The organism is Novosphingobium fuchskuhlense, from assembly GCF_001519075.1.
Classification (GTDB): Bacteria; Pseudomonadota; Alphaproteobacteria; order Sphingomonadales; family Sphingomonadaceae; genus Novosphingobium; species Novosphingobium fuchskuhlense.
In genome coordinates this window covers 1-57,671 of sequence record NZ_KQ954245.1, presented here as the reverse complement: position 1 = coordinate 57,671, position 57,671 = coordinate 1, and the positions used below count along the sequence as shown (strand labels likewise).

Genomic DNA, 57,671 nt, shown 5'->3' with positions numbered 1-57,671 from the left:
CAGGCCTGCATCACCTCGATCCTGTCGCATGGCGCGGCGAACAGGTGGACGAGGCCCTTGAGCGGCGCCGCCATCTGGATCAGCACGGCATCAGGTTTGGCCAAAACGGGGATGCCGTCCATCACGGCCCGGAGCCGGGCATCGCCAGTAATCGCCCGCGCCCCCTTGACCTTGCCGCCCGGGGATACCATCGCGCCGGTCAGGATATCGGATAAGGTCGTTTGCGTCCGATCCGTGATAAAAGGATTGTACCATGGGTTTTCGCTGCGGGATTGTCGGGCTGCCGAACGTGGGCAAGTCGACGCTGTTCAACGCGCTGACCGAGACGCAGGCCGCGCAGGCGGCGAACTATCCGTTCTGCACGATCGAGCCGAATATCGGCAACGTCGGCGTGCCCGATCCGCGGCTCGACGAGCTGGCGCGGATCGCGGGCAGCCAGAAGATCATCCCGACGCAGCTGGGCTTTGTCGATATCGCGGGCCTCGTGCGCGGCGCATCCAAGGGCGAAGGCCTCGGCAACCAGTTTCTCGGCAACATCCGCGAGGTGGACGCCATTGTCCACGTGCTGCGCTGCTTCGAGAACGCCGACATCCAGCATGTCGACAACAAGGTCGATCCGATTTCGGACGCCGAGACGGTCGAGACCGAGCTGATGCTCTCGGACCTCGAAAGCCTCGAAAAGCGGGTGCCCGCGGCGCAGAAGAAGGCGGCACAGGGCGACAAGGAAGCGAAGATCACCGCGTCGGTGCTCGGCCAGGCGCTGGAACTGCTGCGCGAGGGCAAGCCGGCACGGCTGACGGTGCCCAGGGATGACGAGGAGGCGCGCGTTTTTGCGCAAGCGCAGCTGATCACCGCCAAGCCCGTCCTGTATGTCTGCAACGTCGAGGAGGAAGCCGCGGCGAGCGGCAACGATTTTTCCGCGCGCGTATTCGAGAAGGCCAAGGCCGAGGGCGCCAATGCGGTGATCGTCTCCGCCGCGATCGAGGCCGATATCGTGACGATGCCGATGGAGGACCGGCCAGAGTTCCTCAGCGCGCTGGGGCTGGAAGAAGCCGGTCTCGCGAAAATCATCCGCGCCGGGTACGATCTTCTGCACCTGCTCACCTTCTTCACCGTCGGCCCCAAGGAAGCGCGCGCGTGGACCGTCCACGCCGGCGCCAAGGCACCCGAGGCGGCGGGCGAGATCCATTCTGACATGCAGCGCGGCTTCATTCGGGCCGAAACCATCGCCTACGAGGACTTCGTCACGCTGGGCGGCGAAGCGGCGGCGCGCGATGCCGGCAAGCTGCGGCAGGAAGGCAAGGAATACGTGGTGCGCGACGGCGATGTCATGCACTTCAAGTTCAACGTGTAAGGTACTGAATATATGCAGTATTACGAGGACTTGGTCGTCGGCGCCGTGAGCAGGTACGGCCGCTACGAGGTGACCCGCGAGGAAGTGATCGCGTTCGCCAGCAAATACGATCCGCAGGCCTTCCATCTCGACGACGATGCCGCCGCCGCCACGCATTTCGGCCGTCTTTCCGCCAGCGGCTGGCACACCGCCTCGATGACGATGGCAATGACCGTGGCCAACATGGCGAACAACAAGCAGGCCGGCCTCGGCTCTCCCGGCATCGACGAACTGCGCTGGGTGAAGCCGGTCTATCCGGGGGACACCTTGCGCTGCGAGAACACCCTGCTGGAAAAGCGCCGCAGCAAGTCGCGGCCGGAAATGGGCATCATCAAGGGCGAGACCCGCGTCTACAACCAGCACGACGAGCTGGTGATGAGCTTCAGGGCGCTTGGCATGATCGCCACGCGCGATCCGGCGGGGACGGACTGAGGGCGCACGTGGAGATCCGGCCCTACATGGCGGCTGATTTCGACGGGCTCGATGCGCTCTGGCGCGAGGCCTTCCCGAAGGATCCGCCGCGCAACCGGGCCGATGTCTCGGTCCCGGCCAAGCTCGCCATGCAGGACGACCTGCTGTTCGTCGCCATCGAACAGGGCCGCGTCATCGGCTCGATCATGGCGGGCTATGATGGCCACCGCGGCTGGCTCTATTCGGTCGCCGTGCGGCAGGACGCGAGGCGGCTCGGGGTGGGCAAGGCGCTGGTGCAGACCGCTGAAGCAGCCCTGCGCGCGCGGGGCTGCTGCAAGATCAACCTGCAGGTGCGCAGCTCCAACGCGGCGGTGATCGCGTTCTACAAGGGCCTGGGCTTCAGCGTGGAAGACCACATCAGCATGGGCCGCCTGCTCTAGACATCACATCGGTTTGCACTGGACCACGCCCTTGGCGAAGAACTGGATGCGGCCTTGCGGGTCCATGATCGTGAGGCTGGTGGCGAGGGTCTTGACCACGCCGTTTTCAAGTGGCTTGGCATCGGGCAGCGGCGCGAGCAGCAGGATGCGGTTCGGCCCGACGTAGTGGGTGCGTGCGGTTTCGGGGAGGATCTGGCTCTTCTTGTCGGCGGGGATGCGCTCGATCTTGCCCTTCACCTTGATGATCGCCTCCCCTTCCTGCGCCAGCACCAGCGCGGACATGCCGCCGCCTTCGGGCGTGAAATTGCAGCCGGCGCCGTAGAGCGCGTTGTCCTTGATATCGGGATAGGTGATCGGTTCGGGCTGGACCGTGCTGGCAGGCGGCGGCGGCGGCGGGGCGGGCGCGCCGCAGGCAGCGAGCAGAAGCACCGAGGCCAGAGCAAGACGCCGCATCATTTCCTCCCGAACAGCTTCTCGATATCACCGTGGGCCAGCTTGATCCACGTCGGACGGCCGTGGTTGCACTGTCCCGAGCGCGGCGTCACTTCCATTTCGCGCAGGAGCGCGTTCATTTCCGCAACGCTGAGTACGCGCCCGGCCCTTACCGAACCATGGCAGGCCATGGTTGCCAAAACGAGATCACGCTTCTCGCCCAGCAGAAGCGCCGCGCCGTTCTTCGCCAGATCGTCCGCCACATCGCGCACCAGCGCCTGCACATCGCCGCCCTTGAGCACCGCCGGCACGCTGCGGACAAGCATAGCCGCCGGCCCGAACCGTTCGAGCGAAAGGCCATAGGCGGCAAGCTCGGCGGCGGCTTCCTCGAGCCGGTCGCAGGAGGGCTCGTCGAGCTCGACCACTTCGGGGAGCAGCAGCGCCTGCGCCGGAGCGGTGCCCTCCCCGGCCCCGGCCGCGCGCAATCTCTCGAGCACCAGCCGCTCGTGCGCCGCATGTTGATCGACAAGGACGAGGCCGTCCTGCGCTTCCGCCACGATATAGGTCGCCGCGATCTGGCCGCGGGCGACGCCGAGCGGGTGGTCCGGACCGATACTGCCGACTGCTTCCATCGCAGGCTCCGCCCGGGCAGCCGGCGGCGCCATCACGGCCGCTTCATACCCGCGCCAGGCCTGCCCGGCTTCGGAGACGCGCGCCGGCTCGCGCGATTGCCAGAACAGGTTCGATTGCGGTGCCGGTCCGGGCGGCGGCAGCGGCGCAATCGGTTCGGCCTGCCAGGCCTGCATGGCCGCTGCATCGGGCGCCTGCGCCGAGCGGCGGTCGCCCGTCATCAGCGCCTGCCGCAGGCCCGAGACGATCATCCCGCGCACCAGCGCCGGATCGCGAAAGCGGACTTCGGTCTTGGCGGGGTGGACGTTGACGTCGACTTCCTCGGGCGGGACCTCGAGGAACAGCGCGAGCACCGCATGTCGGTCCCGCGCCAGCATGTCCGCATAGGCGCCGCGCACCGCGCCGATCAGCAGCTTGTCCTTCACCGGCCGGCCATTGACGAAGAGGTACTGGTGGTCCGCCACGCCGCGGTTGTAAGTCGGCAGGCCGGCGACCCCCATGAGGTGGAAGGGTCCGCGCACCAGATCGACCGCGACGGCATTGTCATGGAGTTCGCGCGCGACAAGCTGCGCCGTGCGGGCTGCGAGCGTATCGCCCGGCTGGACCTGCAGGGCCCGGCGGCCATCATGCTCCAGCGCAAAGCCGATATCCGGCCGCGCCAGCGCAAGGCGGCGCACCACATCGAGGCTTGCGGCCCATTCCGCACGCGCACTGCGCAGGAACTTGCGGCGGGCGGGCACTTTGCCGAAGAGGTCCTCCACCCGCACCCGCGTGCCCGGCGGCAGGGCGGCGGGACCATCGGAAACGACAATGCCGTGATCGACCACCCGCGCCCAGGCTTCGCCCTGTGCGCCAGCGCGGCTTTCAATCGTGACGCGCGCGACCGAGGCGATCGAGGGCAGCGCCTCGCCCCGGAAGCCGAGGGTCGCGACCATCTCGATCGCCCCATCTTGTCCGACAAGACTCTCCGGCAGCTTGGACGTGGCGTGCCGCTCCAGCGCCAGCGCGATCTCGTCCGCGCGCATGCCGCAGCCATCGTCCGTCACTTCGATCAGCCCCAGACCGCCCTCGGCGAGGCGCACCGCAATCTGGCTCGCGCCCGCATCGATGGCGTTTTCGATCAGCTCCTTCAGCGCGCTCGCCGGACGCTCGACGACCTCGCCCGCCGCGATGCGGTTGACAAGGTTTTCGGGCAAACGCCGGATGGTGCGCAGGGGCTGAAGCATGGATTGGCCGAGACTAGCGATGAAGCCACGTTTTTTCGAGGCCAGCGCCCGTACTTATCCCGCGTTCCACCTCACAAAATATTGGGTTTTGCTTTGGCGTCCTGCTAATGCGCCCTCTTCACCAGACCCGCACGATCCGCTCTCGCATTCCGCGCGGGCGGGCCCAACCGCAGTTTTACACGGATTTCCTGATGGCCTCGATGCTTTCCCGATTCTTCAAGTTCGGTTCCCAGAACATCGCAATCGATCTCGGCACCGCCAACACGCTGGTCTATGTTCAGGACCGCGGCATCGTGCTCAACGAACCTTCGGTTGTGGCGATCGAGACGATCAACGGCATCAAGCGGGTCAAGGCCGTGGGCGACGATGCCAAGATGATGATGGGCAAGACGCCGGACAACATCGAAGCCATCCGCCCGCTGCGTGACGGCGTGATCGCCGACATCGAAGTGGCGGAAGAAATGATCAAGCATTTCATCCGCAAGGTGAACGGCTCGAAGAGCCTGCTGCGCTATCCCGAAATCGTGATCTGCGTCCCCTCGGGCTCCACCTCGGTCGAACGCCGCGCGATCCGCGATGCCGCCAGCAATGCGGGTGCAAGCCAGGTGTTCCTGATCCTCGAGCCGATGGCTGCCGCGATCGGCGCCGACATGCCGGTCACCGAACCGGTCGGCTCGATGGTCGTCGATATCGGCGGCGGCACCACCGAAGTTGCAGTGCTCAGCTTGCGCGGTCTTGCCTATACCACCTCGGTGCGCGTGGGCGGCGACAAGATGGACGAGGCCATCGTCTCGTACGTACGCCGCCACCACAACCTGCTGATCGGCGAATCGACCGCCGAGCGGATCAAGAAGGACTTCGGCATCGCCATCGTGCCGGCTGACGGCGTGGGCGAGACGATCCACATCAAGGGCCGCGACCTTGTGAACGGCGTGCCCAAGGAAATCACAATCACGCAGGCCAATGTAGCCGAGGCCCTCTCCGAACCGATCGGCGCGATCGTGGAAGGTGTGCGCATCGCGCTGGAAAACACCGCGCCTGAACTCGCGGCCGATATTGTCGATCAGGGCATCGTGCTTACCGGCGGCGGCGCGCTGATCCGCGGGCTCGACGAGCACCTGCGCGACGAGACGGGCCTGCCCGTCAGCGTTGCCGAGGATCCGCTCTCGTGCGTGGGGCTCGGGACCGGCCGCGCCATGGAAGATCCGATCTACCGCGGCGTGCTGATGACGGCGTGATGCCGCCGAAGCACATGCGGCGGATCACATAAGGAAGGGTAGCATGGCGCGGCCTGCGGACCGGCGCCCGGGCTTTTCGCGCAGGGCGCAATACGGGATCTTCACCGGCTACGTGATCGCCGTGGCCGGGTTCCTTGCGGGCGCGGGGCTGCTGGTCGTGAGCATCGTCAACCCGCAGGCCTTCTCCTCGGTGCGCGGCGCGGCCAGCGAATTGGCGCGGCCTGCAGGCGAAGCGGGCGCGGAAACCCGCGCCGCAGGCCAGGGTGTGATTGCGGCCATCGGCGCCTATTTCCAGGCCGGGCGCCAGAACGCCGCGCTCACCCGCGAAGTTGCCGCCGCGCGGGCCAACGCACTCACCATGCAGGCGCTGGAAGGCGAGAACCGGCGGCTGAAGGCGTTGCTCGGCATCGTCGATCCCGCCGTCAAACCCGTCACCGCCGCGCGCCTGATCGGTTCCACCTCGGCAAGCACCCGGCGCTTTGCCGTGCTTTCGGCCGGCACCCTGCAAGGCGTGCGCGCGGGACAGCCGGTTCGCTCGGCCGCCGGCCTGATCGGCCGGGTGATCGAGACCGCGCCCGGCACCGCGCGCGTGCTGCTCGTCACCGATCCTGAAAATGTCGTGCCCGTGCGCCGGGTCCGCGATGGCCTGCCAGCCTTCGTCGAGGGCAAATCCGATGGGCGCATCGCGATCCGCCTGCTCAACATGGGCGTCAATCCGCTCAAGATGGGCGATGTCTTCGTCACCTCCGGTTCGGGCGGGCTCTATCCGCCGGGCATCCCGGTCGCGGTGGTGACCCAGGTGCTGCACGATGGCGGCACGGGCCACCTCGCCAGCGACCCCGCGGAGGTCGATTTCGTGCTCGTCCTGCCGGTGTTCCAGCCCGCTGCGGTCGCCGCGCTCGGGGCCAGCCAGCAGGCCGCCGGACCCGCACCTGAACCGAGCGAGGCGGGGGGCAGCAACTGATGCCCTTCCCGCGCCTGGCCGATCTGCAGAGCCTTCCGATCCGGCCGGAAGACATTGTTCCCCAGCGGATCAATCGCGCCCCGTCACCGCTGCTGGCGTCGGGCCTGCCGTGGCTTTCGGTGATGGTTACATCGCTGGCGGCGTTTTCGCCGGTAATCGCCTCGGCCCCGGTGGTGCCACCGCTGGCGTTCATGGTGTTCCTCTCGTGGCGCATGTTGCGCCCCAGCCTGCTGCCGCTCTGGGCCGGCCTGCCCCTGGGCGCCTTCGATGATCTCTACAGCGGCCAGCCGTTTGGCTCGGGCGTGGTGCTGTGGTCGGCGGCGATGCTGGCGATGGACGCGATCGACAACCGCATACTCTGGCGTAGTTTCGAGCAGGACTGGGCCGTCGCCAGCCTGCTGATGACGCTATACCTCGTGCTGGCGGCCGCCATCGCCGGGCTGGCCGCGGGCTATCCGCTGCCGCTGGTGATCGGCCCGCAGCTTCTGGTCACGCTGGCACTCTATCCGCTGGTCACGCGCGCCATCGCGCTGCTCGATCGCATTCGCCTCCTGCCGCTGCGCTCGGTCTGACGCCGATGAAGATGCCCTGGTCCAAGCCGGTCAGGCCGCTTCCGGTCACAGGCGCACAGCTGACCCATTCGTTCGAGCGGCGCACCGTTGTGCTCGGCCTCGCGCAGGCCGGTGTCGGCGTGCTGCTGGCCGGGCGGCTGACGTGGCTCGCCGTTGCCGAAAACGCGAAGTACCGCGCCGCCTCGGAAAGCAACCGCGTCAACCTCACCCTGATCCCGCCCCGGCGCGGCTGGGTGATCGACCGCACCGGTGCCTCGCTGGCCGCAAACCGCGCAGATTTCCGCGTCGATATCGTGCCCGACCGGCTGGTCGATGCCGATGCGACACTGTCCACGCTTGCGCAGCTCCTCGACCTCACCGCCGACCGCGTCAGCGATATCAAGGACAAGCTGACGAAAGCGCGCGGGTTCCAGCCGGTCGAAGTCGCCTCCAGCCTCGATTGGGAGAAGTTCGCCGCCGTCAGCGTGCGTTTGCCCGAATTGCCCGGCGTCATCCCCCAGCGCGGCTTCTCGCGCTATTACCCGGCAGGGCCCGCCGTTGGCCACCTCGTCGGATATGTCGGCCCTGCCTCGGCCGAGGACTACGAGAAGGAGCACAATCCGCTCCTCATCACCCCCGGCTTCAAGATCGGCAAGGATGGCCTCGAAAAGCACTTCGAGGAACGCCTGCGCGGTGAGCCTGGCGCGCGGCGGGTGGAGGCAACGGCAAGCGGGCGGGTGGTGCGCGATCTCGGCACGCGCGAGGATGTGCCGGGCAAGCCCATCCAGCTGACCATCGATGCCGCCCTGCAGGACTATGCCGCGCGCCGCATCGGGCTGGAATCGGGTTCGGTCGTGGTGATGGACTGCGCGACCGGTGATCTCCTCGCGATGGTCTCGATGCCCAGCTTCGATCCCAACAGCTTTGCCGACGGAATCGGCCGCATCGAATGGAAGATGCTGGCGGAAGACGACCACGTGCCCTTGCGCAACAAGGTGCTTCGCGGGCTCTATCCGCCAGGCTCGACGGTGAAGCCGATGGTCGCGCTTTCGTTCCTCGAAGCCGGGCTCGATCCGGAGGCCAGCGTGGGCTGCGCCGGGGGGCTGCGCGTCGGCAACCGCGTGTTCCACTGCTGGAACCACCGCGGCCACGGCACGACCAACATGATGAAGGGCATCTACCAGTCGTGTGACGTCTACTTCTACCACTTTGCGCAGGCGATCGGGATGGACAAGATCGCCGCCATGGCCCGGCGACTGGGGCTCGGGCAGGAGTTTCCGATGCCCTATCCCGGCCAGTCCTATGGCACCGTGCCCGATCCCGCGTGGAAGCAGCGCAAATACGGCAAGGAATGGGCGATCTACGATACGGTGAACGCCACCATCGGTCAGGGCTACATGCTGGTCAATCCGCTGCAGCAGGCGGTCATGGCCTCGCGCCTTGCGTCAGGCCTGCAGCTGACGCCGCGCCTTCTGATGGACCGCCACGCGCCGCGCGCCCCTTCGCTCGGCATCCGGCAGGATCACCTCGATCTGATCCATGCGGCGATGAACGAAGTGGTCAACGGCCGCGGCACGGCAGGCAAGGCGCGCCTGCCCGTCCCCGGCGTGCAGATGGCGGGCAAGACCGGCACCGCGCAGGTCGTCGGCCTCAACATCGGCAACGGCAAGGGTGGCCTATGGAAGCACCGTGACCACGGCCACTTCATCTGCTTCGCGCCTTTCGACAAGCCGCGCTATGCCTGTGCCGTCGCCATTGAGCACGGCGGCGGGTCGGGCGCGGCCTACCCCATCGCGCGCGATGTGATGACCTTCCTGTTCGACCGCGCCAAGGCGGTGGAAGTGCTCGAAGGCTACGAGAAGCAATGGGGCGGCAATGTGCAGCAGCGCATGGCCGCCAAGTACAACGCCTATGCGGCCAAGTTCGGGGCCAGTGCGCCGGAGGCCCCCGACGACACCCAGGCGGCCGAAGCGGTCGAAGCGGACAACGCCCCCGTGCCCGAACCCGCCGCCGCGCAGACCGACGCTGCGCCGCCCGCGCCCGAGCCGGAAGCATCACCCGCTGCGCCCGAGACCCCTGCTGCTCCTGCCGCCCCCGCCGCACCGGCGCCTGCCCCCACCGCCGCGGCTGCCGTGCCGGCTCCGGGGCGCTGAGGATGCAGCGCGCCTATATCCCCCGCTTCATCGCCCGCCAGCCCTGGGGCGTTATCCTGCCGCTCAGCGCGCTGGTCATCTTCGGCGGCGCCGTGCTCTATTCGGCGGCAGGCGGGCACCTGATGCCGTGGGCGCTGCTCCATGTCCTGCGCTTCGTGGTCTTCCTGGCCATGGCCATGGCGGTCTCGCGCATTCCGCCGACGTGGTACAAGAGCGCCGCGCTGCCATCCTATGCCCTGCTGTGCGTGCTGCTGGTGCTGGTCGAACTGCTCGGGCGGGTCAGTGGCGGCAGCCAGCGCTGGCTCAATCTCGGCTTCATGCAATTGCAGCCCTCCGAACTGATGAAGCCGGGCATCGTGCTGGTGCTGGCGTGGTTCTACAGCGTGTTGCCGCCGTCCGAGATCAAGACCTGGCGGGCGATCGCGCCGGCAGTGGTCCTCCTGGGCATTCCGGCGGGGCTCGTCATGCTCCAGCCCGATCTCGGCACCGGCCTGGCGATCAGCTTCGGCGCGATTGTGATCATGTTTCTTGCCGGCCTGCCGCTGTGGCTGTTCCTCGGCGGGGGGGCGGCTGTAGCCATCGCCGCACCGCTGGCGTTCTTCACTGTGCTGCACGATTACCAGCGCAAGCGCGTGCTGGTGTTCCTCGATCCCGAAAGCGATCCGCTAGGGTCTGGCTACCACATCACCCAGTCCAAGATCGCCATCGGTTCGGGCGGCCTGTTCGGCAAGGGCTTCGGGCAGGGATCGCAGAGCCACCTCGATTATCTGCCCGAGGCGCATACCGATTTCGTGTTCGCGACAATGGCCGAGGAATGGGGCATGCTCGGCGGCATCTTCGTGCTGTTCGTCTTCGCACTGGTTCTGCGCTGGGGCCTCAAGGTCGCCCTCGGCGCGCCGGACCGCTTCTCGCGTCTTCTGGCTGCGGGGATGGTCACGACAATCTTCTTCTATGTCTGCATCAACCTGATGATGGTCATGGGCCTTGCGCCGGTGGTGGGTATCCCCCTTCCCTTCGTGAGCCACGGCGGTTCATCGATGATGACCAACATGCTGTGCATCGGCACCCTGATGGCCGTAGACCGCTGGTCGCGCGCGCCGGGGGGCAGCCTTCGCTAGTTTTTCAAAATTGGGGCTTGGCAGCCTCTCAAAAATCGCTAAGGGAGCCACTCCCGGTTGCCGGACACGGTACGGTGTGGACGCATAGCTCAGTTGGTAGAGCAGCTGACTCTTAATCAGCGGGTCCTTGGTTCGAGCCCAAGTGCGTCCACCATTTTCAATCTATAAATCAATGACTTATACCTAGTCGGACAATATGTCGTCGGCCACCTGTTTCGTCTAGGTAGCTTTCTAGGTAGCTCGCGAAGTTGCTCAGAAGAAGGTGCGATTGCGAACATCGGATGGAAACTGCGCGAAGCCGATCGGTTGATGTTGGCTTTACGCCCGAGTCAGGCCGATTAGCCTCTGATCCGAAGAGCGACCATTTGTTCATGGTTTCCAACGGACCGCAGTGAATGACCGGGTCTGGGACAAAACGGCCGTCACCAAATGATCCGCCAAACGGCGAGGTTTGCCCAAAGCAGACGTGAGTTCGTTAGGCTCTAAATGGCCAGGATTGTGAAGGGTTTCGGGCGCTTGCGTACGAAAGCCTCCAGTGCAGGAACCCGCGGGCCCCACGCGCTGGTCTATGGGTGAATAGGCTTTGGGATGGTTCTGGCGGGTAAACTTTGCCGCGCCCGAAGTGCGACGAGCGGTCGGATCAGCGTGATTTTGTGCGGCGTCAGGCCTCGAGCAGTGGTGGTTTTGCGGATCAGTGTGCCCTGCGCCCGCTTTAATTCCAGGATGGGCATGCGCCGGGTCGTCAGCCAGGACGCCATGAGCGTGACCGTCATGCAGGATGGGCTATGCCGGATCATAGCGTGTTCTCCCGGATGGACGCTGCTGACTGCGGCGGCGCGCGGGGCTGGCACCAGCGGGCGAAGGCCTCGATGATGGTCATGTGCCCGCCGCAACATGGGCATGGCGGGCGATGATCGGGCGGCTCGTCGGGTTCAGGCTCAACGGTCGGCGCGGCGGCGCCCAGCAGCCTGCGGGCGAGCGCCATGGCCTCCTTGTGCGCCGAACTGGCGAGCAGACCGTAATGCCGGATGCGGTGGAAGCCGCGCGGCAGGACGTGGATCAGGAAGCGGCGAATGAACTCGTCGGTCGCCAGCGTCATGACCTGCTGGCGTTCAGCGCCATCGCGGCGATAGTCCTTGTAGCGGAAGGTGACGCCGGTCTCGTCGAAGGTGATGAGCCGCCGGTTCGAGATGGCGACGCGGTGGGTGTAACGCGAGAGGTAGGCCAGCACCGCCTGCGGCCCTGCAAAGGGTGGCTTGGCATAGACTACCCAGCGCTTCTTCCGGATCGGCGACAGATGCCGCAGGAAGGCCTTACGTGTCGCGAGGCCCGCCAAGGTGCCGAAGAAGGCCAGCTTGCCGGCATCGAACAATGCCAGCAGGCGCGTGAGGAACAGCCGGCGGAACAACGCACCCAGCACGCGCACCGGTAGCAGGAAGGCGGGGCGCGAGGAGATCCACCGCGAGCCGTCCGGCGCGATGCCGCCACCGGGCACGATCATGTGCACGTGCGGGTGGTGGGTCAGTGCCGATCCCCAGGTGTGCAGCACGGCGGTGATGCCGATCCGGGCGCCGAGGTGCTTGGGATCGGCAGCGATCGTCAGCATCGTGTCCGCGGCTGCGCGAAACAGCAGGTCATAGACCACCGCCTTGTTCTGGAAGGCGATGTCGGCAACCTCTGCCGGTAGGGTGAACACGACGTGGAAGTAGCCGACCGGCAACAGATCGGCCTCGCGCGCGGCCAGCCAGGTGCGCGCAGCGGCGCCCTGGCACTTCGGACAGTGCCGGTTGCGACATGTAATGTGGAACGCCCATTACATGTCTTATGGGCGGATTCAGTAATGGGGAGCTGACGACTGCGGCGCCAGTATTTTCCGGTGAATCATCGATTTTTCACTCTTCATAAAATGGCGCCGGTGGTGCCCCGTCTGCTCGGCCACTGATGGCCGATTACGAGCGGGGACAAACATGTTGGAGATCTACTTTTCTGCGTCGAAGACGCTGGAGCATCTGCGCAGCGGACCGTGCGGACCATTTCTAGATGGCTTTGCCGGAGCGCTCGAACGGCAGGGCTATGTAGCCGATACGGCGGTGCGCTATCTGCGGGCGGCAGCTCACGTCGGCCACGTCATGGCAGAGCGCGATGCCAGCGTGAGCGACATCGATTTAGCAGCGTTCGAACAGCATTTGAGGGCGTGCCGATGCCCTCGTGCCAAGGGAGGGCGCCGCAATCATCACACCATTTACGGTGCGAGGCTCTTTCGCCGGTACCTCGAGAAAATAGGCGTGTGCAAGCCCGCAGTCGCGGCGATGCGTCCTGCTGAACCCCAGTTGGTCGCGGGCTTTAAGACATGGCTCAACAAGCATCGCGGGGCATCTGATGCGACCATTGGGCTTTACGCACGCGATGCGATCAGTATTTTGGTAGCACTTGGAGCGGAGCCGACACATTGGTGTCCCGCCGATATCCGCTGCTATTTCATGACGCGTGCGAACACATGCGGGCGCGGCACCATCGAGAAGATGACTACGAGCCTGCGGGCATTCTTGCGCTACCTCTCCATGCAGGGGCACTGCCGGACCGGCCTCGACAATGCCGTTCCGGCCTACGCCCATTGGCAGCTTGCCGAGATGCCGCGATATCTATCGGGCGAACAGGTTAGCCGCTTGATTGCCGCCTGCGATGGAGACGCCGACGCGCGCAGACGGGATCGCGCCATTTTACTGCTGTTGGCTCGCCTCGGATTGCGGGCCGGCGACGTGGCACAGCTCCGCCTCATCGATATCGAGTGGCAGGCGGGTTCACTGCGGGTTACGGGCAAGTCGCGCCATGAAGTTCGCTTGCCGCTGCCCCAGGACGTCGGGGATGCGGTCGCGGCCTACCTCGAATGCCGACCGCCCTTCTGCCGAAGTGATCGCGTGTTCCTGAGCACGATCGCGCCTAGTCGCCCGTTCCTGAACGGTGACGCCGTCTCTTCGGTGGTCAGGCGCATCATGAAGCGGGCTGGCCTCGTGACACCGTTCAAGGGTGCGCACGTCCTGCGGCACACCGCGGCGACCGAGATGCTGCGCCACGGGGTGCCGCTCGACAAAATCGGTCTGGTCCTCCGGCATAGTAGCATCGACACGACGGCCCACTACGCCAAAGCCGATGTCACTCTTCTGAGGCAGGTGGCGCAGCCATGGCCGGAGGCGCTCTGATGTTGAAAACCATCGAGACCTATCTCGCACTGCGCCGTGCCACGGGCTTTGCGATGTCGAATGCCGAGTATTTACTCAAAAGCTTCGCCGGCTTCGCGGCTGAGCGCGGACAGGCGTATGTTCAAACGCAAACAGCCATCGATTGGGCCGCACTGGGACCGTCAATTGCGCAACGCGACGCTCGACTGAAAGCTATCTGCCGCTTCGCACGCCATATCCGCGTCGAAGACGTGCGGCACGAGTTGCCCCCGGGCAATCACTTCGGCGCCCGCAAAAGACGCAGGCCGCCGTACATTTACTCGGGCACAGAGATCACTCGCCTGATCGAAGCCGCAGGCCGACTTCGACCGCAAGGATGGCTGCGCCCGCTGACTTATGCGACCTTGATAGCCCTACTCGCGGCCACGGGACTGCGCATCTCCGAAGCCCTCAAGCTCACGTTCGCCGACATATCGAGCGACGGTTTGCTGATCCGCGAGACCAAGTTCCGGAAGACCCGTCTTGTGCCCCTGCACGATACGGCGGCGGCAGGCTTGCAACGCTACCTGCAGCGCCGCGGACCCGGCTCGGACGATGATCCTGTGTTCGCCGATGCACATGGTCAGCCATTGCGCTACATCACAGTCAAAGGGACCTTTGACAGGCTGGTGGGCAAAGCTGGCACCCGGCCATCGTCGGCGCGCCGCCCGCGGCTGCATGATTTGCGGCACACATTCGCGGTGCGGGCACTACAAGACAGTCCGACGGGCCGAGATCGGTGCGGTGCGCATATGGTCGCGCTCGCGACGTACATGGGGCACGCCAACATTTACGCCACCTACTGGTATCTGGAGGCAACTGCCGACCTCGTGCGGGACATCGCCATGGCCGGCGATGCGTTCATGTCAGAGGGGAAACGAGCATGACACCCATCGCTCCCCTGATCGAAGCGTTCCTGCGCGAAACACTCGTCCATCAACGTGGCGCCAGCCAACACACCTGCGATTCTTATGCTCAGAGTTTCCAGCTCTTGTTCGAGTTCGCCGCTGCAAGGCTCAAGAGTAGACCATCCAGGTTGATGCTGGAGCAGATCGACGCCGGCTTGGTCAGCGCCTTCCTCGAGCATCTCGAAGATCTGCGCAAAAACGCTGCCGTGACGCGAAACGTGCGCTTGGCTGCCATCAAGTCGTTCTTCCGCTTCCTCGAATACCGGCAGCCGGCGGCGCTCGATCAGGTCCGTCGCGTGCTTGCGATTCCGTTCAAGAAAACGGACACGCGTCTGGTCCCCTATCTACTGCGGGAGGAGCTGCAAGCTCTGCTCGACGCCCCGAACCCTGCAACGCGCGACGGAATCCGCGACCGAGCGATGTTGCATGTAGCTGTGTGTGCAGGATTGCGCGTCTCAGAACTGACGGGGCTGACGATCAACGATATCGACATGCCGTCGATGAGCATACGCGTTGTCGGCAAGGGACGGCGGGAACGAGCCCTGCCGCTGTGGAAACCAGCAGCCACGGCACTGAGCGCATGGCTAGCCATACGCGGAAAGGTTGCGACACCCGAAGTGTTCGTCAGTGCGCGTGGTGAAGCTTTGAGCCGATGGGGCTTCGCCTATCTACTCAAGCAGCACGCCGCGGCCGCTGCCCGTCAACAGCCTGGGCTCGCGAAGAAGCGCGTCTCTCCTCACGTGCTCAGGCACACCTGCGCGATGATCATTCTGCAGGCGACCCAAGACATCCGGAAAGTATCGCTGTGGCTGGGCCATGCTACGATGACGACCACCGAAGTCTATACGCGCGGCGACCCAACCGAAAAACTCGACGCCATGGAAGCGATCGTACCGCCACATCTGCGTCGAGGGACATTCCAACCGACCGACAAGCTGATGGCGCTGCTAAAGAGCACCACGTAATGGTGAGCGGGGTTGGCAGCGAAATGAGCGAAGGAGCCACCAAGTCGCTGCCAGCTCCCCATTACTGAATCCGCCCATAAGGCACGAGTTGTAGGCGATCCGCCAATGCCCGCAGTCGTCGCAGGCCTCGACGTGACCACCCAGCGTGGCGGTGCGGCAGTTCTCGATGGCCGTCATGACCTTGAGCTGGCCGAGGCTCAGGTGCCCGGCATGGGCCGCCCGGTAGGCCGGCCCGGCGCTGCGGAAGATGTCGGCGACCTCGAGTGAGGCGCGCACCGGTTCAACCGGGAGGTGCCCTGCCTTCCATCACGGCCACAATCTTGTCGAGCGGGCTGGCCACCGCTCGCATGGTCTTGCTCGAGACCTGAGTATAGATGCCGGTCGTGTTGATGTTCACGTGTCCCAGCAGCACCTGGATGACGCGGATATCGACGCCCTGCTCGAGCAGGTGAGTGGCAAACGAGTGGCGCAATGTGTGCGGGCTTACCCGCTTGTGGATCTCGGCGCGCTCGGCCGCTTCCTGAACGACGCGATGCAACTGGCGAGCAGAAACCGGATCCGTGCCGCTGCGGCCGGGGAACAGCCAGCCATGGGGTAGCATCACCCCGCGCCGCTTGCCTTCGCGCCACCATTGACGAAGCAAATCCAGCAGGTGCGGTGAGAGCATGGCGTTGCGGTCTTTGCGCCCCTTGCCCTGCTCGACGCGGATCATCATCCGGGTGCTGTCGATGTCATCGACCTTGAGGTGGGCAACCTCCGAGACACGCAGGCCCGCGCCATAGGCCACGCTGAGGGCCGCCTTGTACTTGATGCCTGGCGCAGCCTCGAGCAGCCGCGCTGTCTCCTCGACGCTCAAGACCACACGCAGCTTGGGCATGCAGCGAACAACGACGAGCCCCAGCGCCATCTCCGGGCGCTTGAGGGTTATCCCGAAGAGGAACCGCAGCGCCGATACCGCCCCATTGATCGTGGCTGGGCCCACGGCGCGCTCGTGCTGGTCGACCTGATAACGCCGCAGGTCTTCCATGGTGGCCGTGTCCGGGGGGCGACCGAGAAACGCGGTGAAGTTCCGGACATGCCGGATATAGTCCTTCTGCGTGTGCGCCCCGAAGCCACGCATCGTCATGTCCTGCAACATCCGCTCACGCAGCGAATGGGTCGGGGCAGCGGTCGTGATAGAATCCATGGCAAGTTCCTCTCCGTTGAAGGAACTCCACCGTCGCAGGGCAACGACGCCCCGCTAAAGCCTCACCAATACTACGCTATGTCACCCCAAGCGACTCTCCCGCGAAGCGGGTTCGTGCTCTGGTCGGCACAAGCCTCGCAGCATTTCCTCGCTGGGCCGGCAGACGTTCTTCAGATGGCCAATTATGGCCATTGGAAAATGAACCTGGAAACGCCTGATACCAAAATCACATCCCCCAAGCGTCAGGTCTGGAACGCTGGGCGCACTGTCGGCGCAAAGCGAGCACTGAAACCCAAACAAATTTGGGAGATCCGCTACTACCTCAATCAACGCCGCCGCTTGCGAGATCGGGCGCTGTTCGACCTCGCGATCGACATTAAGCTGCGCGGCTGCGACCTCGGCAGATAAAAATCGGCGACATCGTTAGCGGCGGGCAGATTCGAACACGCGCAATCGTGATGCAGCAGAAGACAGGTCGCCCCGTGCAATTCGAACTACTCCCCGATGCCCCGGCCAGTCTGCTGGCTTGGCTCAAGAGGCGTGGCAACACCGTGGACGACAATGTCTTTCCAAGCCGGGTTGATCACAATGGTCATCTCAGCACCCGGGTGTATGCCCGGCTTGTCGATGAATGGATGGCGGGGGTTGGCATGAAGCGAAGTGAATATGGCACGCAATCACTTCGCCGAACGAAAGCGTCGATTATCTACAGGGCGACTGGCAACCTGCGCGTCGTTCAGATCCTCCTCGGCCATAGCAAGTTCGAGCATACGGTCCGCCATCTCGGGATCGACGTGAAAGACGCGCTTGCCCTTTCCGAGAACACCGAAATGTAAACCGTTGGCTCCCCGCTTCTAGCGGGGGGCCATCCTTGACGCGCCAGCGACATTGCCGCCGTTCTCGCTGAACGTGTACACCGGAAGGTCTTTTGGGAGTATCCCATACTCAACGTTAGCTGGACACGCCTTGCACACGTCGTGCTCGCTCCTACCGGAACTCCAACTCGGGGAAGCCGGCTGCCGCCGACTGATCCATCGCGTCGTAGTAGAAGTTCGCGCCGCCGAAATAGATCAGCACGCGCGCGCCCTTGTCCGCGCGGTTGGCGCCCATCATCCACGAATTGACCTTGTCGCCCTGCGCCATCAGAGTCTGCGCGTGGATGTCGGCGGTCTGCTTGGTCCAGGCTTCTTCCGCCTCGGCCCTGGGCCAGAACGTCGCGTAGCCCTCGTGCTCCATCTTGCGGATGCAGGCGCTGATCCAGATCGCGTTCTGCTGGATCGAGGTCGGCAGGTTGGCAAACGGTGCCTGCGGGCCAGTGACCATGAACATGTTGGGGAAATCCGCGACGCAGACCCCCATGATGCTGCCCGAAACCGTGCCCCACTTCTCATTCAGCGTCTGGCCGCTCGCCCCGATGATCGGGAAAGCTTCCAGTGCGCCGGTATAGGCCTTGAAGCCGGTGGCGAGCACGATGATGTCGAATTCGTAGTCGTTCTGCGTCGTGCGCACCCCGGTCTCGGTCACTTCAACCAGCGGCTCGCGCTTCTTGATGTCGACCAGATGCACATTGTCGCGGTTGAACGCTTCCATGTAGCCATGATCGAGCGGTGGCCGCTTGGCGAAGAGCGGGTAGTCGTCATAAGTCGGGCAGAGCAGTTCGGCGAGCTCGGGATCATTGACCCGCGCCTTCATCTTGCTCGTGATGAAATCGCCGGCGAGCTTGTTGGCCTCGGAGCTGGCGAGCAGATCGTCGAAGGTCTCGAACACCCAGCGGAAACTGCCGTTCCAGTTCTCCTCGAAGATGCGCTGGCGCTCCTCGGGCGAGGCATCGAGCACATTGCGGCCCACCGGGCTGTCAAACGCCATGCCGAAGACGTGGTTGCGGCACTTGGCCACGATCGCGTCGTAGTTGTCCTTGATTTCCTTGTCCCACTCCGGCGTCATCGGGCGCTGCATCGCGGGGAGGATGTAGTTCGGCGTGCGCTGGAACACGATGACATCGGCCGCCGTCTTGGCCAGTTCGGGCACCATCTGCACCGAGGTCGCCCCCGCGCCGATCACGCCGACGCGCTTGCCGGCATAATCGAGCCCTTCCGGCCAGCGCGAGGAGTGGAAGATCGGACCCTTGAAGCTGTCGAGCCCCTTGAGCGCGGGGATCTCGGGCTGCGAGATCATCCCCATGCCGCTGATGAAGTACTTGCAGGTGAAGCTCTCGCCCGTACCGGTCGTGACCTGCCACCAGCCCTTGTCGGCCAGATAGCGCGCTTCGGTGATCTCGGTATTGAGCTGGATGTGCGGCATCATGTCGCACTTGTCGACAACGTAGCGCATGTAGGCCTGCGTCTCGGCACGGCCCGGGTAGCGCTGGGTCCACGTCCACTCCTGCAGGATCTCCTTCGAGAAGGTCAGGCAGTAGTAGTAGCTCTCGCTGTCGGTCGCCGCGCCTGGATAACGGTTCCAGGCCCAGGTCCCGCCGACATCCGAAGCGCGATCGAACACGCGGATCGAAAGCCCTGCCTCGCGCAAGTAGTGGATGAGCGCGATGCCGGCAAAGCCTGCACCGATCGCGATGGCGTCAAAGTCAGGCCGGCTCGTGCCAGCGGCATCGGCAGCAGTCCCGGCCTCAGGGGCGATGGTGGTCGTGGTCATCGGTCATCCTCTCCTTGCGGCCATTATTTGCGGCCACGATAGGTTCAAAATCAGCAGCTTGCAGGCCATTCCCGCCGGATCAGTAGAGCGTCTCCATGCAGGCCTTCGAATAGGGCACCATCTGATCGACCGCGCCGGTGCGCAGCTTCTGCAGCCAATTCGGATCGGCCAGCAGCGCACGGCCCACGGCCACGAGATCGAAATCCCCACGCGCAAAGCGCCGTTCAAGTTCGCCCAGCGACTTGAGCGTGGGCACGGATTCGCCCGCGACGAAATCCTCCATGAGATCTCGGTCGAGCCCGACCGAGCCGACGGTGATCGTCGGCTTGGCAGTGATATGCTTGGTCCAGCCGGCAAGGTTGCGGTCGTCTTCCTCGGGAAATGCGGATTCCCAGAAACGCCGTTCCGAGCAGTGGAAGATATCGACACCCGCAGCCGAAAGCGGCGCAACCCACCGTTCCAGCTCGGCCGGGTTGTTCGCGATCTTCGCTTCGTACTGGTAGGTCTTCCACTGCGAGATGCGGAAGATGATGGTGAAGTCCGGCCCCACTGCCGCGCGCACGGCCGCGACGCAATCGGCGGCAAAGCGCCCGCGCTGGCCAATGTCATCTCCGCCGTAGCGGTCATCGCGCTTGTTGGTTGCCGTCCAGAAGAACTGGTCGAAAAGGTAGCCATGCGCCCCGTGCAGTTCGACCGCATCGCAGCCCATCCGCTGCGCATCAACCGCCCCGCGCGCGAAGGAAGCGATCACTTCGTCGATATCGGTGGAGGTCATCACCCGTCCGCCCGGAATGTCCGGCCCGACGAGGCCCGAGGGGCTTTCGAGCGGCGGATGCGGCGAATCCGGCCAGTTGAAGTCCTCGCAGCCGCCGACATGCCAGAGCTGCGGGATCATCGCCCCGCCCGCGCGGTGGACATCGGCGGTGGCGCGCGCCCAGGCGGCAAGGCCTTCCTCACCGTAGAAGGACGGCACGGTATCGGCCGCAACTGCGCCCGGTCGGTCGACAGCCACACCTTCGGTGATCACAGCGGCCACCCCGCCTTCGATGCGGCGGCGATAGTAGTCTACCGATTCCTGCGAAAGAATGCCGCCCGGCGCGAAATAGCGCGACATCGGCGCCATCACGAAGCGGTTGGCCAGATGCAGCGACTTGCAGTCGAACGGCGTGAAAAACGGATCTAGTGAAATCATTGTAGTCGTCTCGCCTCAGGTCAGAGCTTGGCCAGAAAATTGCGCAAGGCGCTGTGGTACGCCTCGGCGTCCTCGATGAACGGCGCGTGCCCGCAGCCCTCGATCAGCGCGAGCGTGCCGTGCGGTGCCATCTCCGCCGCGGCCTTGCCAACGCCCGGATCGAGGATCGCATCCGCGCCGCCGACGATCGACAGCAGCGGCACCGGCAGCGCCTTCAGCACCGCGCGCTGGTCCACGTTGCCGAGGTCCATCAGCGATTCGATCACGCCCGGGCCGCTGTCGATGAAGGCGGCCCACATCCAGTCGACCATCGCATCGCTCACCGGCTTCGCGCAGACGCCGCCGGCAAGACCCCGGAAAAACGCCGCGCGGTCGCCGCCCAGCGCTTCCTTCGTAGCTTCGAGCGAACCCGGCTCCCCGCCATAAGGAAAATCATCGCTGCGGATGAAGCGCGGCGCCGCGCCGCAGGTCAGCACCACGCCCGCGCAGGCCGAGCCCAGTAGCCCGGCGGCTTCAACGACCACCGCACCGCCCAAAGACCAGCCGTTTAGCACGACCGGCTTGCTCGTGCAGTGCCGTACGATCCCGGCGACATCGCCGGCAATCGCGGCAATCGAAACGTCGTCGAAATCCCGGTCGGATTGGCCGCAGCCCCGGTGATCGACCACGATCACCGCATGGCCCGCCGCCTTGAGCGTCTCGACCGTGCCCGCCCAGACCCGGCCGGACATCGCCCAGCCATGGATCAGCACGACGGGCACCCCGGCCCCCCGGTGGTGCTCATAATAGACCGAGCGGCCATCGCCGCAATCGAACCGCGCCATCCTTGCTCTCCCTTTCGTGCCGCCCGCTATTGCGGTGCGGAAAGCGTTATGCCCGTCAGCGGGCTGAAATGCTGCATGGTCACCTTGCGCCGCGCGATCTTCCACACGCCATCGCGCCGCTCGAACCGGTCGGTGTAGGTCGCCGCTACGCTCTGCGCCTGGCCTTCGATGCTGTTGCCGATGCAATAGACATCGCAGATGCCCGCGATCACATCGAGGCTCACCGGCGTCACTCGCAGGTTGGTGGTGTAGTGGGTCGAATCCTTCCACGCCGGCCAGAGTATGTCCTCGACCGCATGGACAACGCCTTCATGGCCAATGAAATCGCCGAACGGCGGGCCGATTTCCCACACCGCGTCGGGCCACCAGATCGCGAGGAACCGCCCCATGTCGCGCTTGTCGAAGCCAAGGCAATAGTCGGACGTAAGGTCCTGCAGCGCGAGCCGGGTCTCCAGCCGATCAAGGCGTTGTTCGAGCGTCGTCGCCATCACAGGTCATCCTCTTCGAGAAAGGGCGCAAACTTCGCCAGCGCGGCTGAGCGGGTATGGGGAACGAAATAGGTCGGCCACTGGCCGGGCGCCGGATCGACGCGGCGCAGGATGTCCTTGGCAACCGAGACCTTGTGGACTTCGGTCGACCCATCGACGATCCCCATTTCCGGCACGTATTGCCACATGTCCATCAGCGGGGTCTCGTTCGACATACCGAGCGAGCCGTGGATATGCAGCGCGCGGTACACGACATCGCGCAGCACGCCCGGCATTGCCGCCTTGATCGCCGAAATCTCGCGCCGAACGCGGTGGGTATAGCCCTTGTCCTGATCGAGCAGCCACGCGGCATAGAGCACATGGAGGCGGAACTGGGTGATCTGGGTATAGCTGTCGGCGATGCGCTCCTGGACCATCTGCTTGTCGGCCAGCCGCTCGCCCTTGGTCACGCGGCTGACCGCGCGCTCACACATCATGTCGAGCGCCTTGTTCAGCATGCCCACGGTGCGCATGGCATGGTGGATGCGCCCGCCGCCGAGCCGCGACTGCGCGACGTTGAAGCCGCCGCCCACCGCGCCCAACGTGTTGGCCAGCGGCACGCGGCACTGGTTGAAGCGCAGATAGCCGTGCACGCCGCTGCCGATCTCGTCCTTCGGGCCGACGGCGGTGTTGCGCACAATTTCAAGGCCCGGCGCATCGCGGGGCACGATGATCGTCGAAGAGCCCGCATGCACAGCCACATCGGGATCGGTAATGCACATCACGATGAGGAACTCGGACATGTCGGCGTGGCTCGCAAACCACTTCTCGCCCTCGATCACCCAGTCATCGCCGTCGGCGCGCGCGCGGCAGAGGAATTCGCCGGGATCGGCACCTGCCTGCGGTTCGGTCATCGAGAAGCACGAGACGATATCGCCATCAAGCAGCGGCTGGAGATAGCGCGCCTTCTGCTCCTCGGTGCCAAAGCGGGCGAGGATTTCGGCATTGCCTGTATCGGGCGCCTGCGTGCCGAACACGGTGGGCGCAAAGCGGCTGCGGCCCAGGATCTCGTTCATCAGGCCAAGATGGAGCTGGCCATAGCCCTGCCCACCCAACTCGGGGCCAAGGTGGCAGGCCCACAGGCCCTTGTCCCGCACCACCTGCTGCAGCGGCTTCATGATCCGGCGCGCCTTCGAGCGCGGATCGAACGGATCGCCCGGCCCCCGGAAGACAAGGTCCATCGGCTCGATCTCGCGCTTCACGAAATCGCGCATCCAATCGAGCTTATCGGCAAACTCGGGTTCAGTCGAAAAATCCCATGCCATCAGTTAAATGCTCACCTTTTCAGCAACCTGCATACCAGCCCCCGTCGACCCACAGCTCCGCGCCGGTGATATACCGCGCCTCGTCCGAGGCGAGGAACAGCGAGGCATGGGCGACGTCCATCGGATCGCCCACAATGCCCATCGGGATAGAGGCCTTGATCGCCGCGTCCTGCTCAGGCGTGATGTCGCCCAGAATAGGCGTGCGGATCTGGCCGGGAAAAATCGTGTTCACGCGCACGCCCTGCTTCACGAACTCGAGCGCAGCACCCTTGCCCATGACGCGCACGGCGGCCTTCGAGGCATGATAGCTGATCGCGCCGGGGCTGCCGATGAGCCCATAGAGCGAGGAAATGTTGACGATGGCCGAGCCGGTGCCGGCCTTGACCAGTTCGGGCGCGCCGGCCTTCATCCCGTAGAACACGCCGGTCTGGTTGACCGCGACCATTTTCGCCCAGCCTTCGGGCGATTCATCGATGATCCCGCCGGGATGGAAGATGCCGGCATTGTTCACCAGCGTCGTAAGCTTGCCGTAGGTTGCCACACTCAGCGCCACCGCCGCCTGCCAGCTGGCAAGCTCGGTCACATCAAGCCGCGTGAAGGCGGCCTCGCCCCCTTCGCCCCTGATCCTGGCAACGACAGAGGCGCCGAGCACTTCTTGCAGATCGCCGATCATCACCCGCGCACCCTCGCGGGCATAGAGCAGGGCCTGAGCCTCGCCGAGCCCGCTCGCCCCGCCGGAAATGAGTGCCACCTTGCCCTCGAGCCTGCCACTCATCGAGCCTCTCCCGTTCTTCTTTATGACCTTTGGTGGACCACACTTACTAGTTTCAGACAAGCAAAATTTGTGTAGGCCAAACAGGCCCGGCTCGGCAGGAGCCCTGAAGATTCCCCAAAAATGCTAGGCAATATAACAAACCCAAAGATTCTGCCTGAAAACGCCCTGCAATATAACTTGTTCGGGTATAGCAAGTTTGATAGACCCCGTACAGGCCACGACGTCTGCAGTGCGTCCGGACGGGGAACGCCCCGCCCTGCGCGCTGCAAACAACGACGATGTCGCCGGGGATAATCGGGTCACGCCACAAGAGCGTGGCGAGAGAGGGAGAGATGGGATGAGCATGTCGGGTAAGGCAATGCGTGCGCTGCTGGCAGCGTCGATTTCAGCCACTGGTCTGATTGCGGGCGAGGCCTATGCCCAGGCCCAGCAGCAGGCCGGAACCAGCGAAGCGAGCGAAGGCCTTGAGGCCATCGTGGTGACTGCGCGCAAGCGCACGGAGAACCTCCAGAATGTCTCATCCTCGATCAGTGCGCTCGGCGTCACCGATCTTGCTAAGCGCTTCGATTCCGACGTGCGTGATTTCGCCAATTCCGCGCCCAACGTGCTGATTGACGATACGCAACAGGGCCCCGGCGGCGTGGCCGCCATCTATATTCGCGGTGTTGGCGTGGCCGACGTGGAAAAGTCGGTCGACCCGGCTGTTGGCGTGGTGATCGACGATGTCTACCTCGGCCAGAGCTCGGGCAGCCTCCTCAAGGCGATCGACGTGGATCGCGTCGAAGTGCTGCGTGGTCCGCAGGGCACGCTGTTCGGTCGCAACGCCACCGGCGGCGTGATCAACCTCGCTCGTTCGCGCCCGACGCAGGACCTGACCGGCAAGGTGCGCGGCACTTATTCGAGCTTCGATACGTTCGATTTCCAAGGCGTGGTGAGCTTCGGGCTTGCCCCCAACGTAGCCCTCAAGGTCTCGGGCGCCTACAATTCGACCGACGGCTATATCTTCAACAAGACCTTCAACCAGCCGGGGCAAAAGTCGGACTTCCGCGCGTTCGGCGGCCAGCTGCTGCTCACGCCGACCCCCGCGCTTGAGATCAGCCTGAGCTATGATCACCAGCTCACTCGGCAGGATCCGCCGCAGCTTTCCGCGCTGGCGAAGCCGACCGACTTGTTCTGCGCGGTCTACAAGTATTGCTCGACCACCCCGGACCAGCCGATCACGGGTGACCGCTACGTCAGCATCAGCAACGCGCCGGTCAACAAGAGCGCGCGCTTCCAGCTCGACATGGCCATCGGCAAGCTCAAGTACGAGCTCGGCAACAACCTCGATTTCGAGTACATTCTGGGCTTCCTGAAGACCAATGAATCGATCAATCAGGACTTCGATTCCACCCCGCAGACGCTCTATCACACCGATCGCCCGGCTCGCTGGCGGCAGGTCACCAACGAGGCCCGCCTCGTCATGGGTGGCGGAGGTCCGCTGACCTTCGTGCTCGGCGGCTATCAGTGGTTCTCGAAGTACACCATCAACCTCAAGAACTACATCGGCTTCGCCGGCCCGCCGCTGCTCACCAGCGCGCAGGACGTGACGCAGACGACCAGGTCGTGGGCCGGTTACTTTGAAGGTGACTACAAGTTCACCGACAAGCTCAAGCTCACTGTTGGCGGGCGGTACACGCACGACAGCAAAACCACACAGGTCAACGACAAGACGATCTTCATCTACGGCACGCTCGAGGAGAAGAACCCGATCGTCACGCTCCCGCCGGTAGCAGGCGTCAATATCGTGATGCCGACGCCCATCCAGGCGAGCTGGTCGAAGTTCACCCCCAAGGTCAGCCTCAGCTACAACTGGACGCCCGCGGTCATGACTTACGCGTTGTGGTCGCGCGGCTATCGCGGCGGCGGTTTCAATGGTCGTCCCGCAACGATCGGCGCTGCCACCACGCCCTACAACCCCGAGACACTCGACAACTACGAACTCGGCTTCAAGACCCAGTTCTTCAACGACCGCGTTCGCCTCAACGGCGCGTTCTACATGATGAAGTACAAGGACATGCAGCAGGACCTCGACGTGCCGGCACCCGGCACATCGACGGGGCGCGAAAACCGCACGATCAATGCTTCGAAGGCCGATCTCAAGGGCATCGAGCTTGACCTGACTGCGCGGATCACCTCGAACTTCACCATTGGCGGCAATGTCGGGTACCTCGACTCCAAGTACAAGGACTTCTTCGGAGACATCTACAGCACCGGAACACCGGTGGATGCGACGTTCCTCAGGATCCGCCGCGCCCCGCGCTGGACCTGGGATGCGCGCGCGTCATACGAGCAGGAGGTCGGTCCCGGCACGGTCATGGCCAATGCCGAACTGCACATGATCGGCGAGCACGACCTGACCTTCCTCAACAACCCGAACCTGCGCAACAAGGCCCAGTATCTGCTCGACGCCTCGATCAGCTACAAGATCAACAAGACCATGATCAGCGTGTTCGGCAAGAACCTCGGCAATGAGGATGGCTACACAATCGGCTATGACGTCCAGAACGTCTGGAGCTACGGCGCGGCGCGTCCGCCCCGGTCGTGGGGTGTTGCGGTCACCCAGAACTTCTGATCGCAGGCTGCGGGCACGATGGTGCAGGTTCCTTCCGGGTCCCAACCTGATGTCCGCCGCTGGCTTGTGACCGGGGCATCGCGTGGCATTGGCCACGCGGTCGCCTCGCTCGCCGCCAGCCAGGGCTGCAAGGTCTGCATCGTTGGCCGTGATCCCGAAATCTCCGGGATCGCGGCCGCGATGGGCACGGACGTGTTCGGCATCTCAGCCGATGTCACCAAAGCCGAAGACGTCGCCCGCATCGCCGCCGAGGTTGAGACGCGCTGGGGCGGTCTCGACGTTCTGGTCAACAATGCCGGGCTTCACCGCGGCGGCGGGCTCGACCGGATCACCGACGAGGACTGGGAGGCTACTCTCGCCACCAATCTTTCTGGACCAATGCGCGTGGTCCGCGCGCTTGTCGGGCTCATCCCCGAAGGCGGATCGGTGGTGAACGTGGGCGCGGTCGTCGGCTTCCGGGGCTTTCCCGGCGATAGCTGCTATGGCGCCTCCAAGGCAGGGCTCACCGGCCTTACCAAGGTACTCGCAGTCGAACTCGCGCGGCGGCAGATTCGGGTCAACATGGTCGTGCCCGGTTTCGTGCAAACCGAAATGACCGCCACGATCTCGGAGCGCGCGCGCGATGCAATCATTGCGCGGATCCCGCTCCAGCGCATGGGCACGGTCGAGGAGATGGCCGAAGTGTGCTGGTGGGTGGCGGGCTCGCGCTACATGACCGGATCCGTCGTGTTCACCGACGGAGGCCTGATGTGCAACCTGTAGATGCCGAAAGGCGCCTGCAGGGATGGTTGGCGGAGGCGACGGGTCGCAGCGACATTGTCCTCGGCCAGGTCCTCGCCGGCGGCAATTCCAACGTCACCCGTCTGATCGAGACCCGCGAAGGTCGGCTCGTGCTGCGCCACCCTCCGGTCAATGTCATTTCCGACCGCGCCGCTGCCGGGATCGAGCGCGAATACCGCGTGATCGCCGCGCTCGCCGGCCGCGCTCCGGTCCCCAAAGCCATTGCATGGTGTGCTGATCCGGCCGTGATCGGCCAGCGATTTGCCGTCACCGAATGGGTTGAGGGCGTTGCGCTTACCGAGCGCCTCCCGGCCGACTGGCCCGACACCGACGAGACCGTGAACCAGCTTGGCCTGACCATGATGGAAGGGCTGACGCGCGTCCACGCCGTCGATTGGCGCGAGGTGCTCCCCGCCGATTTTGCGCGCCCTGATGGCTTCGTCCAGCGGCAGATCGAACGCTGGCTCAAGGTCCGGGCGGCTGACCGGGTGCGCGATCTGCCGCTCCTTGAGGAGATCGGCGCATGGCTCCTCGCCCATCAGCCCGGGATGGACCGCGCCAGCGTGATCCACTGCGATTTCCATCTCGACAACTGCCTCGTCGCCCCCGACCGGCCCGAACTCAGGGTCATCCTTGATTGGGAAATGGCAACGCTGGGCGATCCACTGGTCGATCTCGGCCTTTGCCTGTTCTTCTGGCAGCGCGATCCCGCAGCCGTGCTCGGCTTCCCGTTCGTTCAGGGACTGACCAACCGTCCGGGTGTCATGCCGGCCCGGGCCTTGGCCGAGCACTGGTCCGCCGCGACCGGATTCAGCCACGCCGCTATCGACTACTACATCGTCTTTGCCGCCTGGCGCCTTGCCGCCATCGTCGAGGGCGCCTGGGTGCTCCAGGCGCACGGCAAGGTCGATACCGCCTATTCGCGTGGCCTCGAACGCGACGTTCCGGCCCTGCTGCAGGAAGCGGCGGCCATCCTCGAAAAGGGGAAGGTCCGATGAAATCAACGATGATGGACCATCCGTTGTCGACACAGATGATCTTCGATCGCGGCGAGCGGCTGTTCGGCGCAAGCCGCGTCGTCTCCTTCGACGGCACCACCACCCACACGCGCAGCTTCGCCGAAACCGCCAGGCGAGCGCGCCAACTCGCCTGCGCTCTCGCCGCGATTGGCCTGCCGCCGGGCGAGCCGGTCGCAACCTATTGCTGGAACAGCCCCGCGCATCTTGAAGCCTATCTCGCGGTCCCGGCCATGGGTGCTGTGCTCCACACACTCAACGTGCGTCTGCCCGCCGAGCAGATCCGCTACATCATGAACCACGCTGCAGACCGCGCGCTGATCGTCGATGCGGTCCTGCTTCCTGCCATCGCGCCGATCCTGTCGGAATGCCCCTCGCTTGGCCACGTCGTCGTTATTGGCGACGCGCCGCAAGCCATCGCGGGTTTTGCCGGAATGATGCACGCATACGAAGACCTGATTGCCCGCGCTGCCCCAATGACCGCGTGGCCCACACTCGTCGAAACCGATGCTGCGGCGATCTGCTACACCTCGGGTACCACGGGCCTGCCCAAGGGCGTGGTCTACTCGCACCGCTCGGTCTACCTCCACAGCCTCGCTTCGATGGCGGCGGATACCTTCGCGATCTCGAACCGCGACCGCATCCTCATGGTCCCGCCGATGTTCCACGCCAACGCCTGGGGCATGCCTTATTCCGGCTGGCTTGCCGGGAGCGACCTGATCCTCCCCGGGCCCCACCTGCAAAGTGCGCACCTCGTCCACCTCATCGCGCAGGAACGACCGACCCTGATGGCCGCCGTGCCCACGATCCTCAACGACCTGCTTCAGGCCCACGCCGGGGCGCCGCTCGATCTCGGCTCGTTCCGCACCATCGTCTCGGGCGGCTCGGCGGTTTCCGCCAGCCTCATCGAGCGGGTCAAGGCCGCGTGGGGCGTCGATGTCGTGCAAGGCTGGGGCATGACCGAAACGAGCCCGATGTGCGTGCTCTCGTTCCCCCCGCGCGAAACCGGCCCCGAAGGCGAAACCCCCTGGCGCGCCAAGGCCGGGCGGCCGGTCCCCGGCATGCACGTGCGGATTGTCGACGAGACGGACCACCCACTCCCGGAGGATGGCAAGGCCATGGGCCACCTCCAGCTGCGCGGACCTTGGGTAACGGGCGGCTATCTTCACGAGGCCCCCGAGGATTCGCGCCTCACCGCCGACGGCTGGCTGCGCACGGGCGATGTCGGGCGGATCGATACGCTCGGCTTTGTCGAAGTAACTGATCGCGCCAAGGACCTTATCAAGTCGGGCGGGGAGTGGATCTCCTCCGCCGATCTCGAAAACGGCATCGCCGCGCTGCCCGGCGTCGCCGAAGCCGCCGTCTTCGCGATCCCCGATCCCCGCTGGGAGGAACGCCCGCTCGCCGTCGTGGTGATGGCGGCCGGCGCCGAACTTGTCCCCGCCGCCTTGCGCGCCGGTCTCAGGGAGAGGTTTGCCAGATTCATGATACCCGAGTATTGGGCCCCTGCGGACTTCATCCCGAGGACCAGTGTCGGCAAGTTCGACAAGAAGACACTCAGGGAGCAGTTCGACGCCGGGGGGATGACTGTGGTTGTGGAAACCGGTTTCACCCTCGGAGACTAGGATTGAACGTGAATATCTCCCATCCCGGCGAACTTCCGGTCGAGCGCCCCAGACTGACCCAGGGCGAACGCACCGCGCTTTCGGACGCGCGGATGTTCGAGGCGGCGATGCATCTCATAGTCGAGAACGGCACGCACAACACCACGCTCAAGGAAGTCGGTGAACGCGCCGGCTACAGCCGCGGCCTTGCCAGCAACCGATTCGGTTCAAAGGAAACGCTGTTCGGCTTTCTGGTGCGTGACTTCAATGAGACGTGGGCAGCCGAGTTGCGCCGCTTTGTCGGCAAGAACACCGGCCTCGCAGCAATCGAAGGCGCGCTTGATGCGGTCGAGTTCTTCCTACTCAACCGCACCAAGCAGATGCAGGCCATGTATATCCTGTGGTTTGAATCTATCAGCAGCTATCCGCTCGTGCGCCGCCGCCTTGCCGCCAACCATATCGCCTACCGCAAGGACACCGTGCGCTGGCTGGCACAGGCCATCGCTGACAGCGAAGTACGTCCCGGCGTCGATCCCGAATGCTTTGCGATCGAATTCAGCGCCTTCATTTTCGGGCTGGTTTACCAGTGGCTGGCGAACCCGTCCGCGATCAATCTGCACACCCTGATTCAGCACTACCGCGAAAACACCATACGCATGCTGCGCAAAACCGCCATCTGACGGTGGGCAAACGTCTAATCCACCAAGACCAAGCCTAGTATCGCGGGATCCTGTCCCCTGATGCAACGAGCGGATATAAGCAAGTGCGCCCTTTCCGGAGCCAAACCGGTTGGCAGGAACCTCTGCCTCGCCATCGGCCCAGCTTGACTGTGAACATATCTGGATCAATACGAACGCATGCGGACGTAAAGCCGCTCTTAATCAGCGGGTCCTTGGTTCGAGCCCAAGTGCGTCCACCATTTTTTACCTTAAAAACAGCATCTTACAAAACATCGCAATATGTTGGATTGCAGCGGTATTTCCGCTAGGTAGCTTCCTAGGTAGCACGGCCTGAATTCGCGGTTGAGATGAGGCAGAGCGAAAATCGTTCAGGCCTTTTTCTCTGGCCGTCGCCGGACCTCCGCAGCACTAAAGTCAGTCCACGTCTTGATTGCCCAGTCCGAGCCATTCGAACAGCTCAACGTTCACTCAACCGAGCGTTTCTTTGGCCCCAGGAGCTGTGGGCTGCAGTGCCGTCGTCCGCACATCATAGAGGCACCTTTACCAACGCCAACAAAATGCCTTTCCAAGGGTATAATCTCGTTGGCTGGCAACGGGAGATGACAGGTGTCCGAGGAACAGATGCTCTCACACAAGCGTTGCGCGATCTACAGTAAGCGCCGTCGTGACCCCACCTTGCGGACCTGAAGCGCAGCGCCGAGTCTCCTTGCCCTGATCGGGCCGAGGACGTTGGTGCTATGACGATGTCATGTGATGATGCTGGCACTAGCGGTGTGCAGCGTTTTGAGGTTTTCACTGGGGCTGGTCGTCGTCGGGATTGGCCGGACGAAGTGAGAGCGTCGATTGTCGCCGAGAGCTATTCCGGCCGAGAGACGGTTTCTGCGGTGGCGCGGCGGCATGCGCTCAGTCCTTCGCAACTCTTCACGTGGCGCCGAGAGCTGCGCAAGCAGATGGAAGAGCGCGGCGTGCCATTGCAAGCGGGGCCGGTGTTCGTCCCCGCCGTGGTCGAGGCGGCTGCTGATGTTGAGCCTGTCCCGGCGGCGCGCCGCTCGAACAAGCCCCGGCGATCGAAGGTGAGTGCAGTCGAGCTTGAGATCGATGGCGTGGCGGTGAAGATCAACCGCGGTGCCGATACGGGCATGATCACGGCAGTGATCGAAGCGCTAAAGGCAACCCGGTGATCGGACCCGGCGCCGGTGCGCGCGTGATGGTCGCGACGCGCCCGGTTGATTTCCGCAAGGGACCTGACGCGCTCGCCGCGCTGGTCGGCAAGGAGTACGGCGGCGATCCCTTTTCGGGTGTGATCTACGTGTTCCGGGCGAAGCGGGCGGACCGGGTAAAACTGGTGTGGTGGGACGGTACCGGGCTTTGCCTGATGGCCAAGAAGCTCGAGCAAGGAGGCTTCTGCTGGCCGGCAATCCAGGACGGGGTAATGCGACTGACGGCGGCGCAACTGGGTGCCTTGCTCGAGGGTCTGGACTGGCGCCGCGTGCATGGCGGACGACGGCCGATTGCCCCGCAGATTGCCGGTTGACGGGGCTTTCGCACGCTGATTCAATGCCTCCATGCTCATGGAAGCGGACCTTCCCGAAGACATCGAAGCGCTCCGTGCGTTCGCCCTCGAACAGGCCCGCATACTGGCAGCGGAACGTGCCGCAGCAGCCGAGTTGGCGCTCGCAAAGGGTGAAGCCGATGCCGAGATCGAGCGGCTCCAGTCGATCATCGATGCGTTCATGCGTCATCGGTTCGGCGCGCGGTCCGAGCAACTCGATCCCGACCAACTTCAGCTCGGCCTGGAAGATGTCGAGACGGCTCTCGGTCGAGCCCGGGCTGCGCGCGAAGCGGCATCTCCAAAGTCCAGGAGCGATCGCCCGCGCAAGTCCAACCGCGGCTCGTTGCCCGCACACCTGGAGCGGATAGAACAGGTCGTCGATGTCGAGAACAAGGCTTGCCCGTGCTGCGGCGACGCCCTGCATCAGATCGGCGAGGACGTGGCCGAGCGCCTCGATGTCGTGCCGACAACCTTCCGCGTGCTGGTCACGCGCCGCCCACGCTACGGTTGCCGTTCGTGCGAGAGTGCGGTCGTGCAGGCCCCGGCGCCAGCGCGGGTCGTCGAGGGCGGCATTCCCACCGAGGCACTGATCGCGCAGGTGCTGGTCGCCAAGTACGCCGATCATCTGCCGTTGTACCGACAGGCGCAGATCTACGCCCGGCAGGGTATCCAGCTTGATCGATCGACGCTGGCGGATTGGGTCGGCCGGGCCGCGTGGTACCTTCGCCCATTGCGCGATCATATTCTCGAGCGATTGCGACGATCGGAACGGCTGTTTGCCGACGAGACCACCGCGCCAGTGCTTGATCCCGGACGTGGGCGTACCAAGACCGGCCAGTTGTGGGCCTATGCCCGCGATGACAGGCCTTGGGGCGGCAAGGATCCGCCGATGGTCGCCTATGTATACGCCGCCGATCGCAAGGGGGAGCGAGCCGAGGCGCACCTCGGAGACTTCGCGGGCATCCTGCAGGTTGACGGATATGGCGGCTACACAGCTCTCGCCAAGCGCCGGCAGCAGATTCAGCTCGCCTTTTGTTGGTCGCACGTGCGGCGGAAGTTTTACGAGTTGGCGGACAAGTCGCCCGTCGCAACCGAGGTGCTGCGCCTCATCGCCATGCTCTACGCCATCGAGGCCGAAGTGCGCGGCTCTTCGGCCGGGCAGCGCCGGGACCTGCGCGTCGAGCGCGCCCGCGTCGTTGTCGATGATCTGCGCCTCTACCTCGATGCCCGGCTTCGCCAGGTCAGCGCCAAGAGCAAGCTCGCCGAGGCAATCCGCTACGCGCTGAGCCGTTGGGCTGGCCTAACCGTGTTCCTCGAAGACGGCCGCGTCGAACTCGACTCCAACACCGTCGAGCGATCAATCCGACCGCTTGCATTGAATCGCAAAAATGCGCTGTTCGCCGGCTCTGACGAAGGTGGCGACAACTGGGCAGTGATCGCCACGCTCGTCGAGAACTGCAAGATCACCGGCATCAACCCGCACGTCTGGATGACCGAGACGCTCGCCAAATTGGCCGCCGGCCATCCTGCCAATGCAGTCGGCGAACTGATGCCCTGGACCTCCGTGGCCTGAGAACACCGGTTACGATCTACACGCGCAAGAGCACGAACCATTTGCTCGAGCGAGACATCAACTCGCTCACGACGCAGCGCGAGATCTGCAGCGCCTATGTCACCAGTCAGCGTTATCGCGGCTGGACCGAGTTGCCCAATCGCTATGATGATGGGGGCCATTCCGGCAGCGGCCTCGAGCGCCCTGCTCTCGCGAAGCTCATGCAGGACATCGAAGCAGGTCACGTGGATGCTGTCGTGGTCTACAAGATCGACCGCCTCACAAGAAGCCTGCTCGATTTTGTGCGGCTGATCGAAATGTTCGATCGGCGCGGTATTTCGCTGGTGTCGGTCTCCCAGGCGTTCGACACGTCGGACAGCATGGGACGTATGATCCTCAACGTCCTGCTTACCTTTTCGCAGTTTGAACGTGAACTCATTGCCGAGCGTGTGCGCGATAGCATCCGTACGCGCAAACGCCACGGCAAGGTGCATGGCGGGCTGCCGCCTTTTGGTTACGTGGCTACAGATGACGGGCTCCGCATCGATGATGCCGAGGCCGAGATCGTGCGCTTCATCTTCAACGAATTCTTGCGGACCAAGCGCTATACCACCGTCATGACGGCCGTTCGGGAAGCGGGCTTTTGCAGTTCGGTCAAATACTCGAGGCGCGGTGTGCCGCGCGGCGGAGCAGCCCTGAGCCCGTCAACTGTCTATCAGATTTTGCGCAGTCCGATTTATGTTGGCGAGATCCAGGGTCATGACCGGACCTACCCAGGTCGGCACGTGCCGCTTATCTCACGTGAAATCTGGGTCGAGGCGCAGGCAATAAGCGCCGACCGGACACGACAAACGCCCCACGCCAAGCAGACCAACCACTTTCTTGCCGGCCTGCTGTGGGACGACCTTGGACGGCATATGCTGCTTGAAGTCGACTGGCACCGCGGCAAGCCCTATTTCACTTACGCCTCAAGCAACGCGATGTGGTCGCAGAAGGAATACAAACGGGCCTATCGCAGCAAGGCGGACCATCTCGAGAAGCTCATCATGTCCGCGATTGCAAACTTCCTCAGCGACCGCAGGAGCCTGCGGTCGGCCGTGAAGAGGCTGGGGATATTCGGCGCCGATCTTGAACATCTCGCACGGCGCGGCGTAGGGGCGACTGCCACATTGGAGGCGACGCCCCCAGAATGGATGCACGACCTGCTTTCCGCGCTTTTGCACCGGATCGAAGTCGGCGAAGAACACGTCTCGCTCGACTTCCGCTTGATCGAACTGCGCCGCTTCCTCCTCTGGGACGGCGCGACAGCGTTTTGCGGGCGACCCTCCGATTGGCCCTGCAGCGACGCCAGATATGTGCTCGAGATTCCGGTATGCGCGATATCGGCGGAACGGTGGCCGGTGGTCCATATCGAACCGCGCAAAGCAGATCATCGCAGCATGCCTGATCCAGCTTTGCTCAAGCTGCTAAGGCGGGCGCGAGAGGCGCAACGATTGGTCGAAGACAATCGTGAAAGGCCGACCGCGGTGCTAGCAAGCGAACTCCGATGCAAGCCCGGTCATTTTTCTCGACTTATCCGGCTCAACTATCTGGCACCTGACATCGTGACAGCCATCTTGGACGGAGGCCAACCAGTCACCCTCACAAGAGATGTCCTGCTCAAGGCAAATCTCCCGATGGACTGGTCGCTTCAGCGCAGGTTGCTCGGCTTCATGGTTCCAACTCGCGACATTCCCGTGCGGAACCTATTCGGTCGCGGAAAGTGGCCGCCGGAAGACCGCATCAAGAGCCGATTGCCTTCCACATCAAACCAGACGTTCATGGAGATTCAAGCGCGCGAGCGATCATGAACAGGGAGCAAGTTCCAAACGCGGCTGTGATCAGCTGCAGACTTCGCCAGTTGCTTCAATCACCATCCGCGAGAGGCGCTGACGCCGCGTTGCAGCGAAACTTCCGCTATTTGATACGCGCGTCTCACGGCTGAAACACGGGTTCGATTCCCGTAGGGGGCACCAACAAAATCAATATCGTAAGCGAAATTCACCTCCTTTTATCAAATAACCATCAAATATACCGATAGGGAAGCGAGCGGATGCAACGCCCTCGGGGGCTGTGGATTGATCCTTGTGATCAGAGACCAGCAGGTGAATTCGGAGAGCACCCCCTGCCCCGCTATCCACATTTTCTCTCGAAAGTGGGTCCTTGATTCGAACACAAATGAGTTCGCCATTCCCCTTGGAAAAAATATGTTTTTCTTCAGACGCGGCGATGCGATCAGGGCCACATCCCAGCGCTTAGAAACTTCTATGCGCGAGGTGATGCGATGCCGGAGCAGCAAGCCGCTGGGTCCGATCGTCAGGCTGCCCCACTACCTTTGTCTCCGGACTGAGGCGGCTGCCCTCCATCCGGTTCCTCAGCGGGGACCACGATCTTAGCCGAGGGAGAAGTGCTCTTTGCCTTGTGGCGCGCGGCGATCATCGCCTGGAGCGCCGCGAGCCGCTGGTCGGCGGCGTCCGAATCGAGACCGGCCGCAATCGCGGCTTTGAGGTAGCGCCCTGCGCCCGCCTCACTGTCGAACCAAGCGACTTCCTTGTCGGCACCTGGAGGTGCCTCGTCACCAAGCGCGAGTCCGGCCTCCACATCAAAGCCACCACATTCGTCAAGCTTGCCCCAAGAGAAGCGGCGTCCCACAACATCATAGCAGTTCTGGCTATAGATCATCTCTCCCGCCAGCCCCTCCTTTGACGCTGTGATCACTCGGACGCCACCGCGGCGAACAGCGTTCGCAGTCAACGGCTCCACGGGGATCGGTTTCTGCTCAGAAACCGCGGACTCTAAAGCCTTCTGGGCGTTGCCCACCGCTTCGGCCGGCGGGGACGAATCAGTAGGTGCCGGCGTCGAAGACGAGCAGCGGGCGATCACGAGAACAAGGCCAACGATCGCTGCCATCCCAAAGCATCCACCGTTGTCGGGTTTGGCCGCGGGGGGCGGCAGGGTAGGCGGATCCAGCCGCGTTAGATTCGATGAGAGCCGCACCGGTCTGCGTTCAACCACAACATCCCCCTGTCCCTGCAGGGAACTTAACTTTCTGGTCCCGTTCAGCAATCCTATTTTCGCCGGGAAATAGACGCTTGCCGCGCCCCATCGTCGCTCATAGCATGAACTCTATAGCGACCCGGGAGACATTGTGGCGGAGTCCGAGATCGAGATCGCACTGTCGGCGCGCGATGCATCGCACGCGCTTGAGGCGTCGGCACGGATGCCACCAGACGTGCGTGTGCGGGTTTCGATCGACCGGGTTTTCATGTCGGCAGCCACATCTGTAACCGATGCCCGACATCTCTGGCGCGTGGCGCTCTTGAACGAGCGGCTTGTAGCTGAGGCGGATCCAGCGCGGACCGACCTGCTCATGATGCTCATCACATGACTTTCACGCCGCTCCGGCTCCGCGCAATCGGAGGCGAAAGCGAAAAGGCGCTTTTCGTCAACGATGCTGGCAGGTTTTTCCTTGGATCCTCGGCGTTCCTCGATCGCATGGACTTGGAGCAGTTGTCAGCCGGCGACCTGGCCTTCCTCCGCGCCGGAGGACACGTGGTCGAGCGCGGCGACGCACTCGGCGCGGCGGCGCATGCCCGAGGAGTCGCAGACCGGATAGCGCGTGCCGGACCGCTCGACTATCTCATCCTGGTCCCGACCCTTCGCTGCAACCTCTCCTGCAGCTATTGCCAAGTGTCGCGGGTTAACGAGAACCAAGGCGGGCACGACTGGAGCGACGACACGCTCCATGCAGTCCTTGCGCTGCTTGACCGGCTAGACGCCGCACACGTTAAGATCGAATTCCAGGGCGGCGAACCTACACTTCGCCCCGATCTGATTAGAGCAGTCATCGATCGTTGTGGTCGATTCGAGCGAGCGGAGTTCGTGATCTGCACCAACCTTCAACGCGTCGATGACGAGATTCTTGCGCTATTCGATCGACCAGACGTCTTCGTCAGCACCTCGCTGGACGGCGACCTATCTACCCACACGCGTAACCGCACAGGTACCGCGGAGGCGACATCCGCTTTCCTTGGCAACCTGCGGATGCTCGCCGAACGACATGGACCAACGAAGGTTTCTGCGCTGCCAACTATCGACCCTAACAATCCGCCTGACATCGACGCGCTCCTCGACGCCTATGTCGATCTCGGCATCGACAGCGTGTTCCTGCGTCCGATCAACTACCAGGGGTTTGCGCGCAAGCGTCACGCCGCCTCGCGCGAGCAGGGCGACGGCTGGCGGGGCTATTACGAGAGCTTCGTCCGCCGGATCATCGAGCGCAACTGGGCGGATAGAGGCAGAGTGCTGGAGGAAACGTACCTGAGCATCGCGCTCCGCCGCATCTTCCAACCCGGCAGCGAACGGCATGTCGACCTGCGAAACCCGAACCCTATGGGCATCGATTATGTCGTGATCGATCACGACGGCGCGGTATATCCCACCGACGAGGCGCGCATGCTCGCCAGATCCGGGGTGGTGGACCTATCGATTGGCAACGTTGCGGAGGGCTGGGGCGGACCCACATTCGATCTTCTCAACGCGAACTCTACGAACCAATTCGATCCCGATTGCAAGCGCTGCGCCTACCAGCCGTTCTGCGGCCGCGACCTCGTCGACGACCTCGCCCGTTACGGCAGGATCGACATTCAGCGGCGCGAGACGGCGTTCTGCCGACGCCATCTGCACCTGTTCGATCTCGCGTTCCGGCTGGTGTATTCGGACGACGACGCCATCCGATATTCGCTCGCCCGGTGGCTAAGACTACCCGGCGAGCCGGCGGCATTCGGGCAGCGCCTCGCATGATCCCCCTGATGCGCCCTGCGCTTGCCGACGCCGAGGGCCCTTACGTCACGCGGCTCCGTACGTCGCGGATCGGCACAGCTAGCGACGACGCGATCCTGATCGAGGGGGCCGACGATGGCAGCGTCTTCTCTGGACGTCTCGGCCTGGTCGTAATCGATGGTGTCCGCGCCGAAGACCTCGATGGCGACATCGTGCTGGTTGATCCCCGCAGGGGCCGGGTGGAACGCCTGCTTCGCGTCGGATCCACCACCAACACGCTGTTGGTCACTGAGCGCTGCGACCAGCTGTGCGTGATGTGCTCGCAGCCCCCGAAGAAGACACACGTCGATCGCTTCGACCTGCTCGAGGAGGCTTGCCGGCTCGCCCCCGACGGCATGCTGATCGGGATCTCAGGTGGAGAGCCGACACTCTACAAAGAGCGGCTCCTGACGCTCATCGAACGGACGCTGGCCGCGCGTCCGGACCTTGGCTTTCACGTCCTAACCAACGCCCAGCACTTCGAGGCAAGTGACGTCGCGCGGTTGGGTCGCTCCGCGTACCGCCGGGTAAGCTGGGGAATACCGCTCTATGCGTCGGAAGCGGCGCTGCACGACAATATCGTGGGCAAGGAAGGGGCGTTCGCCAAGCTGGAGGAAGGGCTCGCGCACCTCGCGATGGCGGGAGCGCGAGTAGAACTCAGGACAGTCGTCCTGAGCGACAACATCGACGCATTTCCCGCCCTCGCCGGATATGTGGCAGCCCGGCTGCGCTTCGTCGAGGCATGGTCGATCATGCAGCTAGAGCACATCGGGTTTGCAAGGAACCGCTGGGAGCAGCTGTTCTTCGACCATGTGCAGCGCTTTGGGCCGATCGCGGAGGCACTCAACCGCGCGCTGCTGCACGGCGTGCGCGCGCAGCTGTTCAACTTCCCGCGCTGCACGGTACCCGCGGCCTACCGCCGCCTGGCGATCGCCTCGATCTCCGATTGGAAGCGCAAGTTCGCCCCCGCTTGCCTTCGCTGCGGCGAGCGCAGCGCTTGCTCGGGATTTTTCGAATGGCATCCGGACGAACAGGCCGCCTTGGCGGTCCAGCCGTTGTGAAGCGCACCCGCTTCCTCATATCGAGCCTGCTCGCGGCAGGGTTCACCGGTCATCAGGATGCGATGGCGGACACGTTCACGAAGGCGACGACCGGCAACGACGATCCGAACAAGGGCGCGCTGCTGCGGCGCTTTTCCCAGGACCACACGGTCACGCTCGCCCAGCACCGCAGCCACAGCAGCCACTCCAGCCACAGTTCGGGATACGGCGGCGGCGGCGGACACTACAGCCATACGAGCCACCGGTCATCGTCGGGTGGCGGTTACGTCCCCAGCTACAACCCAGCGCCTGGCTACTCCCCGCCCTACGTCGCTCCAACTCAGGAACCTCAGCCCCAGCCTCAGACTGCGCAACCGCTCTACTCGACCGACGTCCGCGCATCCGCACCGCCATCCGACGGCCTGCCTGCGCTATCTGGGCGCACGAAGCGCTTTGCCTCTATCGTGAGGCGGGTGCAGATAGCCCTGCTAGCGCAAGACTTTTACAGCGGCATCATCGATGGCCAAGTTGGGCCAAGCCTTCGATCCGCATTGCGCAAATTCCAACAATCGCGCGGTCTGGATGTGACCGGGACTATCACGCCGCCGACGCTCGATGCGCTGATGGTGTCGAGCCAGTGATGCTTTCGCGGGAAGGCACATCATTCAAGTCGATGGAAGCGTGGAACTCCTAGCTTAACCAAGGACGCTTCCACACCCTACACTAATAAATTCAATGTGCTAACAACCTGGCATAAGCCTACGCTGGACGAAGATCGTTACGCTCGACATGTCGCGATGGGTCGATTGGATTGAGCTAACTCGATGAACTGCCGCCGAGGCGTTAGGTAGCCCGCGCTATTGAAAACAGCGCCTGCTTCGCATAACATTCCATCATGGAATCTAGCCCGCATCCAGAATTGATAGAGTCGGCTCTCTGCCGTCAAATCACCCAAGACGGGGTGCCGCTCACCATAAACATTGTGCGCATTGCGACTGAACCCGGTTGGTCGCTGGAAGTCGTCAATGCGAAGGGGACTTCGATCGTTTGGAACGACACTTTTGCTACGGATCGGGAAGCCGATGCTGCGTTCCGCAACGTACTCGCGGAGGAAGGGGTTCAGGCTTTCTTAGACACCTGACCAAATCTGGAGCCAGCTCAGATCGTTTTGTGACGCAGCACTCTCCGGATAGATTTTCAAGAAAGCGCTCAATTCACATTGCTCGCATCATCCGGAAGGCGGCTGGGTAAGACGGACGGGCACCGCTGACGAGCGCCGTGTACGGTCTGTGGCCACGGGGCTTGATCAGGATAACGGCGGGCGTTGACGAAGGGGGAAATTTGGGGGATTTAGGAGAGTGGCACCGTAGTTCCCTCATGCGCCTTTACAGGTCCTCATGTCGCAAAAGGGTGATGGCGTCACCGCTTTCGGCGAGAGCATCATGCAACTCATTTGAGCGCATCGTTTCATTAACATAGAGAAGTAATTTGCTGTTCGGAAAGCTGTCTTCGGCAGGCACGTCCTCGAATGGATCACGATTTTCCTTGAGCATGAAATGCTCTCCGGCCTCATCACCAAATGTGTAATATGTGCCACCATGGTAGGTGCTTTCCCGCTCTTCAAACGAGCACATAAGCAACCTCTCAAGGATAGCTTTTGCGCCGGCCAGACTTTCAGCCTCTATCTCATAGAGATCATAGAAAGACATTTCTTCACCCCTTTCTAGTGCGGCAGGATGATGCTGGGTGCACGCTGCAGAGCAGATTCAGTAGTGCGGTAGATCATGAAGATCACCGGCCTTCCAGCCTGCGCACTCATTTGTAGGGACAAGTCTCGGAGCCCAAGCACCTTCAAATCACGCGCGGTGAGCGGACCCGTTCGCGTGCCGTTTGAACGCAGTCCGATGCCAGCACTTTTAGCAGTTTGGAACAACGAATCCCCAGACAGCGCAACGTCAAAGTCGCTCACTCGGCCAACATCGAACGGAGCGCCGGTCCTGAAACTCTTACCCGTTACCGCGCTTCCTTGAAGAATTGCGTTCGCATCCGCATAACCGGCCTCCGACAATCCACCGCGTAGACTCTTACCGAATTGCGCAAACTCTTCAAGGTTCGCAAATCCTCGGGGGATCGCGCTGAATCCGCCCTTGAGCGCTCCCAAACCACCCAAAGCGATGCTGCCCGCCAAAACGAACCCAAGGCCGCCAGCTTGGCCCTTTTCAGCGGACCACATCTGCGGTCCCGTCATTTTGCCAGCGATGTAACCCGACGCCTCATCCTTGAAATAGTCGAGCGCCATGCCGGCGAGATATTTGCCGGGGGCAACAACCGCAAACGCCCCGTCAGCGAGCGTCAACGCAGTCCCGACGCCGGGATGATCCTGAATAAACTGGCCAACGCCCTGCTTGATTGCGTTGCCCTGCTCACCAACGCATATGCCAGCATTGTCAAGGGTCGAGCCAAGTAGAAAGTCACGGCTTCCGGTCACGGCGATCTCGCCCATTTGGGCCGTGGGGCTAGCCGGATCGACATGATTTAGGAACGCTGCGACATCGGCTTCACCGCTGTTAGCCTCAAGCATGGCACGCGCAGCCCTGTCAAAATTAGCTCGCGCCTCCCGGCTGCCAGGATGCTTCGCCGCAGCCAGCCCCGCTTCTCTGTAAGCTGCAACTTCGGCAGTAACTCCGAACTTCTCTTCGAACGCGGCCGCACTACGCTCCACTCCTGCTCGCCGCATTGCACGTTCTTCGCTCGCACTTGCGATCCCGTCGGCGACGAGATTTCCGATGGTATTGGCGAGTATACGTGCCCCGACGCGGGTTTGGCTGCGGTGGCGGGTTTTTCCGAAGCGATACAGTGGCTTGTTGGAGCTCCACGCGGGCACAAAGCGGCGCGCGCGGATTTTACCCCCTGATGCGGTTTTGGGCGCAAGGGCTGCCAGCGGCTGAGACAGGGATGATCGCGAAGCCCCCTTCATGACAGAAGGTGTGGCGCGCACCGGAAGCCTGGTCAACACCGGCTTGCTTTTTGGGCGTCATTGACGTATATGATTGCGGTGAAGACGCTTCCGATCTCCGTGGCCGAGACGCAGGCATTCGCTCGCTTGGCCGAGAAGATCTGGAGCGAGGACGAGCGCGCTGAGCTGATCGATTACGTCGCCCATAATCCCGAGGCTGGCGATGTAATCCCAGGCACCGGCGGGGTGAGGAAGCTGCGCTGGGCGCGTGCAGGCAGCGGCAAGCGCGGCGGGGCGCGGGTGGTCTATTTCTACTACCGGCCCGATTGCCCGCTCTACCTGCTGGTGGCTTACGCCAAGGCGCAGGCCAGCGACCTGAGTGCGGACGAGAAGAAGGTGGTGGCCGCCTTCGCGGCGACGATCAAGGCCGCAAGAGACCCTGGGGTGGATTGAGCGTAAGGAGCATGGCGATGTCGGACTTTGGCAAGGACCTGATTGCGGCGATGGAAGAGGCCGCCGCGCATGCCCAGGGCAAGGGCAAGGTGGCGCGCGTCCATAGCATTGAGGTGCCCGACGTGCGCGCGATCCGCGAGGAGCTGGGCCTGTCGCAGCAGGCCTTCGCCGACGCCTACCGGATTCCGCTGGCGACCCTCAAGGGCTGGGAACAGGGCCGTCGTCAGCCTGACGCTACGGCCAGCGCCTATCTCTCGGTGATCGCCCATCTGCCCCGCGAAGCCCGCGACGTGCTGCGCGCGGCCTGACCGTTCGGGATCATTTCCCGGATCAGGAAGGGGCTGCGATGCTGCGCATCGAGCCGGGTATTCAGATACACACCCCACGCACGCGTGCAGCACGGGATTTGGCGGGTACGGTCTGCATGCGCTGTAGATGATCCTGCGCGTGATGCATGCGCTCGGGGGGCATGCGGGCTGAGCGGCAGAGAGAGGGTCTTTGACGAAAAAGGTAATTGAAATCTATAAAAATATCACAGCAATATCCGAAATAACAATCTTCATTTTTCATGCATATAAGCGTCATACCCAATTACAAATTTCTGACATATAGGATACACGTCATCTCGATTGTCTCTAGTTATTTTCCCCCATCCTTTTGGACTTAAGAATTTCTCGACCGCGTAACAAGGAACGCCGAGAGAAACATCGCAATTTTTACTGCTAACTTTTGCCAAGTCTCCCAAAATTAATTTTTCTTTATAATCACAACTGTAGACAAATCCTATATTATAAGAATATATAATTGCTCCGGCTATGAATGCAATTGGTAGAATTTTAAAGAATTTATTCATTTTTTATACGCCTCAACCAGAGCCTTTATCTCCTGCGGAAGCAGATGTCCGCTTGAATTCGAATAAGGATACATCACGCTAGCCTCAAAGCTGCTATGAGACATCCCGAGCCAATGCAGTAATTCGTGCGGCACATCATGGGCAAAACTTGTGTAGTTACGAGGGTCGACATGCAGAGATCGATCCTGCGGATCAAAATACGCCAGCGCTCCACCACCGATCGAATTGTCCACATTGATTTTCATATACGGTAATTCATTACGAGTCATATAGGGACTATTTGAAGGAGCAAAATTCTCGTAAATACTTGCTTCATGAAAATTCAGATTTATCTTGTAAGTATTACCATCAAATCCATTTACAGACATATTAACACCCTTCAAATATGGCGCGAGATATGCCGCGTCCACATTTTTCCGAGTATAATTCATGATGTCAATCGCAACATCTCCCTGGATAGTAAAGGTTTTCCTTCCAGTCTTGTCGATTTCACTAGTGACGAAAATTCCAGGGGCTCTTTCTAACCCTTTTCCATAGAAGGGCTCAGAAAAACCTCCATTAAGTATTGGAAAACCATGAATTTTATCATCATAAAATATTGCGGGCAGCTCATTGTATACTTCTGACGCACCTAGTGGTGCCACATTGCGACCATTCGCCAGTTGGAGCCCCTGACCAACCCCAAGCCCCTGTGCATACAGACTGCGAATATCCGCATCTGAGACCCCAGCCTTCAGCATCTCTTTGACATGCTGCCGCTGTTCCGGGGTAGCTCCATCGGGCAACAGGCTGGCCGCATGGGCGTTGCGGTCCAAGCTGGCTATGCCATCCGCCGCCAGATTCCCGATGGTATTGGCGATCACATCGGGCAGGGCCGCCATGATGTTGTCGCCAAAGTCGGTGCCATCGATCACGCTGCGCGCGGCGGCGTTTGCGATGCCGCCCGCCACGTTGCGACCCAGTTGTTGCCCAAAATTACCGGTTTGCCCAGGTGGTATTTTAAGCCATCCGCCAACAGCCTCACCAAAGCCTGCTCCGATACCCGCAGCTGCCACTCCGGTCCAATCAAAGCGGTCTTGCAGGCCAGTCGCAACACCGATTCCTTGAGAGATGGCGCTACTAACGGCCCCCTTCAATGCGGCGTCAATGATCGCGCTCTTGATGCCTAGCGAACCAAACGTAGTAACACCCGCCTTCGACACGCTGCTAAACAAGCCACTTGCCCCAAGTCCACCACCAACAGCACCGCCAATGGCGCCCAATGCAACACCTTTCCAGCTGAAGCTATCTTGCGCACCTATTGCCAAACCGAAGCCTTGACTGACCACACTTGCGAGCGCACCAGTGACTGCGCCGCCAATAATACCTCCGCCGATTGCGCCAGCACTGCCGGCAATTACGGCACCCCCAGCAGTCAAACCGCCAAGCGCGCCCTGAACTGCAGAGATGATTTCAGGGCCGGCATAAATAGCAACGACCACCGCAACCAAGAGAACCAATATCTGGCCGAATCCCCCACACCCGCCATGCTTCGGCGGCGCGACTGCCGTCGGCGCGGTATCGCCGATGGCCTCGTTGGGATCATAGACCCGGTAGGTGCTGGTGTTGTTGTGGCTGTTGTGGACCTTGTTGGGCAGGATCAGCGATTGCCCGCCGACCAGCGTCTCGGTGCCGTCGAGCCCGTTGGCGTCGGCGATCATATACCAGAAGCTGGCATCACCCCACACCGCCTGCGCGATGGAAGTGAGCGTATCCCCCCCCTGCACCACATACCGGCTCGAGGTCGAGGCGTAGCTCAGCCCATTGATCGGGTCGTAGCTTTGGTCGAAGTCGGCATAGGATGTGCCAGTGGTTGCTCCATTGCGGAAGGCACCATTGCCGGCACTTGCTGCTGTGTGCTGTGCGATCGAGGTCGCATAATCGACATCGCTCGTCCCGTTGTTCGAGATATCGCCCACGCCCATTCCGTTAAAGTAGTAATGGATCTCCTTCGGATCGCCTTGGGTCGTAGTGTTGTCGCTCTCCTGACGGGCAAGGATCTGGCCATTCACATCCGTGACGAAGTTCACCGTGCGAGACCGGCCGTCCTGGATATAGACCGACTGCAGGTGCCCGCTCTGGTCGTAGTTGAAGGTCGAGGTGTTGTGCGTCGAGCCGGAATCGTAGTTTGTGAGCGACTGCATTGCCCCGCCCCACCAGACGAGCGTGTTGGTGCTCGCGCTACCGGTTTGCGAGGTGCCGTTCTTGGTCACAGCTGTGGAAGATAGCGTAACCGCGCCGCCCATGTAAGTGCCGCCGGTTGTCACGCCTTTCCCGGTCGTATCGGCATTGTAGTAGTAGGTCGTGCTGTTAACGAAGGTATCGGTGCCCTGCAGCGAGGTCACGACATCCGAGGTGACGAGGCCTTTGTTGGAGTAGGTTGCGGTGCGCTGATAGACCGCGTTGGTTGAGGGATTCGTTGTTACGTAGCCATTGACATTGTATTCGCGATAGTCGGTCACCCGGCCCATCGCATCGCGCATAAAGCGCGTCCTAACGCCGCCATTGATATTTACGCTCGATAGATAACCATCGTCCGAATACGTGTATATCTCCGCATTGACACCGTTCGAATAATAGTCCGGTAAGGCTATGCCCTGTCCAGTATATCGCTCAGTCTGAATGCTATAGCTATAGCTAGTGTCCTTGCTTCGATTTCCAGCCTTGTCCCATTCTATTTCGTGCCCTTGGCCAAACCCATTGCCAGTCCCGACTGCGCCAGTTGGAATAGGCATACGATAATTTGATCTGATCGTGGCATTCGCATTGCCCCGAGCCAAGTCTCCGACCAAATTCTGGCCCGATGCGTTGGTCTGAACGTACCCTGAGCTATCAGTCACTACAAGGATGCCCCTGGTTGTGACGAACCGGTTCATCGCATCATAGCGATACCAGTAGTCCTGGGTTGTGGCTGTAGCCGAGACAGCGCCCTGATCGTTGATTGTTCGGTATGATGCGACCATATGGCGGATGTCGCCGCCAAGGTCATATTCCCAGTCGATTTGGGTTGGACCGTAGCCGTTGACCCCAGTGTCACTATGCCCATTGTCGGCCAGGCTAGTCATGCGGCCGGCGGCATCCCAGGTGACGTAGGCATGCTGGTGCCGTATGGCGGCGTTGGTGGTGGTCACGCCGGTCCAGAAGTTGGTGCTGGTTGTGGTGCCTTCATACCCTTCGAAGGTCCGGTGGTTGTCGGCGTCGTACTGGTAGGTCGCGGTGATGGTCGAGCCGTAGTAGGTCGTGCCGTAGCTCGACACCTGGCTTTGCATCATACCGGTGTTGAAGTAGGTCCAGGTCACGGTCTCCCCCAAGGCCGTATTGACGCGTCCAACAAGGCGGCCGGAGAGATCGAAGGTGTAATCGTAGTTGTGCCCGCCGTAGTCGATCATGTCGATCGTGTGGCCGAAGTAGTCGGTCTTATCGGTGCGGGTCTTAAGAGATGAGTTGGTGGTAACCTTGCTCCAACCACCGAAGGTGCCCAGACCCGACGTGACGAGGGTCCCGTCCCAAGTGTAGCTATAGGACGTGGTATCGCCGCCCAGATCGATCTGGCTCGTGACCCGGCCCTGGACATCGTACGCCGTGGTCTCCGTTACCGTGCCGCCAAGCTGGCTGTTGGTGTGCAGGATTCTGTGACCGAGGTTATCGTAGTCGTAGAAGTCCTTCAGCTGCACTGCCACTGCGCCGGTCAGGTCGTTGCCTGGCGATCCAGCGGCCCGGATCTGGTGGTCCTGCTCGATCAACTGGCCGAGCGCGTCGTAGAGGTAGCTCTCCGTCTTGCCGACCTCGTTGATCGTGACCTTAAGGTCGTGGTGCAGGTCGTACTGGCGCTCCAACATACCTCCATCCGCATGATACTCCTTCAGCACCAGCGCTTCATCGTCCTTCCCGTAGCCGGTCCCAGCCAGCAGCGTGCGAGTGTTCAGATTGCCGTTGGCATCCTGCACACCCACAACCCGGCCCGAGGCGTCATAGAAGTAGTTCTCCGTGGGGCGTGCTGATGCAACCGTCCCGTTCTCGGAGGTCCAGTTTACCGCGGGCAGCTCGCGTTTGATCACCTTGCCCAGCGTATTGTACGAGTAGTTTGACGTGTTGCCGCGTGCGTCCGTTTCGCTCGCCACTTCGCCGAAGGCGTTGTAGCTCTTGAGATTCTTGTAAGGGCTCGTGCTGTAGGTGCCGAGGCTCGTTCGGTCGCGCAGCGGCATGCGGGTCTGCGTGAGCTGGTTGCGGCCATCGTAGAGGGAATGCGTGACGATCATGCCCTGCACGACCACCGCGCCCACGGTATTGGCGCCATTGTTCGTCAGCAGGTTGATAGCGGCCGTGAGGTCGAGCTGGGTTTTGCCCGCGATCGGATTGAGCGGATCCTGCGCCCAGACATAGTTGTTCAGCAAGGCGTCGGTGGTGGTGATATCCGCGGTCGTCAGCTTGTCCTTGCCCGACGAGGTAATGTCGAGGGTCTGGTTCCCGTTCTCGTCGTAGACGTAGAGGTCGACCGTGCCGTCGCCTGCAGTCGTGCGCCACATGTGCCCGGCATTGTCGTACGAGAACTGGTCTTGGTAGGCGCCCGCTGTGATCTGTGCGCTCGTCAGGTTCATGCCGCGGCCGACAACTTCACCATAGGCGTTGTAGGCCATCTGGGTCGTGTCGCTGTTCGTAGCCTTGGCCCACGTCGCACCGGTTACCGTTGCATAGCCCTGCGTGGTCAACCGGCTCGCCGCGTCGTAGGCGTAAGTCATCGCATCGTAGGTCGTATCACCAGCCTTGCGCAGATATTTCTCCGCGACCTTGTTGCCGGCGCCGTCATAGTAGTAGGTCCGCACGACGTTATCTGCGTTGGTCAGCGATTTGAGCTTGCCGCTGGCATAATATTGGTACTGCGTCGCGCGCCCGTTCTCGTCGCTGCGCGTCAGATTGCCCAGTCCATCGTACCAGAACTGTGTGACCGGTGCGTTCGTCAGATCAATGATTGCGCCGGTCGTCTCATTGTATGAACCGGCAGGCAGGTCGGTTTCTTTCGTCATCCGCCCCATGTTGTCATAATCATAAACCGTCTTGTCGCCCGTCGCCTCACGCTTCGACTTGACCTCGCCAAGCTCATTGTAGGTATAGGTGATGACGGAGGTGGCGGTAGCCGTAGTCCTTACACCGGAGGTCGCGTTGATCGTGGTCGCCTGTACGCCATTTCTCACCTCGGTCAGGCGACGTCCCATCCGGTCGTAGGTAAAGTGCGTGGCGCGGTCATTGGCTGCATCGGTAAACAGATAGACAGTAGACGTTGGCGTTACGCCCGGAGCATTGACCTGAGGTGCCGCGGCTGTGGTGACTGCCCCAACCACCCCATTGGCATAACGCACTTCATCGACAGTGTTGCCATCCTCGTCGAGTTTCCAGGTCGTCAGGTAGTTCTCCCGGTCAACCTGTTCAGTCTTGCGATTTAGCTTGTCGTAATAGAAGTAGGTGTTGTCCCCCCGACCATCGGTCTGACGGACAAGATTGCCCGCTGAATCGTAGAGGTTCGTAGTCGTGATATCCGCGCTTAGGTTGTAACTGAACGCTGTGCCGGAGTAAGAACCCACCAACACGCCAGCCACTTTGGTCTCGGTCAACCGATCCAGCTTGTCATAGGAATAGTTTGTGGTTCGAAGGATCGAGCCACCTGCTGGCGCAGCGGCCGGGCGCGCGGCAGTAGCGGCAATCGTGACCTCAACACCATAGACGCTGGCGGCCTGCACGTTGCCGCTCGCATAGTAGCTCCAATGCGTCAGCGTGCCCTTGTCGATTGTACTGCCAGCCTTGAACTCATCCGACTTGCGCCCCAGCCTGTCATACCAGGCCAGCGTGCGGCTGAGCGTCGTCGTGCTTGTGCCGATCGTGGTCTGAACAAGCGTCTCGGTGACATTTCCAAGGCTGTCGTAGCGCGTGATCGTCGTCGTTGTGCCAGTGCCTTCGGTCAGTACGCCACTCGCGTTGGGATAGAGAACCGGCACCGCCGTGCCGCTGACGGAGGACAGGCGGTTGTTGCGATCATAGCCGTAGCTCGTGCTGCGGACTTCGGTGAGACTGAATGCCTCCACCATCGTCTTGCGATTGCCGAACCCATCATAAGTATAGGTATTTACGACACTGCTCGACTGCTGCGTGCCAGTCCGATCCACCGAGGTCATCGACATGGTCTCGCTCGTCATGAGACCACGGTGATCGTAAAGGTAGCTCGTTGTACCACCGAGCTTGTTGGTCTTGGTGTCTATTCCGCCAAACGCAGTATACGTCTGGCTCTCGTACTTGCCCTCCGCGTCTGTCGTCTTCTTGAGCCGCCCAAGCCGGTCGTACTCGAACGTCGTCTTCGCATCCGAGTTTGCTGACAGCGTTGGGTTTGGCACCAAGGTCGCGGCAGTGGTAACCGTGTTGGCATAACGCGTAACCGTCCATACCGCGCCGAAGCACGTATAGGTTGTCCCGGTGACGTAGTTCTCCGCGTCCCGCGTCCACAGAACGCGGCCCATAAGGTCGAAGTAGCTATACGTCGTCGCATCCGAAGAGGATGTCGTCACCGCAGGGGCACTGGTTTTGTCCGTAGAGATTGTTCTGGCGGCATATCGCGTGACGCTGGCGACCTCGCCGAAGCTGTTATAGCTCGTCTTGGTGACGTAGTCCTCGGCATCGCGGTTGCTGGTCACCCGGCCCATAAGGTCATAGTAATTGTAGGTGACGTTGAGGCTCGGATCGGTGGCGCTGACCACATTGCCGAGACCGTCGTAGGTGTAGCTTGTGATGGCCGCGATGCTTGTGCCCGCTGCCTCGGTCTTCGAGCCGACCCGGCCCGCCAGATCATAGGTGTAGCTGGTGACAACCGCGTCTGCGGTCCCATAGGCGGCAGTCTGCTTCCAGATTTCGCCCGTCGCGAAGTAGTCATAGTGGGTGACTACCCCGAGCGCATCTGTGACGTTGCTCAGCCGGCCGAGTTGATCGTAGCTGCGCTGCGTCCGGCTGTAGGCGAGGGATGCCTTATCAATTGCAATTGCAGCAGTGACGTCGGCCATTTGCGAGGCGTCGGTGAGGGGAACACTGTTGTCATAGCTGGTTACTGCTGTGACCCGGCCGTCTTCGTCGTAGCTGGTTTCTCTTACATTGCCTTCGCCGTCGACCGCATAGACGAGCCGCCCCCGCGCGTCGTAGAAGCTTCGCGTAACCCGGATGTCCGGTGCCAATGCAATCGTGGTCGTGGCCCCCGAAGGTGTCGTGGCAATCCAGGCGTCCATCGTTGCCGCCGAAGGCAGAGCTGTCGTCGGTCGGGTCTTGGAATAGCGCGTGCTGCGGATGGTATTGCCCGCGCCGTCATAAGCAAAGCCGGTCACTCCGCCTTCGCCATCGATTGTGTAGGCGACCTGCCCCTTCAGGTTCACAACCGCAAACGTTTGGCGGTCGTTGCCACTGCTGGCCAGCGTGACCAACAGTGCCTTGACGTTGTCGAAGGTAAAATCGGTCGTCGTGCCAGGAAGCGTGTTTGCGTAACGGGTCGTCGTGGTCCCCTCGCCCGACCGATCATAGTCGTACTGCGTCACAGATCCAAGCGCATCGACCACGTAGCGCAAGACCTGCCCGTCATAGATATAGCGGATATGCCGTTCGGACCCCGCCTGGCCAACCACATTTGCCCGCAGATCAGCGAATGATGCGCTGGTGCGGACGACCGCAGCCCCTGCAGCGTTGGTGAAGCTGCTGGCCGCCTGCTTCTCGTAATGGATCTCGTCGATCTTGCGTCCAGACTCGTCGTAGACGATTGCAGCCAGTCCGCCGTAGCGGTCCATTGATCCGATCAGCCGGCCCTGCTTGTCATAGAAGCTTCGCGTCTGGTTATATGCGCCTGCGTAGGTCCAGTCCGAGTAGGCTGACGTCGGCAAGAGCATTGTCGCCCGGGGCGTGCCGGCCTGGAGGCCGTTTGCTGGGTCCGCTAGTGTTGTAGCGCTAAGCCGGTCAAAGTACTCGGTCTGGCGCACCAGATTGCCGCTCTCGTCGTAGTCGAGGCGCGTCACCGCCCCGTCTCCCGCGATCGTCTCGATTACCCGACCACCGTTGTCGTAGATCCTCCAAGCCCACTCGTCACCCACTGCAGCAACTGGCCGGATGTCCGCAATACCAAGCGCCGTGTCAGGATTGAGCAGGGAGATCAGGTTTGCCGCTGTGACGCGAGTTGCGTACCGGATCGTCGCTATAAGTTGGTTGTCGGCATTGTACCGATACTCCACCAGCGCCCCGTCCGCCGCCACATCACCGGTCTTGCGCCCGGCGTTATCGTAGACCGCGTAGCTCGCGTATCCCCTTTGATCGAACGTCACACGAAGACGCCCGAGCTTGTCGTAAAGATTCCCCGGCGAGCGCTGCACTATCGGCGCTGAGAGGATCACAGTATTGCCTGCGACCGCGCCGGCGCCCGAGTTACCGACATAGACGATCGCCTTGGCGCTCTCGGCGGCAGCAAAGCGCCGGACGATCCGGACTCGCGTCTCGGTCGTCGTCGACAGCCCGCTCACATCGAAGAGCCCGCCAGCGGCCTGCACCAGCGTACCCGGCCCGCTCAAGATCGTTGCTATGGAGTCGCCATTGGCACCCCACGAACTTGTCGTACCGCTGATCCCAATACGGTCGTTTGTGTTCGGACCTGTCGCTGCCTTGAGCGTGATCTCGAAGACTACTGTATCGTTCGCGTTGACGGCTTGCGCAGCGCTAACCGCAGTACCACTCGTGCCGGCAGCCAGCACCGTGTACAAGTATGCCGCATTGCCCGCGACCGCGGTCGATGTGGTCCGCGTGGCACCGCTTGAGGTCCATTGGCTGGAACTGGAAAGATCGGAACTGAGGTTTGCCTGACTATCGCTCTGCGCGATCAGATCACCAGCCAGATTATACAGCGACGTCTGCACCAAGCCACTCGCCAGCGTCACAACCGTCGTGCTCGACTTGTCCTGGAAGGACACGGTCGTCACGCCAAGATCAGCGCCCATCGTGCCGATCATTCGGCCCATACCGTCGTAGACATAGCTGGTGATATTTTGGGTGCCGTCGATAGCCGACAGCAGGCGCCCGGCCTGGTCGTAAACGTACTTCTCCTGGCTGTAGCCGTTCGTCGTCGCAGCTGCGCCAGTTGTGGCGTCGGCACCGCCGTACTTTGTCGCTGACAGCAGACCGCCGCGCGCGTCATAGCCATAAGCCGCGATCTCGATCCAGTTACGATCCGGAATGGCCCCAAGCTGCGCCGTGACCTGCGCCTCGGTTGGCGCACCGCTCACCGTCGTACCGAAGTCATAGCGCCACTCGGGATAACCGACCTCTGACGCAAGGATTCCCGCCGCATTATACCGGTACTCGGTTACCTCGCTCTGCTTGTGAACAACCCCGGCGACCGTGACATCTTCCGGAGCGAGGAGCTTGAAGCGCAGATGCCCCTCAGCGTCATAAACATAGCTGGTCGTGTGAGAGGCAGAAGCACCATATGCCACCGTGTCATCGGAGGCGGTCGTTGTCTCGCTTAGCAGGAGGTTGCGAACATAGAGGGACGCGTCGACAAAATTGCTTGAGGGAGTTGCCGCGCTGTATGCAAACACCGCAGCGTCGCTCTTGCGGATGCTGCCGTAGACCCGCGTAGTTTGATTGCCGAGCTTGTCTGTAATCGTTGTTGGTAGACCGTTGGCGATATACTCTGGAGGCGTGGCAATATTTTTGTAGTCAGTGTAGGCCGTGACCTTGCCCAAGGCATCGGTCACCTTCCACAGAGTTCCGTCAGCGTTGTAGGTAAAAGAAGTGGTCTGAGCGCTTGCTGTTGCTGACGCAGGTGGCATGGTTATTTTAACCAGATTGCCATTGGCATCTGACTCAAGTGTCGTTGCAAGCAATGTGCCCTGCTGGGAAGGATCCGTCACCGTTGTCACGATCCCGCCGCCAGTCCGGTTGGCATAGACAAACGACGTTGCGCGGGTCACGCCGCTTGCAACCGTTTGAGTCAGCGTCTTGACCCGCATCACCCCATCATGAACACCGCTGCAAAGATCATCATAGACTATTGTCAGGCTCGAGCCGTCTGACTGGGTGATCGAAGCCACCCGCTTAGAGGTCCCGTCATAAGTGTAGGTGGTTGTGTATACCGAACTGCCAGGCGTGGCGGTCGTCCCAGGTGTCGTTGTTGTCCCTGGGGCCAGATCGACCGTGACCGTGCTGAGCCGATTTGAGGTATCATAGGTGTAGAAAACCCGCGTCGTTGCCGTGGTCGAGGTCGCAAAGGTCTGGACCGATGCGAGATTATTGCCGTTCCAAGTATACTTGACCCACTCGCCATTCGAGTTCGTGATGCTCGTCAGTTGTGTGCCCGTATAGGTGTAGGACAGCAGCCGACCATCCCTGTCGGCAATGCTCTGAAGCTGCCCACTCGCGTTGTAAGTCTCAACCGATCCGGTGTTCCCGTCGGTCCACTTCCAGACTGACGCGCTGACCTTCACGATCGTGTCGAATGCCGGCGCAACCTCGCTGTCCCAAAGGCCCTGCGCCGGATCCGACCACTCGGTTCCCGAAGCAAACTGCCGCGTCTCGACTGCGCCAGTCTCGGTAACCTCAAGCGATACGCTACTGCCACCCGCAACCGAATACTGGTCTATCAGGCTGTGCGCCCCTGCCCCATCCTTGGCCACATAAGCGAGGCGCGCCGGATCCCAGGCATAAGTGATCTTGGTCCCATCTCCCGAAACTCTCGTGAAGACATCGGTCGCCAAGTCGTATGTCAGATGACGATCTGTGCTCTGGCGCCAATTGTCGCCATTGTCATCGGTTGCGTCGCCAAGACTGTTATACGTGCGTACGATGCTGACGTCTGGTCCAAGGCCGACAAGGAACTCGTCCTGCTTCTCAATGACCAGGTCGCCTGTCGCGCCGTTGACAAAAACGCTGTCGCCGGAGCGGCCCTGCACCGCATCGCCCATAACGCCAAGCGCCCCCAACTTCGTGACCGATGAGCGCTCAAGCCCAACACTCCCACCCGTGAAGATCGCAACCATGCAACAGCCTCCAAACGCTCAAAGGCATAGGCACAGCGCCTAAACCTTCCCGCTCGGACACAAATCGAAACATTGAGAGCAAAGTTTAGAAAAAAATTTTGATCGATCGAGATTTCGGCCTGGACGCAGCCCTTTCTCCCTACGACGTAGCTTTTCTGTCATGGGCTAGCAGGCCCAACGTGCTAGCCTTCGCCCCGTCCTAGCAGGACCTCGGATTGGGCAAGAAGCTCCAGCCCCGCAGGTGAATCCTCAAGGATCGCAAGAACGCCTTGGACAACCCGGTCAAAGGCCGGATCACCGACAAGTGTCTCCCCGAGGTTTTGCGCAAGCAGGCCGCGAACCAATGCTTTTCGGAAGCTTCGTTGGTCGAGCGTGCGCACGGAGGCCATCGCCTCAACCCGTTCACGCGGCGTGGCCGAGCGCGCCTCCAATTGAGGTTTGCGCCGCTGGGCCCTTTCAAGGCGCTCCTGAAGCAGAAGCAGGACCTGGTCGGTTGCCGTGATCCTCGACATGGCTAGATCAATGCAGCCGGCCAGAGCCTGTCAACTGACCCAGCAGCAAACTGGTGGCGGACATGGAACTGTCAGCGCTCCCAGCGACAGGTCCGGCCGATTCAATCTGCCTGACACGGCCAATGATCAGGTGCATGTCGCGATTGAGTGGGGGATTATCCTGGTTCGAGGCAATGCCCGCTTCAAGCTGCGCGATCGTTTCGGGAAATTCGTCTCGGATCAAATGCGTGAGGCCGCCAACGAACAACCTGAGATAGTGGCCGTCGGGAAGGAGGGCTATAGGTCCCCATACCGACAGCGCTTCAGCTGCCTCACCGGAGGTGAGCAGAAAAAAGCCCAGCTGAAAGCGGGCAATAGCAAAATCAGGCGCAAGCTTCACCGCTTCGCGGAACGAACTGAGCGCCTCGATAGGTCGTCCGATCCCTGCAAGGATCGATCCACGCAAAAAGTGAAGCCGCGGGTCTTCGCGATACTGCTGGATAAGCCGGTCAAGGCGCAGCAGTTCATCGCCGGTCTCGTTCTGAACAGCCTGCATCACATCAGCGAGGTCTTGGTCGGCACATAACATGGTTCATCTCTCCTGGAAATGCCTGAGCCTGCGACGCAGCCGCTCGATAGCAGACCGGTGAAGCTGCGATATACGTCCCCGCGTAAGCCGCAACAATTCAGCGATGGTCGCGAAATTCAAGCCGTTTTGATAGTGATGCTGGATCACGGCGCCCTCGTTTTCAGGAAGGCTGGAAATCTCCTCCGTAAGCGCGGCCTGGGCCTGACGCCAGGCCAGACCCTCATAGACGTTGACCCGATTGTCCGCTCCGTCTGCTGACTCTACTATCCCCGTATCATCCAGCATGATCCCGATAGCCAGATCAAAGGCGAGGTCCGCCAATTGGTCCAAGGCGTCACCAGAGATTTCCGCGGCTTGAAGAGAAACGAGGCGTTCGCGCCGGCTACGGCGCATGTGGCCAAGCTGGGCGGTCATATCCGACATTCGGGCCATACCATCGGTGATATTTCCCGAGATGCGTGGGCGTGCGAATGCGCTGAAAGGCACGCCCTTGAGCGGATTGAAGCGATCGAGCGACTGTAGAAGTCCCTCAAATGCAAACTGATCGAGATCACCGCGTTCAATCGACCGGGTCTGCTGGGCCTTGAGGTATTTGGCGGCAAGTGCGCGTGCCAGAGGCATATATCTGGTGAACAATGTCTCCCGGCAGCGTTCATTGCCTTCAAAACGGAGACGCCGCCAGAGCGAGGCCTCGACCCGGTCGGGGTCGCTCACGATTTCGACGCCCTGGTCGCGCTTGAGCTTCATCGGAAGCTCCCAAGGACGCCCTGAATTACAAGGCTCCAGCCATCGATAAGAACGAACATCAGCAATTTGATCGGAAGGGAAATTGTGGCTGGCGGAACCATCATCATTCCGAGCGCAAGGAGGATCGCCGAAACCACCAGGTCGATCAGAAGGAACGGCAGAAGAATGACAAATCCGATGGTGAAGGAAGCGCGCAGCTCATTGATAATGAAAGCAGGAGCGAGCTTGGTTAGCTCAACATCCTCGGGGCGAGTGGGCAGCGGCGCGTGCGCGATACCGTAAATCGCCTCGATATCCCTGTCGCTCGTTTGGGCGAGCATGAACTTTCGCAAGGGCTGACTTGCCTTTGCAAGTGTCTGCTCGACGGTCAGTTTGCCAGCAAGATAGGGTTGCAGCGCGTCGTTGTTGAGTGCTGCTGTGGTTGGCCCCATCGAAAAGGCAGTGAGGAACAGCGCCAGGCTGATGAGAACGGGATTTGGCGGTGTTTCCGGCATGCCGAAGGCATGGCGCACCATCGAGAGCGTAATGATGATGCGAATGAAGCTCGTCATGCTCAACAGGACTGCGGGGATCAGCGCGACCAGCGTCAGAATGACGACCGTCCGAACGATATCGGAACCACCCGCTACCGGGCCGAGCGGGGTAGCCGCTGCGGACGGAGCGGTGGCACCTAGAGCAAGCGAGAGCAAGGTGAGCGCCATTACGTCGGCATGTCCGTAGTCGGAACAGGTTCTT

Annotated in this window: 45 protein-coding genes, 2 tRNA genes and 3 pseudogenes (1 of these 50 running past the window's edge); 30 read left to right on the top strand and 20 right to left on the bottom strand. The window is 62.2% G+C overall.

The annotated features are described in order from the left end of the window. On the bottom strand, positions 1-191 hold the 5' portion of the coding sequence (locus AQZ52_RS10020; protein WP_067909954.1) for a hypothetical protein. It extends 61 nt beyond the left edge of the window; 191 of the gene's 252 nt are visible here — the first part of the coding sequence; it begins with the start codon at positions 189-191; the stop codon falls past the left edge of the window. A 62-nt stretch (positions 192-253) separates the two neighbouring features. Here AQZ52_RS10020 and ychF point away from each other — a divergent pair, with 62 nt between their 5' ends. Genes ychF through AQZ52_RS10005 form a run of 3 tightly spaced genes read left to right on the top strand, consistent with a single transcriptional unit; the run spans position 254 to position 2,244 of the window. Beyond that, positions 254-1,354 (top strand): redox-regulated ATPase YchF, encoded by a 1,101-nt coding sequence (gene ychF / locus AQZ52_RS10015; protein WP_067909951.1) that lies wholly within the window; start codon positions 254-256, stop codon positions 1,352-1,354. Positions 1,355-1,366: 12 nt separating this feature from the next. Continuing rightward, positions 1,367-1,825 carry a MaoC family dehydratase gene (locus AQZ52_RS10010; RefSeq protein WP_067909948.1) on the top strand — a complete coding sequence of 153 codons (459 nt, stop codon included), beginning with the start codon at positions 1,367-1,369 and terminating at the stop codon, positions 1,823-1,825. 8 nt (positions 1,826-1,833) lie between these two features. Then, positions 1,834-2,244, top strand: a complete 411-nt coding sequence (locus AQZ52_RS10005) for a GNAT family acetyltransferase (RefSeq protein ID WP_240481579.1) — start codon at positions 1,834-1,836, stop codon at positions 2,242-2,244. A 3-nt stretch (positions 2,245-2,247) separates the two neighbouring features. Here AQZ52_RS10005 and AQZ52_RS10000 read toward each other — a convergent pair whose 3' ends face one another. Together AQZ52_RS10000 and mutL are read right to left on the bottom strand one after the other, a co-directional pair. Next, a complete protein-coding gene (locus AQZ52_RS10000) occupies positions 2,248-2,697 on the bottom strand; it encodes a hypothetical protein (RefSeq protein ID WP_067909942.1) in 450 nt (149 codons plus the stop codon). Continuing rightward, positions 2,697-4,520 (bottom strand): DNA mismatch repair endonuclease MutL, encoded by a 1,824-nt coding sequence (mutL, locus tag AQZ52_RS09995; RefSeq protein WP_205626482.1) that lies wholly within the window; start codon positions 4,518-4,520, stop codon positions 2,697-2,699. Before mutL ends, AQZ52_RS10000 begins: the two co-directional genes overlap by 1 nt. A 203-nt stretch (positions 4,521-4,723) precedes the next feature. On the opposite strand from mutL, the gene AQZ52_RS09990 reads away from it, so the two are divergent. From AQZ52_RS09990 to AQZ52_RS09965, 6 genes are all read left to right on the top strand, one after another. Then, a complete protein-coding gene (locus AQZ52_RS09990; protein ID WP_067909936.1) occupies positions 4,724-5,770 on the top strand; it encodes a rod shape-determining protein in 1,047 nt (348 codons plus the stop codon). 43 nt (positions 5,771-5,813) lie between these two features. Continuing rightward, positions 5,814-6,734, top strand: a complete 921-nt coding sequence (mreC, locus tag AQZ52_RS09985) for a rod shape-determining protein MreC (protein WP_067909933.1) — start codon at positions 5,814-5,816, stop codon at positions 6,732-6,734. After that, positions 6,734-7,306: a rod shape-determining protein MreD gene (locus AQZ52_RS09980; RefSeq protein ID WP_067909929.1), complete on the top strand. Its 573-nt coding sequence runs from the start codon at positions 6,734-6,736 to the stop codon at positions 7,304-7,306. The genes mreC and AQZ52_RS09980 overlap by 1 nt, the downstream gene beginning before the upstream one ends. Positions 7,307-7,311: 5 nt before the next feature. Continuing rightward, on the top strand, positions 7,312-9,438 hold the full coding sequence (gene mrdA, locus AQZ52_RS09975) for a penicillin-binding protein 2 (protein WP_067909925.1): 2,127 nt from the start codon (positions 7,312-7,314) through the stop codon (positions 9,436-9,438). Positions 9,439-9,440: 2 nt separating this feature from the next. After that, positions 9,441-10,556, top strand: a complete 1,116-nt coding sequence (rodA, locus tag AQZ52_RS09970) for a rod shape-determining protein RodA (protein ID WP_067909922.1) — start codon at positions 9,441-9,443, stop codon at positions 10,554-10,556. A 78-nt stretch (positions 10,557-10,634) separates the two neighbouring features. Continuing rightward, positions 10,635-10,710: transfer RNA gene (locus AQZ52_RS09965), tRNA-Lys, on the top strand. A 639-nt stretch (positions 10,711-11,349) separates the two neighbouring features. On the opposite strand, the pseudogene AQZ52_RS09960 reads toward AQZ52_RS09965, so the two are convergent. Beyond that, positions 11,350-12,354 (bottom strand): annotated as a pseudogene (locus AQZ52_RS09960) (IS91 family transposase); the annotation flags it as partial. A 169-nt stretch (positions 12,355-12,523) separates the two neighbouring features. Between AQZ52_RS09960 and AQZ52_RS09955 the strand changes: the two are divergent. Genes AQZ52_RS09955 through AQZ52_RS09945 form a run of 3 tightly spaced genes read left to right on the top strand, consistent with a single transcriptional unit; the run spans position 12,524 to position 15,647 of the window. Next, on the top strand, positions 12,524-13,756 hold the full coding sequence (locus AQZ52_RS09955) for a tyrosine-type recombinase/integrase (RefSeq protein ID WP_240481577.1): 1,233 nt from the start codon (positions 12,524-12,526) through the stop codon (positions 13,754-13,756). Then, positions 13,756-14,661, top strand: coding sequence for a tyrosine-type recombinase/integrase (locus tag AQZ52_RS09950; protein ID WP_067911957.1), 906 nt, complete (start codon positions 13,756-13,758; stop codon positions 14,659-14,661). Before AQZ52_RS09955 ends, AQZ52_RS09950 begins: the two co-directional genes overlap by 1 nt. After that, entirely contained in the window at positions 14,658-15,647 is a 990-nt protein-coding gene (locus tag AQZ52_RS09945; protein WP_067909919.1) for a tyrosine-type recombinase/integrase, read from the top strand. Before AQZ52_RS09950 ends, AQZ52_RS09945 begins: the two co-directional genes overlap by 4 nt. An 81-nt stretch (positions 15,648-15,728) precedes the next feature. On the opposite strand, the pseudogene AQZ52_RS18150 reads toward AQZ52_RS09945, so the two are convergent. Continuing rightward, positions 15,729-15,923: pseudogene (locus AQZ52_RS18150) on the bottom strand (transposase zinc-binding domain-containing protein); the annotation flags it as partial. A 4-nt stretch (positions 15,924-15,927) separates the two neighbouring features. Next, a complete protein-coding gene (locus tag AQZ52_RS09940) occupies positions 15,928-16,833 on the bottom strand; it encodes a tyrosine-type recombinase/integrase (protein ID WP_067909916.1) in 906 nt (301 codons plus the stop codon). 204 nt (positions 16,834-17,037) lie between these two features. On the opposite strand from AQZ52_RS09940, the pseudogene AQZ52_RS09935 reads away from it, so the two are divergent. Further along, positions 17,038-17,669: pseudogene (locus AQZ52_RS09935) on the top strand (tyrosine-type recombinase/integrase). A 151-nt stretch (positions 17,670-17,820) separates the two neighbouring features. On the opposite strand, the gene AQZ52_RS09930 reads toward AQZ52_RS09935, so the two are convergent. The 6 genes from AQZ52_RS09930 to AQZ52_RS09905 all read right to left on the bottom strand — a co-directional run bounded on the left by AQZ52_RS09930 (position 17,821) and on the right by AQZ52_RS09905 (position 24,065). Further along, positions 17,821-19,482 carry a flavin-containing monooxygenase gene (locus AQZ52_RS09930; protein WP_082697763.1) on the bottom strand — a complete coding sequence of 554 codons (1,662 nt, stop codon included), beginning with the start codon at positions 19,480-19,482 and terminating at the stop codon, positions 17,821-17,823. Positions 19,483-19,561: 79 nt separating this feature from the next. Then, positions 19,562-20,674, bottom strand: a complete 1,113-nt coding sequence (locus AQZ52_RS09925; RefSeq protein ID WP_205626462.1) for an NADH:flavin oxidoreductase — start codon at positions 20,672-20,674, stop codon at positions 19,562-19,564. 20 nt (positions 20,675-20,694) lie between these two features. Beyond that, a complete protein-coding gene (locus AQZ52_RS09920) occupies positions 20,695-21,498 on the bottom strand; it encodes an alpha/beta fold hydrolase (protein ID WP_067909913.1) in 804 nt (267 codons plus the stop codon). A gap of 26 nt (positions 21,499-21,524) precedes the next feature. After that, positions 21,525-21,986 carry a nuclear transport factor 2 family protein gene (locus AQZ52_RS09915; protein ID WP_067909910.1) on the bottom strand — a complete coding sequence of 154 codons (462 nt, stop codon included), beginning with the start codon at positions 21,984-21,986 and terminating at the stop codon, positions 21,525-21,527. Beyond that, positions 21,986-23,290, bottom strand: a complete 1,305-nt coding sequence (locus AQZ52_RS09910) for an acyl-CoA dehydrogenase family protein (protein ID WP_067909907.1) — start codon at positions 23,288-23,290, stop codon at positions 21,986-21,988. The genes AQZ52_RS09915 and AQZ52_RS09910 overlap by 1 nt, the downstream gene beginning before the upstream one ends. Positions 23,291-23,309: 19 nt before the next feature. Continuing rightward, a complete protein-coding gene (locus tag AQZ52_RS09905; RefSeq protein ID WP_067909904.1) occupies positions 23,310-24,065 on the bottom strand; it encodes an SDR family NAD(P)-dependent oxidoreductase in 756 nt (251 codons plus the stop codon). A 337-nt stretch (positions 24,066-24,402) separates the two neighbouring features. Between AQZ52_RS09905 and AQZ52_RS09900 the strand changes: the two genes are divergently transcribed. The 10 genes from AQZ52_RS09900 (at position 24,403) to AQZ52_RS09860 (ending at position 35,713) form a co-directional block, all read left to right on the top strand. Further along, positions 24,403-26,679, top strand: coding sequence for a TonB-dependent receptor (locus tag AQZ52_RS09900; RefSeq protein ID WP_082697761.1), 2,277 nt, complete (start codon positions 24,403-24,405; stop codon positions 26,677-26,679). An 18-nt stretch (positions 26,680-26,697) separates the two neighbouring features. Continuing rightward, entirely contained in the window at positions 26,698-27,441 is a 744-nt protein-coding gene (locus AQZ52_RS09895; protein WP_067909901.1) for an SDR family NAD(P)-dependent oxidoreductase, read from the top strand. A gap of 26 nt (positions 27,442-27,467) precedes the next feature. Further along, positions 27,468-28,457, top strand: coding sequence for a phosphotransferase family protein (locus AQZ52_RS09890; protein ID WP_067909898.1), 990 nt, complete (start codon positions 27,468-27,470; stop codon positions 28,455-28,457). After that, positions 28,454-30,100, top strand: coding sequence for a long-chain fatty acid--CoA ligase (locus tag AQZ52_RS09885; protein WP_067909895.1), 1,647 nt, complete (start codon positions 28,454-28,456; stop codon positions 30,098-30,100). Before AQZ52_RS09890 ends, AQZ52_RS09885 begins: the two co-directional genes overlap by 4 nt. Before the next feature lie 92 nt (positions 30,101-30,192). Further along, entirely contained in the window at positions 30,193-30,759 is a 567-nt protein-coding gene (locus tag AQZ52_RS09880; RefSeq protein ID WP_169793734.1) for a TetR/AcrR family transcriptional regulator, read from the top strand. Positions 30,760-30,930: 171 nt separating this feature from the next. Then, positions 30,931-30,998 (top strand) — tRNA-Ser (locus AQZ52_RS18495). Between the two features lie 498 nt (positions 30,999-31,496). Beyond that, entirely contained in the window at positions 31,497-31,940 is a 444-nt protein-coding gene (gene tnpA / locus AQZ52_RS09875; protein ID WP_067909889.1) for an IS66-like element accessory protein TnpA, read from the top strand. Beyond that, a complete protein-coding gene (gene tnpB / locus AQZ52_RS09870; RefSeq protein ID WP_067909887.1) occupies positions 31,937-32,293 on the top strand; it encodes an IS66 family insertion sequence element accessory protein TnpB in 357 nt (118 codons plus the stop codon). Before tnpA ends, tnpB begins: the two co-directional genes overlap by 4 nt. Positions 32,294-32,324: 31 nt before the next feature. Then, entirely contained in the window at positions 32,325-33,884 is a 1,560-nt protein-coding gene (gene tnpC / locus AQZ52_RS09865) for an IS66 family transposase (RefSeq protein ID WP_067909884.1), read from the top strand. Beyond that, positions 33,767-35,713 (top strand): recombinase family protein, encoded by a 1,947-nt coding sequence (locus tag AQZ52_RS09860; protein ID WP_338045517.1) that lies wholly within the window; start codon positions 33,767-33,769, stop codon positions 35,711-35,713. The genes tnpC and AQZ52_RS09860 overlap by 118 nt, the downstream gene beginning before the upstream one ends. Positions 35,714-36,218: 505 nt before the next feature. On the opposite strand, the gene AQZ52_RS09855 is transcribed toward AQZ52_RS09860, so the two are convergent. After that, a complete protein-coding gene (locus AQZ52_RS09855) occupies positions 36,219-36,812 on the bottom strand; it encodes a hypothetical protein (RefSeq protein WP_067909878.1) in 594 nt (197 codons plus the stop codon). Between the two features lie 238 nt (positions 36,813-37,050). Between AQZ52_RS09855 and AQZ52_RS09850 the strand changes: the two genes are divergently transcribed. The 5 genes from AQZ52_RS09850 (at position 37,051) to AQZ52_RS09830 (ending at position 40,904) form a co-directional block, all read left to right on the top strand. After that, positions 37,051-37,290 (top strand): hypothetical protein, encoded by a 240-nt coding sequence (locus AQZ52_RS09850; RefSeq protein ID WP_067909874.1) that lies wholly within the window; start codon positions 37,051-37,053, stop codon positions 37,288-37,290. Continuing rightward, positions 37,287-38,705: a His-Xaa-Ser system radical SAM maturase HxsB gene (gene hxsB / locus AQZ52_RS09845; protein WP_067909871.1), complete on the top strand. Its 1,419-nt coding sequence runs from the start codon at positions 37,287-37,289 to the stop codon at positions 38,703-38,705. Before AQZ52_RS09850 ends, hxsB begins: the two co-directional genes overlap by 4 nt. Then, on the top strand, positions 38,702-39,784 hold the full coding sequence (gene hxsC / locus AQZ52_RS09840; RefSeq protein ID WP_067909868.1) for a His-Xaa-Ser system radical SAM maturase HxsC: 1,083 nt from the start codon (positions 38,702-38,704) through the stop codon (positions 39,782-39,784). The genes hxsB and hxsC overlap by 4 nt, the downstream gene beginning before the upstream one ends. After that, the gene (gene hxsA, locus AQZ52_RS09835; RefSeq protein ID WP_067909865.1) at positions 39,781-40,404 is read left to right on the top strand and encodes a His-Xaa-Ser repeat protein HxsA; all 624 of its coding nucleotides are present in this window, start codon (positions 39,781-39,783) and stop codon (positions 40,402-40,404) included. Before hxsC ends, hxsA begins: the two co-directional genes overlap by 4 nt. Before the next feature lie 254 nt (positions 40,405-40,658). After that, complete coding sequence (locus AQZ52_RS09830) at positions 40,659-40,904, top strand: hypothetical protein (protein ID WP_067909862.1); 246 nt, start codon at positions 40,659-40,661, stop codon at positions 40,902-40,904. Positions 40,905-41,148: 244 nt separating this feature from the next. Here the strand turns inward: AQZ52_RS09830 and AQZ52_RS09825 are convergent, their stop codons facing one another. Together AQZ52_RS09825 and AQZ52_RS09820 are read right to left on the bottom strand one after the other, a co-directional pair. Continuing rightward, a complete protein-coding gene (locus AQZ52_RS09825) occupies positions 41,149-41,472 on the bottom strand; it encodes a hypothetical protein (protein ID WP_067909860.1) in 324 nt (107 codons plus the stop codon). 14 nt (positions 41,473-41,486) lie between these two features. After that, positions 41,487-42,776, bottom strand: a complete 1,290-nt coding sequence (locus AQZ52_RS09820; protein WP_156424891.1) for a hypothetical protein — start codon at positions 42,774-42,776, stop codon at positions 41,487-41,489. Between the two features lie 90 nt (positions 42,777-42,866). On the opposite strand from AQZ52_RS09820, the gene AQZ52_RS09815 reads away from it, so the two are divergent. Together AQZ52_RS09815 and nadS are read left to right on the top strand one after the other, a co-directional pair. Then, positions 42,867-43,172 carry a type II toxin-antitoxin system RelE/ParE family toxin gene (locus tag AQZ52_RS09815; protein ID WP_205626461.1) on the top strand — a complete coding sequence of 102 codons (306 nt, stop codon included), beginning with the start codon at positions 42,867-42,869 and terminating at the stop codon, positions 43,170-43,172. A 17-nt stretch (positions 43,173-43,189) separates the two neighbouring features. Then, positions 43,190-43,480 (top strand): NadS family protein, encoded by a 291-nt coding sequence (nadS, locus tag AQZ52_RS09810; protein WP_067911945.1) that lies wholly within the window; start codon positions 43,190-43,192, stop codon positions 43,478-43,480. A 541-nt stretch (positions 43,481-44,021) separates the two neighbouring features. Here nadS and AQZ52_RS09805 read toward each other — a convergent pair. The 5 genes from AQZ52_RS09805 to fliP all read right to left on the bottom strand — a co-directional run. After that, positions 44,022-55,109 carry a DUF6531 domain-containing protein gene (locus AQZ52_RS09805; protein WP_082697758.1) on the bottom strand — a complete coding sequence of 3,696 codons (11,088 nt, stop codon included), beginning with the start codon at positions 55,107-55,109 and terminating at the stop codon, positions 44,022-44,024. A 182-nt stretch (positions 55,110-55,291) separates the two neighbouring features. Then, the gene (locus AQZ52_RS09800) at positions 55,292-55,621 is read right to left on the bottom strand and encodes a hypothetical protein (protein ID WP_067909847.1); all 330 of its coding nucleotides are present in this window, start codon (positions 55,619-55,621) and stop codon (positions 55,292-55,294) included. 7 nt (positions 55,622-55,628) lie between these two features. Further along, a complete protein-coding gene (locus AQZ52_RS09795) occupies positions 55,629-56,189 on the bottom strand; it encodes a tetratricopeptide repeat protein (RefSeq protein WP_067909844.1) in 561 nt (186 codons plus the stop codon). Between the two features lie 3 nt (positions 56,190-56,192). Continuing rightward, positions 56,193-56,936 carry a sigma-70 family RNA polymerase sigma factor gene (locus AQZ52_RS09790; RefSeq protein ID WP_067909841.1) on the bottom strand — a complete coding sequence of 248 codons (744 nt, stop codon included), beginning with the start codon at positions 56,934-56,936 and terminating at the stop codon, positions 56,193-56,195. Next, positions 56,933-57,671: flagellar type III secretion system pore protein FliP (fliP, locus tag AQZ52_RS09785; protein WP_067911941.1), on the bottom strand; the 739-nt coding region annotated here is incomplete at its 5' end. The genes AQZ52_RS09790 and fliP, both read right to left, overlap by 4 nt.

Bases quoted from the DNA above. Each gene is read 5' to 3' on its own strand.
- ychF (WP_067909951.1), top strand. From the start codon at position 254: ATGGGTTTTCGCTGCGGGATTGTCGGGCTGCCGAACGTGGGCAAGTCG.
- AQZ52_RS10010 (WP_067909948.1), top strand. From the start codon at position 1,367: ATGCAGTATTACGAGGACTTGGTCGTCGGCGCCGTGAGCAGGTACGGC.
- AQZ52_RS10000 (WP_067909942.1), bottom strand. From the start codon at position 2,697: ATGCGGCGTCTTGCTCTGGCCTCGGTGCTTCTGCTCGCTGCCTGCGGC.
- AQZ52_RS09990 (WP_067909936.1), top strand. From the start codon at position 4,724: ATGGCCTCGATGCTTTCCCGATTCTTCAAGTTCGGTTCCCAGAACATC.
- mreC (WP_067909933.1), top strand. From the start codon at position 5,814: ATGGCGCGGCCTGCGGACCGGCGCCCGGGCTTTTCGCGCAGGGCGCAA.
- AQZ52_RS09980 (WP_067909929.1), top strand. From the start codon at position 6,734: ATGCCCTTCCCGCGCCTGGCCGATCTGCAGAGCCTTCCGATCCGGCCG.
- mrdA (WP_067909925.1), top strand. From the start codon at position 7,312: ATGAAGATGCCCTGGTCCAAGCCGGTCAGGCCGCTTCCGGTCACAGGC.
- rodA (WP_067909922.1), top strand. From the start codon at position 9,441: ATGCAGCGCGCCTATATCCCCCGCTTCATCGCCCGCCAGCCCTGGGGC.
- AQZ52_RS09955 (WP_240481577.1), top strand. From the start codon at position 12,524: ATGTTGGAGATCTACTTTTCTGCGTCGAAGACGCTGGAGCATCTGCGC.
- AQZ52_RS09950 (WP_067911957.1), top strand. From the start codon at position 13,756: ATGTTGAAAACCATCGAGACCTATCTCGCACTGCGCCGTGCCACGGGC.
- AQZ52_RS09945 (WP_067909919.1), top strand. From the start codon at position 14,658: ATGACACCCATCGCTCCCCTGATCGAAGCGTTCCTGCGCGAAACACTC.
- AQZ52_RS09940 (WP_067909916.1), bottom strand. From the start codon at position 16,833: ATGGATTCTATCACGACCGCTGCCCCGACCCATTCGCTGCGTGAGCGG.
- AQZ52_RS09930 (WP_082697763.1), bottom strand. From the start codon at position 19,482: ATGACCACGACCACCATCGCCCCTGAGGCCGGGACTGCTGCCGATGCC.
- AQZ52_RS09925 (WP_205626462.1), bottom strand. From the start codon at position 20,674: ATGATTTCACTAGATCCGTTTTTCACGCCGTTCGACTGCAAGTCGCTG.
- AQZ52_RS09920 (WP_067909913.1), bottom strand. From the start codon at position 21,498: ATGGCGCGGTTCGATTGCGGCGATGGCCGCTCGGTCTATTATGAGCAC.
- AQZ52_RS09915 (WP_067909910.1), bottom strand. From the start codon at position 21,986: ATGGCGACGACGCTCGAACAACGCCTTGATCGGCTGGAGACCCGGCTC.
- AQZ52_RS09910 (WP_067909907.1), bottom strand. From the start codon at position 23,290: ATGGCATGGGATTTTTCGACTGAACCCGAGTTTGCCGATAAGCTCGAT.
- AQZ52_RS09905 (WP_067909904.1), bottom strand. From the start codon at position 24,065: ATGAGTGGCAGGCTCGAGGGCAAGGTGGCACTCATTTCCGGCGGGGCG.
- AQZ52_RS09900 (WP_082697761.1), top strand. From the start codon at position 24,403: ATGAGCATGTCGGGTAAGGCAATGCGTGCGCTGCTGGCAGCGTCGATT.
- AQZ52_RS09895 (WP_067909901.1), top strand. From the start codon at position 26,698: ATGGTGCAGGTTCCTTCCGGGTCCCAACCTGATGTCCGCCGCTGGCTT.
- AQZ52_RS09885 (WP_067909895.1), top strand. From the start codon at position 28,454: ATGAAATCAACGATGATGGACCATCCGTTGTCGACACAGATGATCTTC.
- AQZ52_RS09880 (WP_169793734.1), top strand. From the start codon at position 30,193: ATGTTCGAGGCGGCGATGCATCTCATAGTCGAGAACGGCACGCACAAC.
- tnpA (WP_067909889.1), top strand. From the start codon at position 31,497: ATGACGATGTCATGTGATGATGCTGGCACTAGCGGTGTGCAGCGTTTT.
- tnpC (WP_067909884.1), top strand. From the start codon at position 32,325: ATGCTCATGGAAGCGGACCTTCCCGAAGACATCGAAGCGCTCCGTGCG.
- AQZ52_RS09855 (WP_067909878.1), bottom strand. From the start codon at position 36,812: ATGGCAGCGATCGTTGGCCTTGTTCTCGTGATCGCCCGCTGCTCGTCT.
- hxsB (WP_067909871.1), top strand. From the start codon at position 37,287: ATGACTTTCACGCCGCTCCGGCTCCGCGCAATCGGAGGCGAAAGCGAA.
- hxsC (WP_067909868.1), top strand. From the start codon at position 38,702: ATGATCCCCCTGATGCGCCCTGCGCTTGCCGACGCCGAGGGCCCTTAC.
- AQZ52_RS09830 (WP_067909862.1), top strand. From the start codon at position 40,659: ATGGAATCTAGCCCGCATCCAGAATTGATAGAGTCGGCTCTCTGCCGT.
- AQZ52_RS09825 (WP_067909860.1), bottom strand. From the start codon at position 41,472: ATGTCTTTCTATGATCTCTATGAGATAGAGGCTGAAAGTCTGGCCGGC.
- nadS (WP_067911945.1), top strand. From the start codon at position 43,190: ATGTCGGACTTTGGCAAGGACCTGATTGCGGCGATGGAAGAGGCCGCC.
- AQZ52_RS09805 (WP_082697758.1), bottom strand. From the start codon at position 55,109: ATGGTTGCGATCTTCACGGGTGGGAGTGTTGGGCTTGAGCGCTCATCG.
- AQZ52_RS09800 (WP_067909847.1), bottom strand. From the start codon at position 55,621: ATGTCGAGGATCACGGCAACCGACCAGGTCCTGCTTCTGCTTCAGGAG.
- AQZ52_RS09795 (WP_067909844.1), bottom strand. From the start codon at position 56,189: ATGTTATGTGCCGACCAAGACCTCGCTGATGTGATGCAGGCTGTTCAG.
- AQZ52_RS09790 (WP_067909841.1), bottom strand. From the start codon at position 56,936: ATGAAGCTCAAGCGCGACCAGGGCGTCGAAATCGTGAGCGACCCCGAC.